Genomic DNA, 45,774 nt, shown 5'->3' on the forward strand with positions numbered 1-45,774 from the left:
TGAGTGCCCAAAGTTCGTCGTCGAGTATGGGTTTAGCCATGTCCTTTTCGTCGTCGAAACAATGAAAAGGTTAACAGGATTCATCGAGAGTAAACAGCCCCTTTGTTCATTTTGTTAAGGTTTATTAGTGATCGTCGGAGCCGGGAGGGGCGGCGTTGATGCTAATGGCCAGCGCAGCGTTTCTGGTCCACCGTCAAGAATCCCAGACAGCCAAGCCGATCACGATCCTTGCCGGTTCATCGTGCTGTTGCCGCGCCAATTCATTTGAGGGCGGCGAGAGCCATTTCGATAAGTTGTTGCTGACGTCCGGTAGCGTCGCTACTCTGTTTGCGCAAAATCATAAAAAGAGAAAGTGGGTCGGGCGGACTTAGCGCGATCCGGTGGATCGTGCAGCCCGTCTCCTTCGCCAATGGGGTCGTCAAAAAACTCGGAACGAGGGCCCACGCTGCATTTCTGAGCATCGGCGCGAGCATGTGTGCTTTCTCAACCCAATTTACGTGCCGCGACAATCCGCGGCGGCTGCGCCACATGTCGAACTGAGGCGACCACGGCAGATAAATTTCTCTTGACGGTTCGAGGTCGGTAATGTCGAGGGCTTCCGGCAACGAGGTCTTACCCGAGCCAGCGTAGACCACAAGCATCGCGTAATCCCGGACCTTCCTTGAAACAAGATCGATGTGTTCGGATGGGGACAGCGTGAAGGCTACGTCCAAATGACCAGATGCAACCCGGTTGGCGAGTTGAAAGTAGCGCGAGCTTTCCATGTGCAGACGCACGGGCGGTGTCTCATCGCAGAGCGCAGCGACAAACGGAGGCAGGACGTTGATCGCGACCGCGTCTACGGAACCCACAGCAAGATGTCGTACCTGGTCGGCCTGAAGTTGCTCGGCCTCAATTTCAAGCATTTTCCAGCGCTCGGCAATGTCGAGAAAACGCTCACCCTCGGAGGTCAGTGTTATGCCCCTGGTTCCCCGCGAGCGCAGGAGCAGCGGATGCCCTATCCGGCGCTCGAGGGACTGGATCCGATACGAGACGGTCGATTGCGTCGTAGATACGATCTCGGCCGCCTGAAGCAAACTTCCCGAGCGGACCACCGCCAGGAACGTGTTGATCTCCTCGCTGAACAGCATATCGAATCCTTCGATATCTGGTGAATAAAATCTGACATTGACCGATATTGTGCCCCCACCTTAGCCTAGCTGAATAGAAAAACAAATCCCGTCATTTGATTCGGTAACGTTTGGAGGCACATATGGGAAAGGCACTCGTCGGCATCGAAGATTTACCTCCGAGCCGCTTTCATAAGAGGATAGCCCTCGTGGCGGCAGGGGGACCGTTCTGTGACGGGTATCTGCTAGGGATCATCGTTGTAGCGCTGCCGTTCATTGCGAAGGACCTCGCGCTGAACGCGCTGCAGATCGGTCTGATCGGCGCGTCGAGCCTGATCGGCATGTTCGCCGGCGGCCTGGTTTTCGGACCCATGACGGACCGCTTCGGCCGCCAGAAGATGTATGTGCTTAATCTGGCCGTATTCGTTATCTGCTCACTCGCGCACCTGTTCGTACATGACGTGACGACGTTGTTCGTCCTTCGTTTCGTCATGGGGGTTGCGCTGGGCGCGGACTATCCCATAGCGACCGCGCTCGCAGCTGAATTTCTGCCTCGGAAGCTTCGCGGGCCGGTGCTCGCGAGCCTCGTGCTTTTGCTCTGGGTCGGATACACCATAAGCCTTGCAACGGGTCTGATCGTTAGCGGTAGTGATAGCGGTGTATGGCGCTACATTCTTGCGAGCGCTGCGATCCCTTCGGCGATATTCCTGCTGCTGCGCCTGAGCATCCCCGAGTCGCCGCGCTGGTTGATTTCCGCAGGACGCGTAGAGGCGGCTCGTAGCATCGTGGCACAGCACCTTGGGCCACAGGTTGACTTCGATGCACTCGTTGCTGAAACGCGCGTGAGCACCTCCAGGCGTGGCCTTGGGCTGTCCAAAATTCGCGAACTGCTTTCGCGAGGCTATGGGCGCATGCTGGTGTTTTGCTCGATCTTCTGGATGTGTCAGATTGCGCCTTCGTTCGCAATCAAGACGTTTCAACCGATGCTATTGAAATCGCTCGGCGTCACTCAGCCACTCGCCGGCTCGCTCGTGATCATTTCATTTGCCATCGTCGGAACTGCGATCGGCATGTTCGTCGTCAACCGCGTCGGTCGGCGCACGCTTTGTCTGGTCTCTTTCGTTCTTGCAACGCTCGCGCTTTTTCTTCTGGCAACGCCGATGTCGAACATTGCCACGGTTGCGATCGGTTTGTTCGTTCTCTTCACGGTGGCCGAAGCTGCCGGCTCCGGGCTGCAATTCATCTACCCGAACGAGATTTTTCCGACTGATCTTCGTGCAACCGGTATGGGACTCGCGATGTCTGCAAGCCGCATCGGAGCCGCGGCAGGAACGTTCCTCCTTCCTACCGTGCTAGTCCATTTTGGAAGCGCGACTGGTCTGCTTATCGCGGGTGGGATCAGCCTGATTGGCCTGCTCGTATCGGTTCGCATGGCTCCCGAGACCCGTAACGTGTCGCTCGGCGCGGCGAATGCTCCGAGCATGGCAGCGAGCGCCAGCGAACACTCTCTGCAGCGAAGAGAGGCTCGCAGCTGAGCGGAAAGGACGGCGTAGCCATCGCTGACGCCGGTCAGCCACAGCAACTCGGACTTAAGAATCTCACCCTGGCAACACTTCTTGCACCAATGCAAAGAGGCACTCTATGAATTCGGCACCTAAAGTCATCATCATCGGCGCTGGCATCATCGGCACCACACTCGCTTATGATTTCGCGAAACGCGGCGCGCGCGTCACCGTGCTCGACAAGAACGAAGTCGCGAGAGGCGCCACTTCTGGATCATTCGCGTGGATAACGAATCAGACGAAGTTCCGCAATGCGGACTCGCTTGGCGAAGTTGGCGCGCAGCATTACTTCAGTCTGCATCGCCTGTCGCACCTGCGCTGGCGTTTCCTGCAAAGCGAAATCGACGGTCTGCCGATTCGCTGGTCAGGCTGCTTTCAAAGCGCCGAGCCCGGCACCGAGGAGGCACGGGAACTCGCGGCGGAACTGGACCGGCGCCTGCGCTGGGGCAGCCCGACGTACCGCGTCACCGCGGCCGAGGCACGCGAGATTGAGCCGGGGTTTGAGCCGGGAGCCGAAACGGACATTTTCTACACGCCCGATGAAGGGATGATGTCGCCTGTGCAACTGACGTCAATGATGCTCGATGCGGCGGTCGCACGAGGCGCGCAATATTCGCCGCACGACGCGTATCAAGGCTTCACCAAGACGGCGGGCGGTTACGAGATCCAAAGCGGAAGTGGCAAGCGCGAGGCCGATATCCTCATCTTCGCGGGCGGCATCGCGAACCCGGAACTCGTCGAAGGCACGGGGCTTAAGGCACCGCTCATCCACAGCACGGGGAGCGTCGTCCATCTCGCGCCGTTGCCACGGATTTTCGATTCGGTCATTCTTGGCGCGCATGTTCACGCGATCCAGCGCATCGACGGTCGTGTGGTCATCGCCAAGCACTTCTCCGGTTCGCCCGTTGGCGATCCAAGCACGCCCGACCCCGAGGAGCTTGTACGTGTCGCCGCGCGCGTGCTGCCCGGCTTAAAGGACGCCGTTGTAGAGAAAGTCACCGAAACGCGTCGCGTCATTCCCGCTGATGGACTGCCCGTCGTGAGCCGTTCTGAAGACCTGCCCGGCGTGTTTTCGATCACAACGAACGCGGGCATCAGTCTGGCAGCCGGATTGTCGCAGCTTATCGCGACTGAATTGCTTGACGGCGTGGCTGTGAATCTATTGGACCCGTATCGCTCACAGCGCTTTGCCGATTAAGCAAGGCTGTGACCCCATTCAGGCGGACCGCCATGAACGGCCTCGGTTTGATGACCGCTTGCCAATGCCCTCCGGCCGCCTGAAGGTCTCCGACCGAAGGGCGACGACCGTCGCCTATTGGCCGGTTGTACCCATTCAGATACGGCGCCACAAAGCTGCCGCTGCCGTAGGGAACGGCGGCTTTCAATGACGGGAGTTGAATGCGTACAACCGGCCACTTTCTGCCGCTCGCCTGAGCCATGCGGTGGTCGTTCGAACGACCCGTCCACTTCGAAACCCGCATGGTGCTCAACCCCAGTTGTCGGCCAGAGCCGACATTGGAGCGGGCTGGATTTTAGGTCAGCAATGTGTGGCGGATTGCCGACGGTGGAGCTATCGAGCGGCCGGACACCTGCTACCTGCATCGCCGGACTCACACTCTCAACCATCAACTGCCTTTGGAGCCGGCACCGCAGGCTCGTTATTGTTCACATTGAGTGGGACGATCTCGGCGCGGCCGCCTGGCAGGATATCGGCGAGATCGGGGCTTGTACCGAGCACACCGCAGAAACGAGCGAATTTCTGTAAACCGGAGGCTGTGGCTCTGGATGCTAATGTGGCGGGTCCGTTACTTCGCGATTACATCCTTCGCCTGAACATCAATCGTCGGCTGGGCCGCGGCTCCATTAGTGGTCGACGGTGACCCACCACCCATGCCTTCCTTGAATGCTTTGAAGGCACCGCCCAGGTCGGAACCGGCGGTACGTAATTTCTTGGTGCCGAAAACAAGCGCAATAATGGCCAGAACGATTAGCCAATGACCGATGCTGAGACTTCCCATATCAAACCTCTAGAACTAGAAAAACGTTGAACGATGACGCGCAGCTTTTCCGCACGTTCCGGAAATTAGTAGCGGGTTCCGGTGTAGCCCCCATTGTCAAGCTCCGAAGCGATCCCGTCTCATTGAGCCATTTGCGGAATCGAAACCGTGATTGCCGCCACCAATGCGTGTCACCCGCAGACTCAAGAAAGCTCCGGTCGTCCCAGCCGTGATTTGCGTTCGCAGCGTTCGAAGCGTTCGCTGCCGACGCAATTGCGGACCTTCTCAAACGCAGAAGCCAGGTGTGAAAACGCTAGCGTTTACGCACATTCGGCATATCGAGACATGCTAGTGCCGTGACGATCGCGAATACCGACTCTGGCGTCCGCATCGGCTCAGGTGTCAGGATTCGCTGCGACGAAGCTCTGGAACGCACCGTAAGTCGGCTGGATCGGTACCAGACTGTTCGAGACGATGCCGAACGTCTGGTCACCACTCGTCAAGTCGTAGTACATCACCGACTGAACCGCAGACGTCTTGCGCGCCGCATAGAATTCGCCGAGTTGCTGACTGACGTAGGTCGCGCGGAACGCTTCGGTATCTTCGGGGGCGGCGTTCCATTCGGAGATGATGAACGGCACTCCATAGCGCGCCTTGCAGTAGATCGGCAGGTTGAAGCCTGGACCGGCACCGTCCGAGCCTACATCGAAGATATCGCCATAAGGCTGGTAGTTGTGCCACGTCGTGATGTCCCAGCGAACCTTAGGGTAACCGCTCGTTCCATCCGGCTGCAGGCCATCCCATAGCATGTCGGAGGCGGCGATATCCGCCACGCAGAAGTTGATGCCGCACCTGGCGTTCGGCTGCACGGATTTGATGCCATCGATCATGCCGCGCATCGCGCCGCGCAACATCGGCCAGTTCGCGTTGTTGAAGTCGCCCCTGCCTGTTCCGGCTGTTGCCGAATTCAGGATGATCGCCCCGTCGCGGGTCAGTTCATTGCCACATTCGTACATCGTGACGCCATACGGCGCCAGCGCCGTGGCAATCGCCGCAGCCCCTGAGAATGAAGCCTGATAGGCCGCCGATTCACTCGTGTACAGGTTGTTGTTTGTGTCACGGAGCCCGTATTCGACGAGCGGGAAAAGCGTCAGTCCGGCGGACTTGAAAGCGCTTGCCAGGGCTACCAACGCGTTTATCTGGGTCGGCGTGTTGAAAACGCCGACGCGATAAGTCGTGCATCCTAGCGCACGCAGCGCGCCGACGACCTGCGCGGGCGTAAACGTATAATCGTAGTGCCCGTTGATGCCGTAGAACGCGCCCGGCGTGGCCGCCGCGGCGATACGCGGGTCCGTACACGGTAACCAGTTGCCGTTCCATGTCAGGACAGAGAACTGCCCGCCCGTCCCCGACTGGTAGATCATGCCGCCATACCACAACAGCAGGCTCACGTTGGAGGAGGACGGATCCTTGACCTTGTTCTTGTAGATATAGCCGTTCGAAAGCGTCCAGATGTTGCTGGACTTGTCGATGATGTAGGCGGCGGACGGAATCGTCGTGCCGTCTGCCGAAGTGCCGCCAAGGCGCGGATCGATACACGACGTCCATCCCGACCCAAGCCACTGATAGAAATTGCCGCTCGTGTTTTCCTGGTACACGCTGCCGTTGTACCACAGCAGCATTGTGACGTTGTACGAGTAGGGGTCTTTGGTCCCGTTCCTGTAGATATACCCGTTGGAGGTCGTCCACACGATGCCGGAGGCGTCGATAATGGACGTCGCCGGCGGGGTTGTCGTGCCGTTGGCCGAAATATTACCCCCGACGCGCGGATCGACTGAGGGTGTCCAGCCCGTCCCAAGCCATTTGTAGAAATCCCCGCCCGTGTTTTGCTGGTAGACGCTGCCGTTGTACCACAGCAGCAACGCGACGTTGTACGAGTAGGGGTCTTTGATCCCGTTCCTGTAGATATACCCATTGGAGGTCATCCACACGATGCCGCTGGCGTCGACAATGGACGCCGCAGGCGGGGTTGTCGTGCCGTTGGCCGAAGTGCCCCCGAGGCAGGGATTGGAAGCCGGTGTCCATCCCGACCCAATCCACTGATAGAAATCTCCGCTCGTGTTCTGCTGGTAGACGCTGCCGTTGTACCACAGCAGCATCACGATATTGTACGAGTAGGGGTCTTTGGTCCCGTTCCTGTAGATATACCCGTTGGCGGTCAACCACACACTGCCGCTGGCGTCGACAATGGCGGACGCCGGCGGGGTTGTCGTGCCGTTGGCAGAAGTCGTACCGTTGGCCGCAATAAGACGCGGATCGACAGAGTTTGTCCACCCCGTCCCAAGCCACACATAGTAATCCCCGCTCGTGTTCTGCTGGAAGACGCTGCCGTTGTACCACAGCAGCATTGTGACGTTGTACGAGTAGGGGTCTTTGGTCCCGTTCCTGTAGATATACCCGTTCGAGGTCGTCCACACGATGCCGGAGGCGTCGACAATGGACGCTGCCGGCGGGGTTGCCGTGCCGTTAGGTGAGGTGGATACGCTGGCGTTTGCCTTGGCCGCACTGCTGTTGCTGCCAGGCGCAGTGGCGTCGCTGTTGCTCCCGCCACCGCACGCCACCAGTACATAGCTGCTTGCAGCTGCCGTCAGGCAGCCGAGAAATCGTCGTCGATTGATCACAGAAATAATCCGCAGCCGGAAGACCCGGCCAAATTCAGTTGGTAAGCACTCGAGTCACACGGGTCTGACGTGCGCCAGAAAGTGGTTGCACCTTTTAATTCGGTATGCTTATCAAACCGCTGCAATACGATCGGACGACGGCTCCCAGGCGTTCATCAAGGCGCCGCGTTTTCTATCGAACTGCTTGTCGGAGGGATTTCGATTACCGGAGCGATCCTCACTTGACTTGCCTTTGCGCAGTCAGCGAGCGAATTCGCAAAAAGGGAATAAGCGATAGGGATTCGGTAACAATTACCTTTTGGAGCCTCTCATCAGGTAAGAGATACTACTGGATGTCGGCAGGAAGTGGGCCGGAGGTTAGAGCACGGCGGCAAATAGGCTTATTCTTGCGATAAAAAGGCGCCCGCAGGTTACTTTTTTCGCGGTCTGCGAATTGGAAGCGACGAACGTCCAGAGGGTGGTGGACGATGAGCACTTTTCCACGGGGCGGTCCTGCCTGCTCCGCGGCTGCGACGCTTCCAATTCCTTATCTTTCCAATGATCTTGGGGAGCGTTCAGGGCCGGAAAGTGACCTTGCCCCTGTTTCACGAATCCCATAGCTGAAGTGTGTTAGCTGGAACTCGATCTGACAGGTAGTCTGGGCCGATAGAGAAGACGCGATCAATGGGGAATGAGTTTCTCCCTGGCGAGTTGCAGTGAATCGAGAAAGGGGCGCATCGGGGTCTTGCCGTAACACCATCGTCCCTGATGTTCACGTTCATTGTTGTACTGGTCGAGCCACGCATCAAGATCAGTCTGCAACACGTCTATCGATTCGTAGATCTTCTTTCGGAAGGCCACACGATAGAACTCGTTGAGCATGGTTTTGTGCAGCCGTTCGACGATCCCGTTGGTCTGCGGCGACTTGGCCTTGGTACGAGTGTGATCGATATCCTCCACGGCCAGATACAGCTCATATTCGTGATGCTCGGGATTGCCGCAGTGTTCCGTGCCGCGATCGGTCAGCACACGCAGCAGTGGGACAGATACGCTGTTGTTGAATAAAAAGATTGCGAGGACAACCTCTTTGCGTACCTCTAGAACCGTTTTTTACTTGTCCTCGTTATGTTCGTTTTCCAACACAACACAAACAACACAACAGGTTTTTTCCCAACGCGCGTACTAAAAACATATGGCCCATCTATCATCTTCCTTGCACTATCAAAAAATGACAAGGCCCTATGAGAGACCCTGCCGTGAGCAAGTTCGCAAAACTGTCGACGTTCGTTGTGTAGCCGCGACGCTCACCAGCCGGACTGACGATTAGAACGGTAGAGTCGGCAAGCCGTTAAATGCAACCGTCGGCACAGTGGGCTCTGGTCGGAAATTGGAAGGCCACGCGCCTCAAAAAACGATCACCGACCGCCGGCCAGGAGTCGGTCCGCGAAACCCTCATAAGGAAGTGAGGCCCGTCATGAACATGCTTACCATCACCGCCCGCCAGCTCTTGTTATATAGCCACACCCTCGTCTTCGCCTTCGTCATCGCGCGCGTGTTGCGGGAAGACGTGGCGCTGCTCACCGCTCGGCGCATTGATGCCGTCAGACTGGAAGCCACCGGACGTACCATTGCAGGGTTGCTCGGCCTGCTCTGGATAACGGGCGTCGCTATGATCCTGCTTGGCACCGGCTTACATATGGCTGTGCTGGTCTCCAAGCCGAAGCTGGCTGCAAAGCTGACAGTGGTATGCCTGCTGACGGCGAACGGCTTGCTGCTGCATCGAGTCGCGTTTCCGATGCTGACCACACCGCAGCGTCGCCCACGTCGGGCGGCGACGATATGCGTCTTGTTGGGGGCCATCAGTTCGGTGTCGTGGCTCTATGCGTCTTTTGTAGGCGTGGCGCGCCTTATCGCCCCGGCGATGTCCTATACGGCCTTTCTAGCCTTGTACGGGGTGGGGCTGCTGGGCGGGATCGGGACTGCGTTGGCGGTGGCGCGGCCGCGTGTGGAGCGGCTATTGGCTCCGTTGTCCGGCGGGGACGTGGTTGCCGGTTCGGCGCCAGCCGGACGATTGAGCTTGCCGCCTTTTTAGCTCGACCTGAAATAGCGCCGCACGCAACGCCATCCGGTCGTCCAGGTCGAGCGCGGGCTTGGCGATCTACGTCTCAAGAAGCCACTCGCGTTAAAGGAGTTGCTGCGCGCGATAGATGAAATAAGCTGTGAGTACGCCTTCATCGGCGGTCTGCGGCGCCGTCTCGAAGTCGCCCACGTCAAACTGAACGCCAGCCGCGCCTTCTGGCTGATCGCATATCCCACACGGAGTCACGAGATGTTGTTCGATGCGCACGCACGCGCATTTGCCGCGTTCGGCGGCGTGCCGCGTCGCGGCATCTACGACAACATGAAGACCGCCGTGGACACCCACCATTGCCACATCGTTGAAACAGGCAATGAATCGTGGCGCTTCAGGACCAGTTCTGCCAAAGCAAAAACGACGAGAAAGAGAGTTTCAAAGACGATAATGCGGTGGAAGTTCGGCACGTTGTAATTCGTTCCCGCGCTGCCTGCCGGCGTGCATTGCGCTTCGCGCAAAGCACCACCGATGTGTTCGCGATGTATCCCTGCCGTCGCGCTGCGCGGGTCATCCCGCCCGATGCAGCTTCGTGGCTACCGTGCCGGCGTGACGCTTAACGCGTCGGGGTCCCTTCGCCGCTTTGCGGTGACGCCCCCTCGCTATGGGCCGGGCAACACCTGATCCGCGTTCTTGTTGCGGAGATGGACAGCCTTCCGCGTTGCGCTAAATCGCCGGGACTAGGTCGAATTCGGCATCCAGATTTGCCATACGTGATCTAACCTTGTAGGCCAATGATCTCTATGGCCGATGGGCCGCCGCTTCACGCGCCGTGTCGTGGTATTCCTTGAATTTTGTGACTCTTCCGTTTTCGATTGTGAAGACGTGAGCCCACTCATCTTCATACGTAATGCCAGTTGAATTTACGCGCCAGCGCTGGACCCCAAGCACGACCACCTTGTCTTCGCTGGCAATAAAATCGACAGGTTCGAATCGTTCGGCAGTCTGAGTCGCAGCAAGCGCACTGAAGAATTCCGCGACCTCCTGAGGGCCGTGCCTTCTGCCGGCGAATGGGATGATTTCAGTGGCCCCCGGTATGAACCAGTCGACATTATCGGCGAGCGTTTTCAGGACGCCCTCGATATCGGCCTTGCTGAATGCATCGTATGCCTGCTGCACCAATTGAACGTTGAGTTGCTCGATCATCGCGCCTCCCATAATCGCCATTTGGAGATCTTCCAGCATCGCAGCGGAATCGAGATCCGTACAAGATCATCATAGTTGTGTCACCGAAATCGTGCTCGCCAAGCAGCAAAAATCTTAGAACCTGCTGGACGCTCCAGGCTCCTGGATGGCTGTCGGAATCCTGACAGCCGCCGTCGAGGTCCGGCCGGGTCGAGAGGCAGAGATGGGTCGTGAAGACTCGTTCGCATTCCCCGGAAGGCGACATTCGCCGGCACCTGGTTGCCAACGACAGAAAAGGGACATGCAGCAGCCACACGGCGCCTGACCGGCGAGCGTCCGCATTGGCCGACCAGCCGCCGGCAGGCTCAAGGGAGCTGTGACCTGACGGTATCGCTGGCGGCATCAACCTCCGAAGTCATCTGGAGATGCAAGGCTTGGACGATCTTTCTTAAGCGCGCGGAGCTGATTTTCCGATGCGGCCCACCTAAGGCCGTTGAGTGCCGGGGGGGAATGCCGGTATCGCTGACGGGATCGGCGGCCGCTATGGGACCCGAATTAGGCCCAGCATTGGGTTTGCGGCGGGTTGTTGTCAATTGAGTGGGTGTTGGATCTTCTCCGAACGTGTTTTGCTTTGGGACTGCCTCCCCGTCATGCCGCGACAGGTTCGCCACCTTCGGGTCGTCTGTCGTGAAACGCAACACTAATTAGCCTAGGAACCGCAACGGAACTCAGCGCAGGTTTTGGCGCAGGTTTTGGCGTAGGTTTGTTGGCAGAGGCCTGTTGGGCAAGGCCGCTTCACTACTTCGACGAGAACGAATAGAGAAAATTGGGAAAGGACCGCTCCCCGTTCCGTCGCCCGGCAGCCTACCCGGGAGCCTGTGTTTCCGCCTGCGTGGCCTGCTGCCGCCGTCCGATCGCGATCGCGCGCTTCACCGGTTCGCTTTCCCGCACTTCCGCCACGACAAATTCAACAAATGCCGTGACGCGTGGCGGCAGATGCCTGCGAGCGGGGTAGTAGACGCAGATGTCGCTGCGCCGCTCGGCGCATCCCGGCAGTACATGCTTCAGTCTGCCGGCGTCGATCAACGGCGCCGCGTGATGTGCGCCCAACAGGGCGATGCCACAGCCCGCGACGGCGAGTTCGGTCAAGGCCTCGGTGTCCGTCACGACCAGCCGGGAGCGAGGCTGAAGCACGATCTCGCTCGTGCGCGCCTGAAACTTCCACGTCTGAATTCGTCCGGTATTCGGCGAACGAAACGAAATAAGCTCGTGGTGCTCCAGCTCTTCGACGGACGAGGGCTCCCCATGCCGTTCAAGGTATGCCGGCGCCGCGCAGAGAATCAACGTCAACGGTGCGAGCGTTCGCGCGACCACACTCGAATCCGTATCCTTGAGCTGACCGATCGCGCAGTCATAGCCCTCCGAAATCAGGTCCACGCGGCGATTATCGAAACGCAGATCGAGCTCGATCAGGGGGAAGCGCTCCCTGAATCGGCCCAGCACGGGCAGCAGCGCCGCGCGACTGAATGCGATCGGCAACGATACCTTCACGGGTCCGCTCAACTGCGTTTCGTCGGATGACAACGTCGTGATTGCGTCCTCGATCTGCTGCGTCGGCTGCCGCACCTGCGCGTAGAGCCGCCGCCCTTGCTCGGTGACTGACAGGTGCCGCGTGGTCCGCTGAAACAGCCGGCAGCCGACCAGCGCCTCGAGCATGCCAATCTGTTTGCTCACAGCGCCGGGTGTGACCCCGAGCTGGCGGCCGGCGGCCGAGAAATTCGCCAGATCGACCGTCGCGGTAAACGTCTTCAATGCCCGCAAGAGGTCAATCGAGCTGGCTCCGTCCGCTTTCATTTTGCACCTCCGCTCACAACTGTTTTCTCTCCGGGTAGCATAGACGAGCACTGCCCCGGCGCTGAAAATGGTCTCCACTTGGCAACAGTCAGGAGGTCGATCATGGTCCAGGAATCGACGGCGCTCCCGCGGCGCAAGTGCATGCCGCGCGGTCAGCTTCTCATCGACGGCAACTGGCGTGACGCATCCGACGGCTCGACCCTTTCGAGCATTGATCCGACCACCGAAGGGACGGTCGTGGAGTTCGCGAAGGCGACTGTGACGGACGCCGACGCGGCGGTCAAAGCAGCACGCAGGGCATTCGAGTCGGGCGCCTGGCGGCGCATGCATCATGAAGCGCGGGCAAGAATCCTGTTTCGCGTGGCCGACCTGCTCGAAGAGCGGGCGGAAGATTTCGCGTTGCGTGAATCGATGGATATGGGCATGCCGTACCGCGATTTCGTCGACGTCATCATGCCCCACTGCGCGGGCCTTTTCCGCTTCTTCGGCGGGATCGCGATGCACGCGATGGGAGGCGCCTATCGCACGTCATACGAACCACACATCCGTATCCTGACGCGTCGCGAACCGCTAGGCGTGGTCGCAGCGATCACGCCTTTCAATTTTCCGCTGGCGCTCACCTGCTCGAAAGTTGCGCCGGCGTTGGCAGCCGGCAACACCCTCGTGCACAAGCCGGCGTCCGATACGCCGCTGACCGCGCTCGCGCTCGCTCAGGTGATGCTCGATGCAGGGGTGCCGGAAGGCGTCTACAACCTGATCACGGGACCCGGCGGATCGCTCGGCGACGCGCTCGTGAAACACCCGCTCGTCGACAAGATCGCCTTTACCGGTTCGACCGCTGTCGGCCAGACGATTATGCGCAACGGCGCGGACACGCTGAAACACACGACGATGGAGCTCGGTGGCAAGTCGCCGAACATCGTGTTTGCAGATGCCGATGTGGATACGGCAGTCCAGACGGCCTTCTGGGGTGTCTTCTGGAACAAGGGCGAAGTCTGCGTCGCCGGTTCGCGATTGCTCGTGGAGCGGCCGGTCTACGACGAGGTCGTCGAAAAGCTGGCGCGGATGGCGCAGGCCGCCGTGCTGGGCGATCCGCTCGATCCGCGCACACAGGTCGGGCCGATTGCGTCGAGAGCGGAATTCGACAAGGTGCAGCGGTACGTCGACGCCGGCAAGTCATCGGCGGCCCGCCTCGTAGCCGGTGGCGGCACCCGCCGGATCAACGGCAAGGGGCTCTTCATCGAGCCCACGGTGTTCGCCGACGCGACGAGCGATATGGCCATCAGCCGCGAGGAGATTTTCGGACCGGTGCTGCCGGTCATTCCGTTCCAGGGCGAACAGGAGGCCGTGCGCATCGCGAATGACACGCCGTATGGGCTCGCCTCAGGCATCCAGACTCGCGATCTGGGCCGCGCATTGCGGCTCGCGGATCGCATCGAGGCCGGCACGGTCTGGATCAACACCTGGCACAAGTACCACCCGAGCGGACCCTTCGGCGGCTACAAGATGTCAGGCTACGGCCGCGAGCAAGGTGCCGAAGCGCTCGAGAGCTATACGCAATACAAGTCCATCTGGGCAAACATTTCGCAGGCCTGACGATAGGGGGGCTCGACCATGAAAATCGGCATCATCGGTGCGGGGAATGTCGGAACCGGTCTCACGAAGCATCTGCTCGGCAAAGGGCACTCAGTGATGCTGAGTTTCAGTCTCGACACAGAGAAGCTCCGGGCAACGGCGGCGGAGCTGGGCGCGGAGGTCGGCAGTGTCGCCGAAGCGGTGCGATTCGCTGATGTCTCGGTGCTGGCGACGCCCTGGGGCGCCGCGGCCGACGCGCTCGCGCAGGTCGGCACGCCACCCGGGCGGAAGGTGTTGTGGGACTGTACCAATGCGCTGAGGCCCGACATGAGTGGTCTCGTCGTCGGCACGACGACTTCCGGCGCCGAAGAGATCGCAAAGCTCGCCCCCTGGGCAACAGTGGTCAAGGCCATCCCGCCTTTCGCGGAGTTGCTGCATTCGACGGAAGTAAGGGTCGGTGGCGAGCGGGTAGGTGTGTTTGTCTGCGGCGACGACGCAAACGCGCGGACGGTCGTCGCGCAACTGGTTGGCGACATCGGCGCCGAGCCGATCGACGCCGGGCCCCTCACGCTTGCGCGCTACACTGAACCTGCCGCCATGCTGCTCGTACAACTCGCATACACACGCGGGTTCGGCACGAGAATCGGCTTCTCGTTATTGCGCGATATAGCGGGAAACGTGCCTGGCGGCGCGCGTTCCTGATCGCGGAGGTGATGCTGGCGATCGCCGGCGGAGGAGAGGGTGAAATGAAAGTTGGTGTATTGGGTTCAGGTGATGTCGGGCGGGCACTGGCGGCAGGTTTTCTCAAGCATGGGCACGAAGCGATGCTGGGTACGCGCACGCCCGGCAAGAACGACGTGCAGGAATGGGCGCGCAATCACGCTGCCGCAAGGACCGGTACGTTCGACGAGGCCGCCCGCTTCGGCGACATCGTGGTGCTGGCAGTCCTTGGCCGCATTGCGGGAAACGTGATCGAGCTTGCGGGAGCGGACAATCTCGCCGGCAAGACCCTGATCGACGCCACCAATCCGCTCGCCGATGAACCACCGGTCAACGGCGTGCTGAGATATACGACAGGTCCGAACGAATCAGTCGGCGAGCAGATTCAGGCCCAGATTCCTCGTACGCACGTGGTCAAGGCATTCAACAGCGTCGGTAATGCGCTGATGGTGGATCCGCAGTTCCCGCAAGGAACGCCGACCATGTTCCTCTGCGGCAACGACGAACAGGCGAAGGAACGGGTTGCCGCGATCGTCCGCGAGTTCGGCTGGGAACCCTACGATTGCGGAAGCATTGTCTCGGCACGCGCGCTCGAACCGCTTTGCATGCTGTGGTGTCTGCCGGGCTTCCTGCGCAACGAATGGCGGCATGCGTTCAAGCTATTGACCAGCGAGGGGTGAGCCATGCAGCCATTACCCGTGCCACCGGCAGGCGATCCGGGATTCACGCTTGAAGAAATGAAGCAGTTCGTGATCGAGCACTTCGAGAACTTCGTGAACCGGAAGAAAGCGGAAGTTGCGCGGCAGAACCTGAGCGTCGATTTCCTCGACCACGACGAACCGTCAGGTCCCCAGGTCGGCCCCGAAGCCGCGATTGAGATGATGACGGAGCTTTACAAAAAATGGCCGGACCTGCATGTCACTGTCGAAGACATCCTCGCTGAGCGGGACAAGGTGATGGTCAGAAACACCTGGCGCGCGACCGACGCGGCGTCCGGGCAGAAGATCGAGTTCCACGGCTTCGTGCTGTGGCGATTTGCGAATCGCAGGATTGTCGAAAGATGGGCCACGGTGACCGCGCCGCGCGCAGCGTGACAAAAGCTGCAGTAAGCCGGAACGCCAGCAACCTAGAACACGCCGAAATCGTCGTTGCTATCGGGAATCGCGGCGAGCAGGTTCGCAAGCGCGCGGCAGCCGATCAGGCTCGAAAGCGTTATCGCCGCGCGCAGCCACCACTCGGCGCGTGAGTCTGGGTGCGCCGCTGCTCGCGCCACGCCGTCCGCTTGCCGCACGTCCATGTGGCTCACCGCGCCGCCGCTTGCGTACCGCCCACGCGCGATAGCAGCGCCTCCAATACCTGTCGCAACGTCGTGGCGCCGAAGCGTCGCTCGCTCACGTTCGCCTCCACGTCGATGCGGCCAGCGTTGTGCGCGTCGTACAGATCGACGATCAATTGCGCGTGACGCTCGCCGAGCCCGGCGCCGCGCAGCACGCCACCCCATTGGTCGCGCGGCACCCGCTGGGCGATCACCGGCCGCCCCGACAGTTCCGCCAGGGTGCGCGCGACGTCGAGCGCGCTCACCCGTTCTTTCGCTTCGATACTGACCACCCGCGGCGTCTCGCGCAACGGCGCTTCATCGAGCAGCAACTGCGCGGCAAGCGCGCCGACGTCCTCGGCGGCGACGGTCGGAAACAGCTTGTCGAGCGGATCATGCAGACTCGGCAGCACGCCCCGGCCGAGCGCGACCGGCAGCACGCGCGCCCAGTTGTGCATGTGCTCGGCGGCGCGCAGCAAGATCAGCGATGACGCGACGTTGCGCAACTGCGTTTCGAGGTAGTGGAACAGCGTCGTGATGCCGGTGCCGTCCGAGTGCTCGGCGCCGTAGTCGGATAGCGCGAGGAGCCGCGGCGGCGCGGCCGTGCGCAAGGCGGCGACGCCCGCGTCGATGATGCGCCGCATGGCGGCCGCGGGATCATCATGCGCACGCGGGACTGGACAGAGCCATTGCACCGCCTGCGCGCCGTCGATCGCGCGCGCGACCGATTCCGCGTCGTTGAGGTCGGCGCGCGCGATCTCGCAGCCGATTGCCGCGAGTGCTTCGGCTTGTGCTGCGTCGCGCACCACCGCGCGTACTGGTTGGCCCGCGCGACGCAAGGCGGCTGCGCTCGCCTGTCCCACATGACCGGCCGCTCCGAAAATGACGAACACGTTGTGCTCCTTGTGAGGATCGCTATGGCGTGATGGTAGGGACGCGGTGCCCGCGAGGCGCTCAGATCCGGATGACATTGCGCAGATATGGATGATTTTTTACTGCGATGCCGCGCAGGTCGCGCGGATCGCGTTGGCGGTTGGCGCATTACGAAATTCCGTCACGCCGGCGAAGCCGCCGAAAACACCGCACAATGCAGGTTTCTCGCCGTCATTCAAGTCACTCAGGAGACAAGCGATGAATGCCGTCACCCCGATTCCCGCGCCTGCGCCGCACAGCGGCTCGCGCATCGCCGTACGCACCAGCAGGGCGCTCGGCTGGCATGGCTTCGGTGCGGATCTGGTCAACGTGTCGGCCGGTTTGCATCGGGTGCCGGCGTTCGTCCATCACCGTGTGGGCGTGCACGTCGGCGCGCCGGTGACCGCGCGCTGTCTGTGCGATGCGCGCCGCCATACGCGGATTCAGGCGCACGGCGACGCGGACGTGATCCCCGCGGGGCTCGAAGGTCAGTGGAGCGATGATGCCGCCTGCACGATTTTCAGCGTCTGGTTTGCCGAGGACTTCGCGCGACGGACCGTCGAGCAACTCGCATTGAAACCGGCCGACGCGCAGCTGCGTCCGCGCTTCCAGATGCGCGACGCGCGCTTTCAGCATCTCGCCTGGGCGCTGCGCGCGGAGCTCGAAGCGGACGATGCATCCGATCCGCTGTACGCCGAAAGTCTGTGCACGGCGATGCTGGTGCGTCTGATCGGCGTCGAACCGCTGCCCGCCAACCGGCGGCGGACGCTGGCGCCGCGTACGGCCGCGCGCGTGATCGAGTTTATCGACGCGCATCTCGATCAGCGTTTGACGCTCGACGAGCTCGCCATGCAGGCACAACTGAGCGTGCCGCATTTCAAGGTGCTGTTTCGCGACACGCTCGGTGTGCCCGTGCATCAGTACGTGGTACAGCGCAGGGTGGAGCGCGCGCGAACGCTGCTGCTGCAAGGACGCCTCAGCGCAAGCCAGATCGCGCTCGAGACGGGCTTTGCGCATCAGAGCCATATGGCGCACTGGATGTCGCGTTTGCTGGGTGCAACGCCGCGTGAACTGCGCGTCGCCGCGCGCGATGACGCGGTGACGTCGGAGCAGGCGAAGACACTACGTTGATGCGCGGAACCGCGCGGCGCGGAACGCATTCGATTCAACCATGCGCCGCACCCGTCAACTGCGCATAGACATCATGCGCGAGCTGCAACAGCTCGTTGCGATCGATTCCGCCCGACACCGCATAGCCAAAATCGCCGTCGACCCAATAGAACACGTTGACGGGCCCCGCCTGATACAGCTTGAACGCCGTTGTATTCGCGTTCTCGCGGCGATGCGAGATGCACAGCGTGACACGCTCGCCGTTCGGTCCGCGATACATGAACTGCGCGGTCGGTCCGTCGTCGCCGGGCAGCAGGCGGCCGCCCGACAGCATGAAACCGCTCTTCGACAGCATCGGCGGATGGACCTCGGTGCCGAGCCGGTCCGCGAGCCATTGCACGAAGTCCTGCTCGTGATCGGCGCTCATGTCGCTCGGCCGGTCGATCGCCGGCATGTAGACGACATGCGCGACCGCCGCCCGGCGCGCGAAACCCTCGGCGCTGGTCGCGCTGACCGCACGATCGCCGGCTTGGGTGTCGGCCCGGGTATCGGTTCGATCGATCGGAACGGGTGGAATCAGATCGTTCCTGTGCATGCCGATGCCTAGGCCGAGCACGAGCGCGGCAGCCATGCCCGCGAACTGCGCGGCATAACGCGGCCAGTTCGCGGCCGCCCGCGAGCGGCGCGGCGCGACGGTCTGCAGACGCTTCGGCACGGGCTCGCTGAGCACGCGGTCGTAGCGCTCGTGAAGCAGCCCATTGAGAGAAAAGTAATCGCTGACGCGCGCGGCCAGCTCCGGATTCTGTTCGAGCGCGCGCTCGACCTCGTCACGGCGCTCGCCGGACAGCGTGCCGTCCACGTACGCGTGCAAGTCTTCTTCGCCGATCGGCATTTGCGGCTCGCTCATCGCACCACCTGTAATTTCGCACCGGGCTGGGCGCCCGCCATCAAAGCTCGCAGCCGTTCGCGTCCGCGCGACAGCCGCGACATCACCGTACCGATCGGAATGTTCAGCGCGAGCGCGACGTCGGCATAGCTCATCTCCTCGAGACCGACCAGCAGCACCACCTCGCGCTGTTCGACCGGCAGCCGCTGCAGCGCGTAGTCGAGGTCGCGCATTTCGAGCGAACGCGTCTGGCCCGACGGCACCGAGAGCTCGCTTTCGGCGATGCTGTCGTCATCGACCGCGACGTGGACCGCGCGCGCCGCCGCCTTGCGCGCCTGATTCGCGAACACGTTGTGCATGATCGTGAACAGCCATGCGCGCAGATCGGTGCCCGGCTGGAACAGACGGGTGCGGCCGAGCGCGCGCTCGAGCGTGTCCTGCACGAGATCGTCGGCGAGCTCGCGATTGTTGATCAGCGCCCGCGCATAGCGCCGCAGACGCGGCACGTGCTCGATCAGCTCGTCACGGACATCCATGGTCGGTCCCGGTCAGGGGGCGTGGGGGTGGCATCGGCTTCACTCGCGTCGGTATCGATACGCACCGGGCCGGTCGCGGAAGCTTCCGTCGCGCGATGCGTTCGAACTGCAAACACCTGTCAGCGCATTTTATTCCGCGAGGGCCGCGCGCACCGGCGTCAGCGCGCGGTCATCAGATCGGCGGCGCGCATCAGGCCGTGGGTGCGCGCATCGCCCGCGACGACGAAACGCTGCCGCCGCGCGGTCCACGTCAACAGCCGCAATTCGCCGATGCGGCGCGCGGCCCACTGCGGCTCTTCGCGCGCAAACGGCGCCGCCGCCGACAGCACCACCACCGGCTGCTGATCGCCGTTCAGATAGACGAGCTCGTCCACGCGCTGCAATGGCCCGAGCCGCAGCACGCGTTGCTCGACGAGGCGCAGGCCGACCGCGCCGAGATCCGGCGCGGCTGGATCGGCGCGCGTCGGCGATGCCGACGAAAAGGGCCGCGCGCTGGCTTCGGCGAGCGCCATCACGGCGGCGTTGTCGAGTGCTTGTGCTGATACCTGCGCCGCCGCGAGCCAGCCGCTGACGGCGATCACCATCAGCGCGAGGCCTATGAATGCGACGAGCGTTCGACGCGCGGGACCGGCCGGTTGCGCGCGCATGCGAAGCCGGCGCGATCCGCGCAGGTACTCATGCGCGGGCTCCTCAGTGGTCTGAAACGTCGCCTGGATCTGTGCGTTCAAGCGGTCGTAAAAGGCCACCCGCCGTGCTTCCGCCGGATGCTTGTTGAGATAGTCGCGCAGCGCCGCGGCACGTTCGGGCGTCAGCGTGCCGTCGGCATAGGCCTGGATGTCGTCTTCGGACGGAGGAGTGCCGGACGGGCGATGAGTCGAGGTCATGGTGATGCGCGGTGTTGACTGCTGCTATCCAAGTGCAAACACAGGCGCTTGCGCATTTATTCCCCGCGCCGGCGATGTTTTTTTCACGCGGCGAATACAGGAATAAACGCTGCGGACTCGTGGTTCTCCCTGGTGCGAACCCGCACAACACTCACTGGAGTCGATCATGAAAAAGCTTTCGTTCGTCGCTTTGTCGTTCGTCGTTCTGGCCGCTTCGTCGAGCGCGTTTGCGCAGGCCAAGACACGCGCTCAGGTGTACCAGGAATTGATCGAGGCTCAGCAGAACGGTCTCGACTACGTCACCGACGCGTCGTACCCCGACGTCAGTCCCGTGTTCGCACGTCAGGTCGAGCAGCACAAGATTGCGCTTGCCACGCAAGCGGCGGCCGCCGCGAGCCACGTCGCGAACTCGGGCGCGCCAGCTGTTGGCACCCGTTGAAGCATCGGCCACCGGCGCGCGAAGGGGGTTTGAACGGGCGCGCCGGTGCCGGATGGAATAGATCGTTGCGCGGCGTGTTTGCCCGTACGTTGGTATCCATCCGGCAAGGAGTCTCCGTGACACAACCCTCCCGACCCAAACCTCATCCCCCCGGCTCCGGCCCGCGGCCGATCTGCGTGCCATGCCGGCTCGCCGCGATCGGCGCGGTCGTGCTCGCGCTTGCGGGCGGCTTCGCGTACACCGCGGGCTGGCTCACGCCCGCGCGTCTCACCGCTCCGCGCATCATCGATACGTTCGAAGCAGTCGCGGGCCAGCATCCCGGCTATCGACGCAATCACGCCAAATGCCTATGCGTGGACGGCTATTTCGACAGCAACGGCAATGGCGCGGCGCTGTCGCACGCGGCAGTGTTCGCGCCGGGCCGCACGCCGGTGTCGGGGCGCTTCGCGGTGCCCGGCGGCAATCCGTCCGCACCCGATACGAGCTCGCCGGTGCGCAGTCTCGCGCTGCAGTTCCGGCTTCACGATGGCGAACAATGGCGTACGGGCATGAACTCGACGCCGGTGTTCGCGGTGCACACGCCCGCGCAGTTTTATCAGCAGTTGCTGGCCTCGAAGCCCGACCCCGCGACCGGCAAACCGGACCCCGCGAAGCTGAAGGCGTTCTACGCGGCCAATCCCGAAACGCAGCCGTTCCAGCGCTGGGTCAAGTCGCACGCGCCGTCGTCGAGCCTCGCGAACGCCACGTACTACGGCATCGACGCGTTTCTGTTTACCGATGCTCACGGCACGACGCGCGCGGTGCGCTGGGCCGTCGTACCAGATACGTCATACGCGCCGATCACCGCCGAGCAACAGGCCGAAAAGAACTTCCTCGCCGCCGATCTCGACGAGCGTCTGCAACACGGGCCCTTGCGCTGGCATCTGATATTGACCGTCGCGCAGCCGGGCGACCCGACGAACGACGCGACGCTGCAATGGCCCGAGGACCGTCAGCGCATCGACGCGGGGACGCTCGTGATCGAACGCACGGCGTCGCAGGAAGACGGCGCCTGCCGCGACGTCAACTTCGATCCGACGATCGTGCCGGCCGGCATCGCGCCATCGGATGATCCGCTGCTCGCCGCGCGCTCGGCGGCCTACGCGCAGTCGTTTCAACGCCGCACGCGCGAGGAGGCGCTGCATCCCGAGCTCCATCGAACCCAGCCAAACGGAGAGCACTCATGACCGGCGATCGCACTCACTTCAGTCCGCTCGCGCGGCTGCTGCACTGGACGATGGCGCCGCTGATCGTCGCGATGCTGTTCATCGGCGTGGGCATGGTCGCGACGGTATCGCGCACCCACGATGCGTTGGTCGCGCTGCATCGGCCGCTCGGCATCGCGTTGCTGCTGCTCGTGCTGGTGCGGCTCGCGGTGCGCGTGATGCGCGGCAGTCCGCCATTGCCCACGCGCATGTCGAAGCCGCAGCGAATCGCGGCGCATGCGTCGCACGTCGTGCTGTACGGGCTGATGCTCGCGATGCCGCTGATCGGCTGGGCGATGCTGTCGGCGGCCGGCTATCCGGTCACGCTGTTCGGTCCGCTGCATCTGCCGCCGATCGCACCGCACGACGTCGCGCTGTTCGCGCTGCTGCGCGCGCTGCATACGTGGCTCGCGTTCGCGTTGTTCGCAACGGTGCTGCTGCATCTGGCGGCGGCGTTGCTGCATGGGATGATTCTGCGCGACGGGGTGTGGGGCAGCATGGCCCGCGCAGGACGCTGATCCCGGCCGAACCGGCCGCGCCGCGGCTCGTTCGGGCCGTTCTCGATTCGACCAGATCGGCCGGCCCAGCGATTTTCGTCCAACGCGTAAAATGGCCGGTTACCACAGGCAAATCGCAGCTGTTCAGAATCGGCCGGGCGTCGCGAGCGAGCGTCTCCCGTCGCATGGTTCGACCCGCGCGCGCTTGCCTTCGCCGGTTTGAACAGGAATGCACGCGGATGTCGTCAGTTTTCTTCGATCGGGAAAGCATTGCGGAATGGCTCGGTGAGCACACCGTCGCCAAGGCGCGCTCGGTGGGCGCGGTCAGCAACGTCAAATGGCAGGGCGAGACGCTGTCGGGCGACGTGCAGGGCTCGCAGCCCCAGCCTTACCGGACACGGGTCCGATTTCGTACCGATGGCGGGTCGCCGTGGGCCGAAGGCGAATGCACGTGCCCGGTCGGGCGCAATTGCAAGCACGTCGCGGCGCTGCTGCTCGCGGAACTCGACTACCACGACGAGATGGATCACATCACGCAGGTCGAGGACGACAGCGGCCCGGCGACGTCGGAGGTGTTCGTCGCGCGACGGATCACGGTCCCGGGCGTGCTGCCGGCGCCATCACCATCACCATCTTCGACTCCAGGTGTGCGGCCCGAACTGGTCAGCTGGCTCGAGCGTTTTCGCGCGCGAGCCCGCGCGGCTGACGCCGCCGCCGAAAAAAATGCCGCCCGCAAGGTGGAGGCCCCGAGCAGGGAAACGCTCGCCTATCGGCTCAACTGGTCGCGTTTTCATCTGCGCCACGAGGTCGTGCTGCATCGCGCGCGTTGCGACGCCGACGGCGTGATCGTCGAAGTCGGCGACAGCTGGGGCGACGTCGAAGGCGCGCTGCACAGGCAGCCGCGCTTCGTGTCCGACGAAGACCTGTCGATTCTGCGCGGCCTGTGGCTCGGCCGCTCGCGCGAGGACCTGGGTCAGTTCGTGCTGCGCGGCACGAGTGGCGCGGAAACGTTGCAGAAGCTGATCGCGACCGGCCGCCTGTTCTTCGACTTCAGGATCGCGCCGGGCGAGGCCCGACCGACGCCGCTCGCGCGCGCCGCCGACCGGCCCGGGCGCATCGAATGGGAGCCGCTCGCCGACGAGCGTCTGCGCCCGGTGCTGCGCACCGAACCGCGCGCGAGCATGGTGCTGCCGACCGAGCCGGTCTGGTACGTGGACGGCGTCGCCAACGAGGCGGGCGTTGTGCCGCTGTCGCTGCCGTTCCAGCAATTGCCCGACTACCTCGCGATGCCGCCGATTTCGCTCGCCGAGGCGCCGCTCGTCGCGTCGGTGCTGCGCGAGATCGCGCCCGAGCTGCCGCTGCCGCCGACCCACGACGCGCCCGCGATTCGGGTGATCGATGTCGAGCCGGTGCCGGTGCTGACGCTGAACAGCCAAGCGCTGCCGGGCACCGCGAAGGGCATGAAAACGGCGAAGGCCGCAACAACCGCGAAGGCCGCGAAGGCCGCCGAGCACAAGTCCGCCGCGGTCGAGCTGGCCGCGGCGAGCTTCGAATACGACGGCGTCAGCATCAACGCCGACAGCAGCGTGACGCTGGTGCCGCTGCCGGGCGGCGACGTGATTCACATCCGCCGGCGCTACGACGTCGAGAAAAAGCGCTTGCTGGAATTGCGCAAGACCGGTCTGCAGAAGGTGCCGACGCGCAATATGCAGGCGGCGCGTCTGTTGCCCGACACCATGCTCGGTCTGCCCGATGCCGACGCGTGGTCCGAGTTCGTCAACGACGCGGTGCCGGATCTGGTCGCGAAGGGCTGGCGCGTGACGATGGCGCCCGAGTTCCGCTACAACGTGATCGAGATCGACTCGATCGACGGCACCGCGCAGCAAGCCGGCGACGGCTGGTTCGATCTGGAGATGGGCATCCGCGTCGGCGAGCGCAACGTGCGGCTCGAGCCGCTGCTGGCCGATCTGTTCCGGCGCGACCGGCGCTGGCTGTCTGGCGCGCTGGAGAGCATCCGCGACGACGAGCCGATCGAGCTGAAGACGGAGGAGAACAAGCGTCTGCGGTTGCGCGCCGATCGACTGAAGCCGGTGGTGCGGGTGCTGGTCGATCTGTTCGATTCGCTCGGCGGCGCGCTTGCCGAAGGCGCGCCGCTGCGCGTGCCCGCGGTCGATGCCGGCCGCCTCGATGCGCTGCACGACACCGGTCGCTGGCAGTTCAGCGGCGACGCTTCGATTCGCGAGCTCGCGCGCCGTCTGCAAGCCGGACCCGGCTTGCGCGAAGTGGCGGTGCCGCGCGGTCTGAAGGCCGAGCTGCGCGCGTATCAGCACCAGGGCCTGAACTGGATGCAGTTCCTGCGCGAACAGGATCTGGCCGGCGTGCTCGCCGACGATATGGGGCTCGGCAAAACCGTGCAGACGCTCGCGCACATTCTCGCGGAGAAGGAAGCGGGGCGGCTCACGCAGCCCGCGCTGATCGTCGTGCCGACCACGCTGGTGCACAACTGGCGCGAGGAAGCACGCCGCTTTGCACCGGAGTTGAAGGTGCTGGCCCTGAACGGGCCGCACAGGAAGGAACGCTTCGAGCAGATCGGCGAACACGAACTGATCCTGACCACTTATGCGCTGCTGTGGCGCGATCAGAAGGTGCTCGGCGAGCACGACTATCATCTGCTGATTCTCGACGAAGCGCAGTACGTGAAGAACGCGACCACCAAGGCCGCGCAGGCGATTCGCGGCTTGCGGGCGCGGCATCGGCTGTGTCTGACGGGCACGCCGCTCGAGAATCATCTCGGTGAGCTGTGGTCGCAGTTCGATTTTCTGCTGCCGGGCTTTCTCGGCAGCCAGAAGGACTTCACGCGACGCTGGCGCAACCCGATCGAGAAGAACGGCGACGACGTGCGCCGCGCGTTGCTTGCGCGCCGCATCCGGCCGTTCACGCTGCGCCGGCGCAAGGACGAGGTCGCGAAGGAACTGCCGCCGAAGACGACGATCGTGTGCCCGGTCGATCTCGAAGGCGCGCAACGCGACCTGTACGAAACCGTGCGCACGGCGATGCAGCAGAAGGTGCGCGCTGCGGTCAGCGCGCAGGGGCTCGCGCGCAGTCACATCATCGTGCTCGATGCGTTGTTGAAGCTGCGCCAGGTGTGCTGCGATCCGCGGCTCGTGCGCACCCCGAGTGGCATCACGGACGGCGCGGCCGCGAGCGGCGGCGAGCGGGCGATGCGCTCGGCCAAGCTCGATCTGCTGCTGTCGATGCTGCCCGAGCTGATCGAGGAAGGTCGTCGCGTGCTGCTGTTCTCGCAGTTCACCGGCATGCTCGCGCTGATCGCCAAGGCGCTCGACGAGGCCGCGATCCCATACGCGATGCTGACGGGCGACACGGCTGATCGGGTGACGCCGGTCCAGCGGTTCCAGCAGGGCGAGGTGCCGCTGTTCCTGATCAGCCTGAAGGCGGGCGGCGTGGGGCTGAACCTGACCGCCGCCGACACGGTGATCCACTACGACCCATGGTGGAACCCGGCCGCCGAGAACCAGGCGACCGACCGCGCGCATCGGCTGGGACAAGACAAGCCGGTATTTGTCTACAAGCTGATCGCGGCCGGCAGCATAGAGGAAAAGATCGTCGAGCTGCAGGAACACAAGGCCGGGCTCGCCGACAGCATTCTCGCGGAAGACGCGGCAGGCGCCGCGAAGTTCTCGGACGACGATCTCGACGCGCTGTTCGCACCGATACCGGAAATCGAGGGCGCGCGGTGAGCGCGAGCCGACGATCGAACGAGGCAATGCAGAGGCAATGCGCAGCATCCCAGCTTTGGGAATCTGATGCGCTGCAGCAACGTTAAAGGGGGCCGGACTGTAACAAAACGTCTGCGTGTGTAAATGGCCGCCGCGGGAGGCTTCAACTCATACCAATTTCGAACTCGCGCTGTGCAAGACTTGCGCGTCGCGTGCTTCCGGACCAGGCGTAATAACTACTTTCCCAGCGGTTACAAAGGAAGTTCTTTCTTCTTGAGCGCGGCTTCGCGCCGGGCTAACGTGACATTACTCGTGCGGCTAGACCCCGGCGAGCGTGTGTAGTGTTCTTTAGGCGGCGTTGCTTCGACAGGGGCAACGCCGCTTTTTTTGCCCGCGACACGCGCGCCCGGCATCATCCGCTGACTGCCTTTGACGCATTGCGTCATCGCATTGGCCATCAATGTGAAGCACTCGAACGCCTCATACAAAAACGGGCTGCGCGTCTCGCGCACCTGCATAAGGATTGCATCAAATGACAACTCGCCCCGAGACGAAATCTAACAATGTTTAAACGATTTATTCTGAGATTATTCTTATACTGAACACGCAATTGTTAAATAAGAGTATCTGAAAGGAATCTTGAAGCGGATAAGCGGCATTGCCGAAAAGCCGCTCCAGCAAGGATCTGCGGCCCGCATTGTGATGTCCGTCCGGCTGCCTCGCAGTGCTGGCAGACCGGAGGAACCTAAGAAATACGCCAATCGTTTTCGATTAGGGTTTTTCGCGACGGATTGCCGGTCCACGGTAAGCGGGATGAAAGAGGGTTTTCGATTATCATGATCTGCCCTGCATAAATCGCTATGGAAATCACATTTATGCGCTGATCTCAGCTTCATGAAACCAGCGTCATAGCAGGGTACGGCGAGGGACCATTAGTCAGAAAGTAGCAGCCGGAATTTAATGGAAAGCCGGATCGGCGGCGCTATGTCGTCATCCCGGTCGTCAGCCGGTGCGCCGGCCGTCAGCCGCGAAAGGTGCTGTTACGTTGTGGGGTGTTATGAGAATTGCTGTCCTCGATGATGATTCGGCTCAGGCCGACCTTGTGTGTCAAACGCTATCCGCCGCTGGACACGTCTGTCATGCGTATGGCGCAGGGCGCGAACTCGTGCGCCAGTTGCGTCGCCAGACGTTCGACCTGCTCGTGCTCGACTGGAACGTTCCGGACATGTCCGGCGAAGAGGTGCTTCGGTGGGTGCGCGAGAGCCTGTCCGAGCGTCTGCCGGTACTGTTCATGACGAGCCGCGGCCGCGAATCCGACATCACTTCGATTCTGAATATCGGTGCCGACGACTATCTCGTCAAGCCCGTGTCGGGCGCGGTGCTGCTCGCCAGGGTCGGCTCGCTGCTGCGGCGTGCGTATTACCTGAAGCCGCCGGCGACCAGGGAAGTGTTCGGTGACTTCGAGTTCGACCTGAGCGCCAAGCACGTCATCGTGCGCGGCACGCCGGTCTCCGTCACGCAGAAAGAGTTCGAACTCGCGCTGTTGCTGTTTCAGCATATGAGCCGGCCGCTGTCGCGCGCACACATTCTCGACGTGATCTGGAAGCAGGCAACCGACATCCCGTCGCGCACGATGGACACCCACGTGTCGATGTTACGCAGCAAGCTCGGTCTGCGCCCGGAGCAGGGTTATCGGCTCACACCGATCTACGGCTATGGCTACCGCCTCGAGCGGATCGAAGCCGACACACCACCTACCGCCGACGACGAACCCACTGAAGAAGCGGGGGAGGCGTGACCGTCTGCGTGGGTGGGGCGGCGTCGGGCAGCGGCGCTATCTCCGGCCGCCGCGCCGCCGCGTGGCTTGCCGCGGCCTGTCTGATCGCAACGGGCGCGACCGGTTGGAGCGCGCTCGCGCACGCGCAGCCTGCGCGCGGCAAGGCCGGTGCGAAGGCGTTGCCGGTCTACGCTTCGTACACCACGCACGAAGGCGACACGCTGTACGACATCGCCGCCCGCTACATGGCCGACCCATCCGACTGGGCGCTGTTGAGCAGGCTCAATCACGTGCCCGCGCCACGCCGCATGCCGGCCGGCATCGTGCTGCGTTTGCCGTTCCAAAGGCTGCGCCAGGATCGGGACACGGCGCGCGTGGTCGCGACCAGCGGTCCGGTCGAGCACGCGTTCGACACGAGCCCTTATCTGCCGTTGAAGAGCGGTGAAACGCTTGCCGAAGGCGATCACTTGCGCACCGGCGCGAACGGGTTCGCGACGCTCGAACTGCCCGACGGCTCGTATGTGACGGTCGCGCAAAACGGCGAACTCAATATCGAGAGGCTGCGGCACATCACGCTGACCGGCGCGGCAGATCGCATCTTCCAGTTGCGTTCGGGCGAGGTCGAAAGCCAGGTCACGCATGCGACGCGACGCGACGATCGCTTCCAGATCCGGTCGCCTTCGGCGGTCGCCGGGGTGCGCGGTACGCGCTTCCGCGTCGATTACAACGGCGACACGCAGACCACCGCGGTGGCCGTGCTCGATGGCGCGGTCGGCGTCGATCCGGCCACGCAGCACGGCCAGAGCGCCGCGCCGGCGCCGGGCAGGCCGCTGCAGGCGTCCGACCAACTGGTCAAGGCAAGCTTCGGCAACGTCACGCACTCGGGCGAAGCGGTCGGCAGTCCGCTCCAACTGTTGCCGGCACCTTCGCTCGCGCGGCCGGCACGCGTGCAGGACGGCAAGACCGTCGCGTTCGACGTCAACCCGGCCGAGCACGCGCTCGGCTATCGGCTGCAGATTTCGCACGATGCCGATCAGCTCGACCTGGTGCGCGATCTACGCGTGAGCGTGCCCCACGCCGACTTCGGCGATCTGCCCGACGGCACGTACTTCGTGCGTGTTGCGTCGACCGATAGCAACGGCCTCGACGGCCTGCCGAGCGTGTATGCGTTCGAGCGCCGCCAACTCGGGCTGGACGCTTCGGCCACGCAGCGCGCGGGCAGCCACGACTACGAGTTCCGCTGGTTCGTCAGCCACAGCAACGTGCCGACGCGTTTTCGCTTCGTGCTCGCGATGACGGCTGATCTAAGCCATCCCGCGATCGATCGCACCGATCTCGCGGGCGGCGAGCTCGTGATCAGCGATCTGCCGCCAGGTGTCTACTACTGGACGATCGTCGCCGAGCAGTTCGACAACGGGCGCTTCTACGAAAAGAGCAGCCCGGTCCGCTCCTTTACGCTGGCGCGCTGACGCTGGTAGATTCTCGGAGCCGGCCTGCTGGCCGGTCCGTCCTCTGGTTCCCGACTACATCGTCCCTTGCCCGCCACTTCTACGCGACTGAGCCTCGATCCGCGCGCCCGTCTCGGACGGCGGGCCGGCCGGCGCTTTCTGACCGAGTGGCTCAGCGTTGGCTGCCTCGGCCTCGCGGTGATCCTGCTGACGTCGTTCGGGCGCGTCGGCGCGGGCATCGATCTGCTGGTGTACGACCAGTTTCTGAAGCTGCGCGCGCAGCCGCTGCTGTCGGACATCGTCGTCGTCGAGATCGACAATGCGACCATCGACGCGCTCGGCCGCTGGCCGTGGCCACGCAGCGTGCATGCGCGGCTCCTCGAGCAGCTCGCCGCGGCCAAACCTGCCGCGGTGATCTACGACGTGCTGTTCACCGAGCCCAACGTCGACGACGCCCGGCTCGCCCACGCCATCGCGCTGAGCCCGACCTATCTGCCCGTGCTGCTGACGCCGCCCGATGCGAGCGGCGAGCGCACCGTCGATGAACCCGTCACGCCGCTCGCGCAGGCAGCCGCCGGGCTCGGTCACATCAATTTCGAAGTGGACAGCGACGGCATCGTGCGCAGCGTCGCGCGCTTCCAGGGCGACGAGCACTCGCGCTGGCCGCAACTGACGGTGCTCGTCGCCGACGCGGTCGAACACGGCAAGCTGCATCTGCGCAACGGGCTGCCGCCGCGTCGCTCGAACGAGCCCGCGCGCGGCAGCGACGACGGCCGCGAAGACCGCTTCCTGATACCGTTCGGCCCGAATGCCGCGAGCTACGCGAGCTTCAGTTTCGCCGACGTGCTCGCCGGCAAGGTGCCGGCCGATCAGTTGCGCGGGCGCATCGTCGTGATCGGCGTGACGGCGTCGGGTCTGTACGACCGCTTCGCGACGCCTGTGTCGGGCGAGCTCGGTCCGCTGCCAGGCGTCTACATCCACGCGAACGTGCTCGACACGCTGCTGACCGGCCGCGAGATCCAGCCGGTCGCGCTGTGGATCGTGTTCGCGGCGGCACTCGCGCCGCTCGCCGCGTTGCTCGGCGGCTTCCTCGTACTGTCGCCGCGCCGCTCGCTGATGCTGACCGGCGCGCTGGTGCTGCTCGCCGTGGCCGGCAGCGCGCTGCTGCTGTACGGCGGCAGGCTGTGGATGTCGCCGGTGCCGGCGATCCTCGGCGTCGCGATCGTCTACCCGATCTGGAACTGGCGACGCCTCGAAATGACGATGGCGTATCTGCGCGGCGAGCTGCAACGTCTCGCCGACGAGCCGCATCTGCTGCCCGAAACGCCGAAGCGCCGCCGCGAGTTCGGCGGCGACGTGCTCGCGCAGCACATGGCGCTGATGGCTGAGGCCGCGCAACGGGTGCAGGACATGAAGCGCTTCGTGTGGGACAGCCTCGACAGCATGCCGGAGCCGATTCTCGTCAGCGATGTGGGCGGCGTCGTGCTGATCGCGAATCACGCGGCGAAAGCGCATTTCGCGCGGCTCGGTGCGCCGATGCCCGAGGGCCAGCCGATGCATAACGTGCTCGGCGGGCTCACGCTCGTGAAGACGATCGATACCGGCGCGGCCTCGGACAACCAGCGCAACGTGCACGCACACGCGCACTGGCCGGCGCCGCTCGATCCGACGCGCGGCGAGTTCGCGGCGCTGATGGCGCAGGGTGTCGAGGTGCGCGACACGAACGAGCGCGACCATCTGCTGCGCTATGCGACCTGCACCAACGCGCAGGGCGAGACGACCGGCTGGATCGCCGGTCTGGTCGACGTGTCGGCGCTGCATGCGGCCGAGCGTCAGCGCGAGGACGCGCTGCGGCTGCTGTCGCACGACATGCGCTCGCCGCAGGCGTCGATCATTGCGCTAGTCGAGATCGAGCGGGCGCGGACCGAGCCGGCGCTCGCGCGCGGCGTGCTCGAGCGCATCGAACGCTACGCGCAACGCGCGCTCACGCTCGCCGACGACTTCGTGCAACTGGCGCGCGCCGAATCGCAGGCCTATTTGCTCGAGCCGCTGAGCCTGACCGAACTCGTCATCGATGCGAGCGACGAGGTCTGGCCGCAGGCGCACGCGAAGCGCATTACGCTGCATACCGAAACCGGCGACGACAGCAACGACGATCCCTGGATTTGCGCCGACCGCTCACTGATGACACGCGCGCTCGTCAATATTCTGAACAACGCGGTCAAGTACAGTCCGCCCGACACGCGCATCGTGTGCAGCTTCGCGAGCCAGCCGGCGGCGAGGCGCGAGGGCAGCGGGGCGGCACGCGTCGCGTGCACGATTCGCGACCAGGGCTATGGCATCCCGAAGGAGCAGCAGGCGGGGCTATTCGAGCGCTTTCGCCGTTTTCACGAGGCAGAGCGGCCGGAAGTGGGCGGCGCGGGACTCGGCATGGCGTTCATCAAAACCGTCGTTACGCGCCACGGGGGCAGCGTCGAAGTCGTCAGCGCGCCCGGCGAGGGGACGGCGTTTACGATCTGGCTGCCCGCGCTCGACGACGCGCCGCTCGATGAAACGAGCGCACCGCGCGCCTGATGCGCTCGTGATGGATTCGATGGACTAGAGAGAAGACAGAAAATGGCGAAGATCGCTCACCTCTGTGCCGCGCTGGCCGCGGCGAGCCTCACCGCTTGCGCGGGCCTCGGCGCCGACGTACACACCGTCTGCGCTAACGGCGCCGACCACGCCGTTGCGCTGCAAGGCGAGCAGACCTATTCGCTCGCGCGCACGCAGGCGCAGGACGACAGCGCCGACCATCCGCAAGTCGAAAAGCTGCTGCGCGACGAGTTGGCGAAAAACGGCTTCGTCGATGCGGCGGGCAAGCCCGCGCATTATCTGCTGTCGATCGCGTATAGCACGCGGCCGGCGTCGATCGGCATTGGCGGTGGGGATTGCGCGCCCGCCGATTGCGGCGCGGGCAGCGACGGTCCAGGCGCGCTGCTTTTCGGGCGCAAGTATCAGCACGCGCTGACGCTGCGCTTTTTCGACTATGCGAGCGGCACCGAGCGCTACAAGGTCAGCGCGGTGTATAGCGATCGCGACGCGGACCCGCTGCATGCGCTGCCGCTGCTCGTGAAAACCGCGCTTGCGAAGCTGCCGTACGACGCGCCGGCCGACTGGCGCGTGAATCTCAGTATCGACAAGGCGAGCGGTGCGCCGAACGTCGAGTCGATGGAGCCGCTGCAGCGCTAAACAACGCATCTTCGAGTCGCCGGAGCCGTGCGTGTCGGTTATTCCGGCACCGGTTCGCCGCGTGGCCAGCGGTTTTCGAACACACAATCGGCTAGCGGCAGACGGCTCGCCCAGCGCTCCGTTTCGAGCATCGGCTCGCTGTAGAACGCATCGACGTGGCCGAGGCACAGAATCGCGACCGGCCGCGCGCCTTCCGGCATCGCCAGTAGCCGGTGCACCGCGTCGACATCGAACAGCGACACCCATCCAAGCCCGAGTCCTTCCGCGCGCGCGGCGAGCCACATGTTCTGGATCGCGCACGCGACCGAAGCGAGGTCCATCTCCGGCAGCGTGCGACGGCCGAACACGTGCTGCTCGCGCCCGTCCATCAACGCGATCACCAGCAGCTCCGCGCAGTCGCGCATGCCTTCGACCTTCAGCTTCATGAATTCGTCGCGGCGCTTGCCGAGCGCGTCGGCGGTAGCGAGCCGTTCGCGCTCGACGATGTCGCGCAAGCCCGTGCGCAGCGCCGCATCGGTGATGCGCACGATGCGCCACGGCTGCATGTAGCCGACGCTCGGCGCGTGATGCGCCGCGTCGAGCAGACGCCTTAGCACCGCCGGATCGACCGGATCGGGCACGAAGTGGCGCATGTCGCGGCGTTCGTAAATCGCGCGATAGACCGCATCGCGCTCGGAGTCGTCAAAAGGCTTCGCCATGAAAGAGGGCGGCCGTGAAAGCCGGGTTGGAGGGCCAGTAAGCGTGCATATAGGTTGCCACAATCGGGCCCACGCGGAACACCGCTTCGCCGGGGGTGTCGCTGCGCGCGCGGGTGGCGAAGCGCTGCGGCGCGAGCGGTGTCGCGAGCTTCGAGTAGTGGAACGTGTGGCCGGTCAGCGTGCCGTGGATGCCGTCGATCTGCTGCATGCCGAGCGACGTGAAGCGCGTTTGCATCGTCGCGTGACCGGGCAGCAGGCCGAGCATGCGCGTGCTCGTGCCTTGCGCGTCGGTCAGGGTGTCGAGCAGGTAGAGCATGCCGCCGCATTCGGCGACCACCGGTTTGTCCGCCGCGACGTGCGCGCGGATCGATGCCGCGCTGCTCATGTTGCCCGCGAGCGTCGCCATATGCAGTTCGGGATAGCCGCCCGGCAGATAGAGCGCGTGCGCGTCGGCGGGCAACGCTTCGTCGGCAAGCGGCGAGAAATAGCTGAGCCGCGCGCCGAGCGCTTCGAGCAGCGCGACGTTGGCGGGGTAGATGAACGAGAACGCGGCGTCACGCGCGATCGCGATGTGCGTGCCTTCGAGCAGACGCGGCAGCACCTCGGGCGACGGTGTGCCGAAATCGACCGGCGGCGGCAGTTCGGCGAGCGCGGTCGACGCGAGCGTATCCGCCGCGTGTTCGAGGCGCGCTTCGAGATCGTCGATCTCATCGGCTTGATGCAGGCCGAGGTGCCGGTCGGGCAGCGTGATCTCGTCGCTCGCGGCGATGTGGCCGCACCAGCGCAGTTCGGGCGGCAGCGCTTCCTGCAGCATCTGCGCGTGCCGGGCCGAGCCGACGCGATTCGCGAGCACGCCGTGAAACGGCAGTTGCGGTCTGAAGCGCGCAAGGCCGAACGCGAGCGCGCCGAAGGTCTGCGCCATTGCCTGCGCGGAAATCACCGCAAGCACCGGCACGCCGAACGTGGTCGCCAGATCGGCGCTGCTCGGCGTGCCGTCGAACAGGCCCATCACGCCTTCGATCAGGATCAGATCGGCTTCTTGTGCCGCCTGCGCGAGCAGGTTGCGGCACGCGCTTTCGCCGACCATCCATAGATCGAGCGACAGCACCGGCGCGCCGCTCGCGCGCGCGAGGATCATCGGGTCGAGAAAATCCGGTCCGGTCTTGAACACGCGCACGCGACGTCCGAGCCGCCGGTGATAGCGCGCGAGACCCGCGGTGATCGTGGTCTTGCCTTGTCCCGAGGCGGGCGCGCTGATGAACAGCGCGGGGCACGCTGCGGAGCGAGTCCCCTTGGGGGGCGCCCCGAAGGAAGTCCCGTTGGGGGGCGCGGACATCGCTCAGAACTCCACGCCGCGCTGTGCCTTCACACCCTGCTCGCGATACGGATGCTTGATCGCGCGCATTTCGGTGACGAGGTCGGCGGCTTCGATCAGCGCGTCGGGCGCATGGCGCCCGGTCACGACGACGTGCAGCATCGGCGCGCGCGCGTTAATCACGGCGAGCACTTCGTCGAGCGGCAGGTACTCGTACTTCAGCACGGTGTTCAGTTCGTCGAGGATCACCATCTGATAGTCGCCGCTTTCGATCATCCGCCGCGCTTCGTTCCAGCCCTTGCGCGCGGTTGCCATGTCGGCTTCGCGGTTCTGCGTGTTCCACGTATAGCCGTCGCCCATCGTGACGAAATCGCATTGCGCGATCGCTCCGAGGAAATCGCGCTCCGACGTATGCAGCGCGCCCTTGATGAACTGCACGACACCCAGCCGCATGCCGTGGCCGAGCACCCGCACGGCCATGCCGAACGCGGCCGTGCTCTTGCCCTTGCCGGTGCCGGTGTTGACGATCAGCAGGCCTTTTTCGACGGTAGCGCTGGCCTGCTTCTTTTCGTGGCCTTCGCGGCGCCGTTCGGTCATGCGTTGATGCGATTCGGGATCGGTTTTCATCGGAGGTCCTGGTCTTGAGGGGCGGGATGGAAGGGCGCTACGTCGCCGGGTGCGCTGTCGCTCGCCGCCGCAATCGCGACCGTAATGCCGGCGTGCGTGGTCTTGTGTACGACCAGACGTGCGTTTTGCGCGATTGTCGCGCGGACCGACGCTGCTGCCGCCAGTAGCGCACACGGTTCGCACACACCGTCGACACCAAGATGCGCGCGCGCGGCCGCCGACGGCGACGCGACCGGTGCGGCGGCGATCTGCTCGCGGCTGAACAGTTGCAGCGGTAGTTGATGGCGCGAACAGAATTCGAGCAGACCTGCTTCGTTGGCTTTGGCGTCGATCGTCGCAATGGTGTGGATCTGCTCGAAGGCATTCGAACCGAGTGCTGCGCGCACGGCGGCTTCGATGTCAGCCGCATCGCTGTGCAAGCGGCAACCTATGCCGACGCTCAGCGTTTTAATCGCGCTCGCAGCTTGTTCGTGATCGACTCGGCCGTCGCGTTTGGCCGCATCACGCGCAAGCGCGAACGAGGCCACGCCGCCGATCACGACGATCGCCGGCGAGCCGAGCCCCGCGCGCACGACCGCCTCGGCAAACTCGCGCAGCGGCGCGAGCACGTGACGCTGCTCCGGCCGCGTCGCCGATTCGATCGCCGCGCAGGGCGTATCGGCGGACATGCCGGCCGCGAGCAACGCGCCGACGATTTCGCCGAGCCGCCGCATGCCCATATAGATCACGAGCGTCATGCGCGTCGCGGCGAGCGCGGCCCAGTCCGGTTCGCCGCTGCCGGCGCCGTGGCCGGTGACGAACACGACGCCCTGCGCGTAATCGCGATGCGTGACCGCGATGCCGAGCGTCGCGGGCGCGGCGATGCCGGCCGTGATGCCGTTGATCACGTCGACTTCAACACCAGCCGCCTGCAGCGCCTGCAATTCTTCGCCGCCGCGGCCGAACACGAACGGATCGCCGCCTTTGAGCCGCGCCACGCTGCGTCCCGCGCGCAGATGCCCGAGCATTTGCGCGACGATGTCCGCTTGCGGAGTCGACGGATGGCCGCCGCGCTTGCCGACGTATACGACTTGCGCGTTGGCGCCCGCGAACTGCAGAACGTCGGGATTGACCAGATCGTCGACCAGCACGACATCGGCCTGCGCGAGCGCACGGGTGGCCTTCAGCGTCATCAGTTCGACGTCGCCGGGACCGGCGCCGATCAGCCAGGCGCGCGTCATCGCGGCGTGCATGGCGCATGCCATGCGGAGATGGGAGGGGAGTGGCGGCGTGCGACGGTGCGCGCGGCGGTGAATATGGATGTCATGCGGTACAGCGAATCCGGGCGCGGCCACTCGTGCGGTTCGCGGCGGATTCTTCAGTGAGAACGCCACGACACGCGCGATGCCGCGCTACTACGCCTTCACATCCGTTCCCCGCGGATTCCGGCGGCCGGCGGCGCAACCCGATGCACGCATGCATGCGGCGCCGCCTCCGCGTCTGGCCGGTATCCGGGCTGGCGGCCTCACGCGCTTCGCCTTCCCGTCCCGGTTTGCGAATCTGCGGATTCGCGGGGACAGTGGCATCAAAAAACGCATGCGCGGCACAGCGGAATCGAAGCTGAATCGAACCGCGCGCCGCAGGTCGCTTACCGTTGCGGGGACAGCACAGGTTGAACGCGCGACGCGCTGCCTGTTTCCCGTTTAACTGCACATGCGAGCGCATGTGCGGGCACCAAACGCGCGCATACGATAGCACATGACGCCTTGCCGGATAAGCCGCGGCGGCGCTTTCCGACGCCCTGCGTTCCTTGACTGCGCATGCCCGGGGGCCTACACTCGCACGCACTTTGGGTGCTCGCGTGCGCGTTCGTGCGCATGCAGTTAAACGGGAAACAGGGAGCCATCTGCGCTAGAGCGGCTAACCTGTGCTGTCCCCGCAACGGTAAGCGGAAAGCGGTTCCGGCTTGATAGCCGGGCGCCGCGGTGCCGACTTCGATGTCCTCGCGCAAGGTCGCGTCGACATATCACCACTGGACGAGAAACCACTCGTCCGGGAAGGGGAAGCGGCGCTTTCGCCAGCCCGGATACCGGCCCGAAGAAGCAGAACGACCGCCGCGGGGATGCGGCGGCGCGTTCATGACCTCAGTTCCGCTTTCTGTATTTCCGTTGTCGCGGCAATGCCGTCGTTCGTCCCCGTGTCTGGTGATCGCTGGTACTGTTGCGCGTGCTTCATTCGCTCCATTCGCCAGCCGATGCCGACCGATGCGCGGAACTTGCGGCAGACCAATGCAACGCAAAGGGATGGACCTCACGATGCAAACTCAATTGCGCAAGATTCCCGTCACGATCGTTACCGGCTTTCTCGGCAGTGGCAAAACTACGTTGCTGCGGCACATCCTTCAGCATGCGGGCGGCAAGCGCATCGCGGTGATCGTCAACGAGTTCGGCGAACTCGGCATCGACGGCGAAATCCTCAAGGGCTGCGGCATCGGTTGCGATGAAAACGGCGTCGAGACCGAAGGGCAATTGTATGAACTCGCGAACGGTTGTCTGTGCTGCACCGTGCAGGAAGAGTTTTTCCCGGTGATGGAAAAGCTCGCTGAGCGGCGCGACGAACTCGATCACGTGCTGATCGAAACCTCGGGGCTCGCATTGCCGAAGCCGCTCGTGCAGGCGTTCAACTGGCCGCAGATCCGCAACGGCTTCACGGTCGACGCGGTGGTGACGGTGGTGGATGGCCCCGCCGCCGCAAGCGGCCAGTTCGCCGATAACCCGGTCGCCGTCGATGCGCAGCGCAAGGCCGATCCGAATCTCGATCACGAGTCGCCGCTGCACGAGCTGTTCGAAGACCAGTTGTCGGCCGCCGATCTGGTGATTCTGAACAAGACCGATCTGATCGACGACGCGCGGCAGCACGAAGTGGAAGCCGCGATCCGCGCGGAGATTCCGCCGCAGGTGAAGATCGTGCGCGCGCAGCGGGGGCAGCTCGACCTGCATACGCTGCTGGGGCTCGAAGCGGCGTCGGAACAGACGATCCATCTGCGTCACGACCACCACGGTTCCGCCGACGACCCCGATCATCACCACGACGAATTCGATTCGGTCGTCGTGCAGGCATCGGTGCCGTCGCGCGACGCGGCGCTCGCCGCGTTGCAGACGCTGGTCGAAAGCCACACGATTTACCGTGTCAAAGGCTTCGCGGCACTGCCGGGCGCGGCGATGCGCCTCGTGATCCAGGGCGTTGGCCGGCGCTTCGACAGCTACTTCGACCGGCGCTGGCAGGCGGGCGAAAGCGGCGACGACGCCCTGAGCCGCTTCGTGCTGATCGGCGAAGACCTCGATCAACCCGCGCTGCAACAGGCATTCGACGCGGCGCTCGGCGCGACGTCGAACGCGACGGCATAACGGGCGCGCCAGCATGCATTTGCTGCGCACGACGCCGGGCGGTTTCGTCGACGATACGCAGGGCGTGATCCGCATCGATCAGCAGCCCGCCGAGATCGTCGTGCTCAGTTCCGCCGACACCACGCTGTCGCTGCTCGCGAGCGTGGTGCCGCGTCTCGATGACGGCTTCCCGAGCCTGCGGCTCGCGAACGTCACGTATCTGCGTCAGCCGGCCTCGGTCGATTTCTATCTCGACGACGTGTTGCAGCATGCGCGCGTGGTCGTCGTCGATCATCTCGGCGGCGAAGCGTATTGGCCGTACGGCATCGAGCAGGTCGTCGCGCTCGCGCAGCGCAAACAGCAAACGCTCGCGATGTTTTCCGGCGATCTGCAGGAGGACCCGAACCTGCTCGCGCGCAGCACCGCGAGCGCCGAGTTGTGTCAGCAGTTGTGGCGCTATCTGCGCGAGGGCGGTCCGCAGAACGCCGAGGCGTTTTTGCGCTGCATCGCGTACCGCGCGCTCGGTTGGGGGCGCGCGCCCGAGCCGCCGCGCGCATTGCCGGCCGCGTCGCTGTATCACCCCGAGCGCGATACGCCTACCGTTGCCGACTGGCAGGCGCGTTGGCGGCAGGACGCGCCGGTTGTCGCGATCCTGTTCTACAAGGCGCATCTGCAGGCCGCCAATACCGCGGTGTTCGATGCGCTGATCGATGCGCTCGAAGCGCAAGGGCTCAATCCGCTGCCGCTCGCGATCACGTCGTTGAAGGATGCGATGAGCCGCGATGTCGTGCAGTCGCTGTGCGCGCAACATGGCGTCGCGCTGGTGCTGAACACCACCGCGTTCGCCGCGTCCGCGATCGACGACCCCGAGCCGCTCGCACTCGCCGGCGACGCGCCGGTGTTCCAGGTGATCCTGAGCGGCGGCAATCGCGACGATTGGCTGAAAGACAACCACGGCCTCAATTCGCGCGACATCGCGATGCACGTCGCGCTGCCCGAGGTGGACGGGCGCATCATCACGCGCGCGATCAGCTTCAAGGGGCTCGCGTATCGCTGTGCGCATACGCAGGTCGACGTGGTTCGTTATCAGCCCGACCTCGAACGGGTGCGCTTTCTCGCCGAGCTGAGCCGGCGCTGGTGCCGTCTGCGTTCGCTCGATAACGCCGACAAGAAAGTCGCGTTGATTCTCGCGAACTATCCGATGAGCGAAGGGCGCATCGGCAATGGCGTGGGACTCGATACGCCGGCATCGGTGGTCGGCATTCTGTCGATGCTGCGCGATGAAGGCTATCGTGTCGGCGAATTGCCAGACAGCGGCGACGCGTTGTTGAACAGGCTGACCGAGGGCGTGACCAACGATCCGGTCGTCCGCGATCTGCGTCCGGCCCTGCAAAGCCTCGCACTCGACGACTATCGCGCGCATTTCGACGCGTTGCCGGCGAGCGTGCGCGACGCGTTGAACGCGCGCTGGGGCAAGCCCGACCAGGACCCGACGCTGCGGCGCGGCCGTTTCATGATCGCGGGCTGGCGCTGCGGGCAGGTGTTCGTCGGCATTCAGCCTTCGCGTTCGCGCGAGCAAGGCGACTATGCGAGCTATCACGATGCCGAGCTCGTACCGCCGCATGCGTACCTCGCGTTCTACTTCTGGCTGCGCCACCAGTTCGGCATCGACGCGGTCGTGCACGTCGGCAAGCACGGCAACCTGGAGTGGCTGCCGGGCAAAAGCGTCGCGCTGAGCGATGCGTGCTGGCCCGATCTGATTCTCGGGCCGATGCCGCATCTGTATCCGTTCATCGTCAACGATCCGGGCGAGGGCAGCCAGGCGAAGCGGCGCGCGCAGGCGGTGATCATCGATCATCTGATGCCGCCGCTTACGCGCGCTGAAAGCTACGGGCCGCTGCAAGACCTCGAACGCCAGGTCGACGAATACTACGAAGCATTGATGGTCGATTCGCGTCGCGCAAAGCTCTTGCGTCGCACGATTCTGACGACGATCGTCGAGCATCGGCTGCACGAAGAGCTGAGTCTCGCGGCGCCGAACGGACAGGACGATGAAGACGCGCTGCTCACGCGCGTCGATGCGTGGCTGTGCGAGCTGAAGGAAGCGCAGATTCGCGATGGCCTGCATACGTTCGGGCAGTCGCCGCGCGGCGTGCAGCGACGCGATACGCTGCTCGCGCTCGGGCGCTTTCCCATCGGCGATGGACAGGGCGGCAAGGCAGGGCTCGTCGACGCGCTGGCGCGCGATCTGCGCATCGATCATCTGTTCGATCCGTTGAGCGTGGATTGGGCCGCCGCATGGGACGGCCCGCGTCCCGAAGTTTTGCAGCGGGTCAGCGACGCACCGTGGCGACATTGCGGCGATACCCGCGAGCGCCTGGAGTTGCTTGCGGGCGAGCTGTTGCGCGGCGTCTGCGGTGTCGATTGCGATGACGCGGATCGTTCGTGGGCCGTCCCCGCAGGCGACGAAAGTCTGCCGCAAGCGGCACAGGTGATCGCGCGCCTGCGCGACGACGTGCTGCCGCGCCTCGACGCCTGCGGTCCGCAGGAAATGACGCAGCTCAAGCGCGGCCTCGAAGGGCGTTTCGTGCCGCCAGGTCCGAGCGGCTCGCCTTCGCGCGGTCGGCCCGACGTATTGCCCACCGGCCGCAACTTCTATTCGGTCGACACGCGCGCGGTGCCGACCCAAGCCGCGTGGGCACTCGGCCTGAAATCGGCACAGCAACTGATCGAGCGGCATCTGCAGGAGCATGGCGATTATCCGCGCGCGATCGGCCTGTCGGTCTGGGGCACCGCGACGATGCGCACCGGCGGCGACGATATCGCCCAGGCGCTCGCGCTGCTCGGCGTGCGGCCGAAGTGGGCGCCGGGCAGTCATCGCGTGACGGACTTCGAGATCATGCCGATCGAAGCGTTCGACCGGCCGCGTATCGACGTCACGCTGCGCGTATCCGGCTTCTTTCGCGATGCGTTCGCCAACGTGATGCATCTGTTCGATGCGGCCGTACAAGCCGTTGCCGAACTCGACGAGCCCGCGGAGCTGAATCCGATTCGCGCGCGCGTGCAGCGCGAACGCGATGCGTTGATCGCCCGCGGCATGGACCCGGTCGATGCGCGCAAGCGCGCCGGCTGGCGCGTGTTCAGCGCGCGACCCGGCGCGTACGGCGCGGGTCTGCAGCAGATGATCGACTCGCGCGAGTGGCAGACCGACGCCGATCTGGCGAACGCGTACCAGGCGTGGGGCGGATATGCGTATGCGCAGAAGAGCGCGGGCGAGGAAGCGCATCAAGCGTTTGGCGCGCGCCTCGCAGCGCTGGATGTGGTGCTGCAGAACCAGGACAACCGTGAGCACGACGTGCTCGATTCGAACGACTACTACCAGTTTCAGGGTGGCATGGTCGCGGCGGTACGGCATCTGGCCGGTCAGCAGCCGAGTGTCTATCACGCCGATCACAGCAATCCGGCCGCGCCGCGCGTGCGGACGCTGCAGGAGGAGATTGCGCGCGTGATCCGCTCGCGCGTCGTCAATCCGAAATGGCTCGATGGCGTGAAGCGCCACGGCTACAAGGGCGCGGCCGAGATCGCCGCGACCGTCGACTATCTGTATGGCTACGACGCGACCGCGCGCGTGATCGCCGATCATCAATACGCGCTCGTCGCCGATGCTTATCTGAACGACGCCGACACCCGCGCGTTCATGCAACGGCACAACCCGCATGCGCTGCATTCGATCTGCGAGCGTTTGCTCGAAGCGATGCAGCGAGAGCTGTGGCAGCAGCCGGGCGACTATCGCGCGCAGGTGGAAGCGCATCTGCTTGCGAGCGAACAGCAGATCGAAGGAAGACAAACATGAATGGAGCGATGCTAGGAACGGACGGCCTGGGTGGCGCCGGCTCCTCGTCGGGCACCGCGTCGCGGCCGGTTTTTCCGTTTGCGGCGCTGATTGGCCAGACTTCGCTGCAGCAGGCGCTGGTGCTCGCCGCGATCGATCCGGGCTTGGGCGGCGTACTGATTAGCGGACCGCGCGGCACCGCGAAGTCCACCGCCGCGCGCGCGCTCGCCGAACTGCTGCCGGAAGGGCAGTTCGTGAATCTGCCGCTTGGCGCGAGCGAGGATCGTCTGATCGGCACGCTCGATATCGAAACCGTGCTGCGCGACGGTTCGGTGCGCTTCTCGCCGGGGCTGCTCGCGAAGGCGCATCGCGGCGTGCTGTACGTCGACGAAGTCAATCTGCTGCCCGATGCGCTCGTCGATGCGTTGCTCGATGCGGCGGCGAGCGGCGTGAATACCGTCGAACGTGATGGCGTGTCGCACAGTCATGACGCGAGCTTCGTGCTGATCGGCACGATGAATCCCGAAGAGGGCGAGTTGCGGCCCCAGCTGATCGACCGCTTCGGTCTGATGGTGGAGTTGCAGAACGCGTTCGAGCCGCAGGTGCGGCAGGCGATCGTCAAAGCGCGGTTCGCGTTCGATCTCGATCCCACGGGGTTTCGTGCCTCTTATGCGGAGCGGCAGGCTTCATACGTGCAGCGAATTCGCTCGGCGCGCGCGGCGCTGCCGCTGCTGGCGTTCGATGACACCGTCCATGCGCGCGTGAGCACGTTGTGCATCGACGCGGCCGTCGACGGCCTGCGCGCCGACCTCGTGATGCTGCGCGCGGCGCGCGCGCTGGCCGCGTTCGAACAGACGGATGCGGTGACGGTCGGACATGTGGAGCGCGTCGCCGATGCGGTGCTGCTTCATCGGCGACGTCAGCATGATTCGCAACATGTGAATCAGCGTCAGCCGGAAAGCGAGGCGCGGTCACAGGGCGTCGCCGGGGGGGCGTCCGGCGATACGGCGATATCTTCCGCTGACTCCGACTGGGGTTACCTGCCGCCCGAGCCGACCGCGACTGTGCCTGTCAAAGGCGTCATTCCGCTCGACGCAAAAAAACGCTGAGCCATCGGAAGGGCGCCGCCGCTGACTCGCGCAGCGGTTTTCGATGGCCGCAAGGTGCGGGGGCGGATGCGCGCGACACGTCGCGCGGCGAACCTGGCCGGCGCATTGCCTGGCCACCGACGCTCGCCGCGATGCGCGAGCGCACACTGCGTCGCGAGCATTTGCGTTTCGCACGCGAAGCGCCGCGCGGCGCTGTGCTGCATTGCTTCCTGCTCGATTGCTCCGGGTCGATGCTGGCCGGCAAACGCCTCGCGCTCGCGAAGGGGCTACTGACTGCCTTGTTCGACCGTGCGAGTGCGATGCGCACCGAGGCTGCGCTGATCTGCTTCGGCGGTGCGGGCGCGGACATACGCTTCGGCCCCGCCGTGCCGCGCTGGTGGAACGAACGATGGCTCGCGCCCGTGGGCGGAGGTGGCGGCTCGCCGCTCGCGTCGGGCGTGCGGAGCGCCGCGCATTTGCTCGAGCGCTGCGCGCGGCGACGGCCGGCCCAGCAGCGCTGGCTCTGGATTCTGACCGACGGCCGCACGCGCGACGAACCCGCGCGGCCGGCCGACGCCCACGAAGTCGTGTTCGTCGATTTCGAGCGTGGTGCGATACGGCTCGGCCGTTGCGAAGTGCTCGCCAATGCGTGGGGAGCGCGGCGGTTGACGCCGGAACAGCTGATCGGCTGATCGATGTGTGCGCAGCGAGCTCGGACTGCTCCGTTCGCGCGCGCGTTGGTTGCCAGCCGGAGCGTCTATTTCAGCCCGTTGGACCAATGCTGCACATCCTCCTGACGATCGAACACGAACACCTTCATCGCCATCTGTTGAGCGGAATCGAGTTGATCCAGTTCGAGCCCATGCATGGACGGCTCGCCAGGCGTCTTGCCCTTCTGAACGTTGCGGATCACTGCCATCGTCTCGATCTGCGAATCGTATTCGGCCGACTTCAGCCGAAACGCGATGCGTAGCCGCTCGCCGACCTCGCCCAGTGTCCATGACGCGCACAACGACATGCCGAGTGCGCTGATGCCTTTGGCGAGGCCAAGGCCTTCGTACGTGTCGCCGGCCCCACCGATGCCAAACCGCACGGGCAGATGCGCGTGGACGCGGATCGATTTGCGCTCGCGTAGCCGGCGGACCATGCCGGGTCTCGACAACACGACATAGTCGAACGGCACGCGGCAGACTGCTTCGACCGTGCAGACGAAACGGAACACGGCCTGACTCGCGATCGCGACGAGCTCGACGTTCTCGCCGGGCGTGAGCGGCAGCGGTTGGCCCTGCTGCATCGGCGGCGTGACGAACAGCGCATGATTCGGTGCGAAACCGATGATGCGGCATGGGTGCATCGGCGCGCCGCTGCCGAGTTGCGAACGCATGCCGATCAGGGCGCCGATCTCGAGGTGCATGTCTTTCAGCGTCAGCTCGCCGGTCTCGTCGGGCTGGGTCGTGGGCGCCGGCGGTTGTTGTGCGCCGAGGTCGTACAGGTCGCCGCGGTGCGGGTGGAAGTGTTGAAACAGAAAGGCGCGTTCGTCGGTGGTCGCGAGCGTCGTCGCGCTTGCGAACAGCAGCGTACCGTCGGCATCGACGATCGGCCATGGGAGCGGCGTGCCTACCGGCACCGAATCGGGTTCGAGCGCCGGCGATGCAGCGGCGCGCTGGGTTTCCTCGACGTGTGCGTCGACGGGATTGTCCATAGTCGGCAGCTAATTTAAGTGGCGGGATGATCTGATTGACGGCGAGGAAGGGTAAAACTTTAACTTGGGGAGCGGTGGCGGATTCGAGCTGTGCACGGACTACTTTGTTTTGTCGGTATCTGGACTTCAGTGGATTGAATTGGAGGACTAACTATTTTTGCTTCTTTTTAGGTCTGACGTGAGTTGACTCTTTTGCGGGTGTGGGCAAGGAGATGGAGACGAGTGTCTTTGCTCCCAAAAGAAATTCGCAGAAGGGGCTTGACGGGTTGCCGACCGCTCTCCATAATCTCGCTTCTCTGCTGCAGACGCAGCGACGCAAACGAAGCAGTGCCGGGTGGTGGTAGTTCAGGCGCTGCGGGTTGGGCGGATCGATCTTTAAAAACTAACAGCCGATAAGT

37 protein-coding genes, 3 pseudogenes and 2 riboswitches are annotated in these 45,774 nt (G+C 64.2%); of the genes and pseudogenes, 21 read left to right on the plus strand and 19 right to left on the minus strand.

The window, feature by feature from the left end:
• Window positions 1–260: 260 nt before the first annotated feature.
• Window positions 261–1,130 (minus strand): LysR family transcriptional regulator, encoded by an 870-nt coding sequence (locus AB3X94_RS36915; protein ID WP_368614086.1) that lies wholly within the window; start codon window positions 1,128–1,130, stop codon window positions 261–263.
• A gap of 122 nt (window positions 1,131–1,252) precedes the next feature.
• On the opposite strand from AB3X94_RS36915, the gene AB3X94_RS36920 reads away from it, so the two are divergent.
• Together AB3X94_RS36920 and AB3X94_RS36925 are read left to right on the plus strand one after the other, a co-directional pair.
• Entirely contained in the window at window positions 1,253–2,644 is a 1,392-nt protein-coding gene (locus AB3X94_RS36920) for an MFS transporter (RefSeq protein ID WP_176105827.1), read from the plus strand.
• 106 nt (window positions 2,645–2,750) lie between these two features.
• Entirely contained in the window at window positions 2,751–3,869 is a 1,119-nt protein-coding gene (locus AB3X94_RS36925) for an FAD-binding oxidoreductase (RefSeq protein WP_176105828.1), read from the plus strand.
• Between the two features lie 607 nt (window positions 3,870–4,476).
• On the opposite strand, the gene tatA is transcribed toward AB3X94_RS36925, so the two are convergent.
• The 3 genes and pseudogenes from tatA to AB3X94_RS36940 form a co-directional block, all read right to left on the minus strand.
• Entirely contained in the window at window positions 4,477–4,689 is a 213-nt protein-coding gene (gene tatA / locus AB3X94_RS36930; protein WP_176105829.1) for a Sec-independent protein translocase subunit TatA, read from the minus strand.
• A gap of 374 nt (window positions 4,690–5,063) precedes the next feature.
• Window positions 5,064–7,349, minus strand: coding sequence for a hypothetical protein (locus AB3X94_RS36935; RefSeq protein WP_368614087.1), 2,286 nt, complete (start codon window positions 7,347–7,349; stop codon window positions 5,064–5,066).
• Window positions 7,350–8,009: 660 nt separating this feature from the next.
• A pseudogene (locus AB3X94_RS36940) lies at window positions 8,010–8,372 on the minus strand (integrase core domain-containing protein); the annotation flags it as partial.
• A gap of 430 nt (window positions 8,373–8,802) precedes the next feature.
• Here AB3X94_RS36940 and AB3X94_RS36945 point away from each other — a divergent pair.
• Together AB3X94_RS36945 and AB3X94_RS36950 are read left to right on the plus strand one after the other, a co-directional pair.
• Complete coding sequence (locus AB3X94_RS36945) at window positions 8,803–9,420, plus strand: hypothetical protein (protein ID WP_368614088.1); 618 nt, start codon at window positions 8,803–8,805, stop codon at window positions 9,418–9,420.
• Between the two features lie 141 nt (window positions 9,421–9,561).
• Window positions 9,562–9,747 (plus strand): annotated as a pseudogene (locus tag AB3X94_RS36950) (IS21 family transposase); the annotation flags it as partial.
• A gap of 453 nt (window positions 9,748–10,200) precedes the next feature.
• On the opposite strand, the gene AB3X94_RS36955 reads toward AB3X94_RS36950, so the two are convergent.
• Together AB3X94_RS36955 and AB3X94_RS36960 are read right to left on the minus strand one after the other, a co-directional pair.
• Complete coding sequence (locus AB3X94_RS36955) at window positions 10,201–10,605, minus strand: nuclear transport factor 2 family protein (RefSeq protein ID WP_368614111.1); 405 nt, start codon at window positions 10,603–10,605, stop codon at window positions 10,201–10,203.
• Window positions 10,606–11,448: 843 nt separating this feature from the next.
• A complete protein-coding gene (locus tag AB3X94_RS36960; RefSeq protein WP_368614089.1) occupies window positions 11,449–12,516 on the minus strand; it encodes a LysR family transcriptional regulator in 1,068 nt (355 codons plus the stop codon).
• A gap of 24 nt (window positions 12,517–12,540) precedes the next feature.
• On the opposite strand from AB3X94_RS36960, the gene AB3X94_RS36965 reads away from it, so the two are divergent.
• Genes AB3X94_RS36965 through AB3X94_RS36980 form a run of 4 tightly spaced genes read left to right on the plus strand, consistent with a single transcriptional unit; the run spans window position 12,541 to window position 15,827 of the window.
• Window positions 12,541–14,034: an aldehyde dehydrogenase gene (locus AB3X94_RS36965; RefSeq protein WP_368614090.1), complete on the plus strand. Its 1,494-nt coding sequence runs from the start codon at window positions 12,541–12,543 to the stop codon at window positions 14,032–14,034.
• An 18-nt stretch (window positions 14,035–14,052) separates the two neighbouring features.
• Window positions 14,053–14,715: an NADPH-dependent F420 reductase gene (locus AB3X94_RS36970; RefSeq protein ID WP_368614091.1), complete on the plus strand. Its 663-nt coding sequence runs from the start codon at window positions 14,053–14,055 to the stop codon at window positions 14,713–14,715.
• A gap of 11 nt (window positions 14,716–14,726) precedes the next feature.
• Complete coding sequence (locus tag AB3X94_RS36975) at window positions 14,727–15,413, plus strand: NADPH-dependent F420 reductase (RefSeq protein ID WP_368614092.1); 687 nt, start codon at window positions 14,727–14,729, stop codon at window positions 15,411–15,413.
• Between the two features lie 3 nt (window positions 15,414–15,416).
• Window positions 15,417–15,827, plus strand: a complete 411-nt coding sequence (locus AB3X94_RS36980) for an ester cyclase (RefSeq protein WP_368614093.1) — start codon at window positions 15,417–15,419, stop codon at window positions 15,825–15,827.
• Window positions 15,828–15,859: 32 nt separating this feature from the next.
• On the opposite strand, the gene AB3X94_RS36985 is transcribed toward AB3X94_RS36980, so the two are convergent.
• From AB3X94_RS36985 to AB3X94_RS36995, 3 genes are all read right to left on the minus strand, one after another.
• Window positions 15,860–16,030 (minus strand): hypothetical protein, encoded by a 171-nt coding sequence (locus tag AB3X94_RS36985; protein WP_368614094.1) that lies wholly within the window; start codon window positions 16,028–16,030, stop codon window positions 15,860–15,862.
• Window positions 16,031–16,035: 5 nt separating this feature from the next.
• Entirely contained in the window at window positions 16,036–16,941 is a 906-nt protein-coding gene (locus tag AB3X94_RS36990; RefSeq protein WP_368614095.1) for an NAD(P)H-binding protein, read from the minus strand.
• A 99-nt stretch (window positions 16,942–17,040) separates the two neighbouring features.
• A complete protein-coding gene (locus tag AB3X94_RS36995; protein WP_368614096.1) occupies window positions 17,041–17,193 on the minus strand; it encodes a hypothetical protein in 153 nt (50 codons plus the stop codon).
• On the opposite strand from AB3X94_RS36995, the gene AB3X94_RS37000 reads away from it, so the two are divergent.
• Entirely contained in the window at window positions 17,180–18,091 is a 912-nt protein-coding gene (locus AB3X94_RS37000; protein ID WP_368614097.1) for a helix-turn-helix domain-containing protein, read from the plus strand. The genes AB3X94_RS36995 and AB3X94_RS37000 overlap by 14 nt on opposite strands.
• A gap of 34 nt (window positions 18,092–18,125) precedes the next feature.
• Here AB3X94_RS37000 and AB3X94_RS37005 read toward each other — a convergent pair whose 3' ends face one another.
• From AB3X94_RS37005 to AB3X94_RS37015, 3 genes are all read right to left on the minus strand, one after another.
• Window positions 18,126–18,977, minus strand: coding sequence for an anti-sigma factor (locus AB3X94_RS37005; RefSeq protein WP_176105842.1), 852 nt, complete (start codon window positions 18,975–18,977; stop codon window positions 18,126–18,128).
• On the minus strand, window positions 18,974–19,492 hold the full coding sequence (locus AB3X94_RS37010; protein ID WP_176105843.1) for an RNA polymerase sigma factor: 519 nt from the start codon (window positions 19,490–19,492) through the stop codon (window positions 18,974–18,976). Before AB3X94_RS37010 ends, AB3X94_RS37005 begins: the two co-directional genes overlap by 4 nt.
• A 158-nt stretch (window positions 19,493–19,650) precedes the next feature.
• Window positions 19,651–20,376, minus strand: coding sequence for an anti-sigma factor (locus AB3X94_RS37015; protein WP_176105844.1), 726 nt, complete (start codon window positions 20,374–20,376; stop codon window positions 19,651–19,653).
• 166 nt (window positions 20,377–20,542) lie between these two features.
• Between AB3X94_RS37015 and AB3X94_RS37020 the strand changes: the two genes are divergently transcribed.
• The 4 genes from AB3X94_RS37020 to AB3X94_RS37035 all read left to right on the plus strand — a co-directional run bounded on the left by AB3X94_RS37020 (window position 20,543) and on the right by AB3X94_RS37035 (window position 26,314).
• Entirely contained in the window at window positions 20,543–20,815 is a 273-nt protein-coding gene (locus AB3X94_RS37020; RefSeq protein WP_176105845.1) for a DUF4148 domain-containing protein, read from the plus strand.
• Between the two features lie 116 nt (window positions 20,816–20,931).
• Complete coding sequence (locus tag AB3X94_RS37025; protein WP_368614098.1) at window positions 20,932–22,041, plus strand: catalase family peroxidase; 1,110 nt, start codon at window positions 20,932–20,934, stop codon at window positions 22,039–22,041.
• Window positions 22,038–22,577 carry a cytochrome b gene (locus tag AB3X94_RS37030; RefSeq protein WP_368614099.1) on the plus strand — a complete coding sequence of 180 codons (540 nt, stop codon included), beginning with the start codon at window positions 22,038–22,040 and terminating at the stop codon, window positions 22,575–22,577. The genes AB3X94_RS37025 and AB3X94_RS37030 overlap by 4 nt, the downstream gene beginning before the upstream one ends.
• Window positions 22,578–22,795: 218 nt before the next feature.
• Entirely contained in the window at window positions 22,796–26,314 is a 3,519-nt protein-coding gene (locus AB3X94_RS37035) for an SNF2-related protein (protein ID WP_368614100.1), read from the plus strand.
• Window positions 26,315–26,544: 230 nt separating this feature from the next.
• Here AB3X94_RS37035 and AB3X94_RS37040 read toward each other — a convergent pair whose 3' ends face one another.
• Complete coding sequence (locus tag AB3X94_RS37040; protein WP_368614101.1) at window positions 26,545–26,811, minus strand: hypothetical protein; 267 nt, start codon at window positions 26,809–26,811, stop codon at window positions 26,545–26,547.
• 539 nt (window positions 26,812–27,350) lie between these two features.
• Between AB3X94_RS37040 and AB3X94_RS37045 the strand changes: the two genes are divergently transcribed.
• The 4 genes from AB3X94_RS37045 (at window position 27,351) to AB3X94_RS37060 (ending at window position 32,749) form a co-directional block, all read left to right on the plus strand.
• Complete coding sequence (locus AB3X94_RS37045) at window positions 27,351–28,091, plus strand: response regulator transcription factor (protein ID WP_368614102.1); 741 nt, start codon at window positions 27,351–27,353, stop codon at window positions 28,089–28,091.
• Entirely contained in the window at window positions 28,088–29,539 is a 1,452-nt protein-coding gene (locus AB3X94_RS37050) for a FecR domain-containing protein (protein ID WP_368614103.1), read from the plus strand. The genes AB3X94_RS37045 and AB3X94_RS37050 overlap by 4 nt, the downstream gene beginning before the upstream one ends.
• Window positions 29,540–29,605: 66 nt before the next feature.
• Window positions 29,606–32,092, plus strand: coding sequence for a CHASE2 domain-containing protein (locus tag AB3X94_RS37055; RefSeq protein WP_368614104.1), 2,487 nt, complete (start codon window positions 29,606–29,608; stop codon window positions 32,090–32,092).
• Between the two features lie 42 nt (window positions 32,093–32,134).
• On the plus strand, window positions 32,135–32,749 hold the full coding sequence (locus AB3X94_RS37060) for a DUF4136 domain-containing protein (RefSeq protein WP_368614105.1): 615 nt from the start codon (window positions 32,135–32,137) through the stop codon (window positions 32,747–32,749).
• Between the two features lie 38 nt (window positions 32,750–32,787).
• Here the strand turns inward: AB3X94_RS37060 and bluB are convergent, their stop codons facing one another.
• The 5 genes and pseudogenes from bluB to cobA all read right to left on the minus strand — a co-directional run.
• Window positions 32,788–33,447 carry a 5,6-dimethylbenzimidazole synthase gene (bluB, locus tag AB3X94_RS37065; protein WP_368614106.1) on the minus strand — a complete coding sequence of 220 codons (660 nt, stop codon included), beginning with the start codon at window positions 33,445–33,447 and terminating at the stop codon, window positions 32,788–32,790.
• Window positions 33,431–34,783, minus strand: a complete 1,353-nt coding sequence (locus AB3X94_RS37070; RefSeq protein WP_368614107.1) for a cobyrinate a,c-diamide synthase — start codon at window positions 34,781–34,783, stop codon at window positions 33,431–33,433. The genes bluB and AB3X94_RS37070 overlap by 17 nt, the downstream gene beginning before the upstream one ends.
• Window positions 34,784–34,786: 3 nt before the next feature.
• On the minus strand, window positions 34,787–35,389 hold the full coding sequence (cobO, locus tag AB3X94_RS37075) for a cob(I)yrinic acid a,c-diamide adenosyltransferase (RefSeq protein ID WP_018421084.1): 603 nt from the start codon (window positions 35,387–35,389) through the stop codon (window positions 34,787–34,789).
• Window positions 35,386–35,841: a cobalamin biosynthesis protein gene (locus AB3X94_RS37080; protein ID WP_368614112.1), complete on the minus strand. Its 456-nt coding sequence runs from the start codon at window positions 35,839–35,841 to the stop codon at window positions 35,386–35,388. Before AB3X94_RS37080 ends, cobO begins: the two co-directional genes overlap by 4 nt.
• A 42-nt stretch (window positions 35,842–35,883) precedes the next feature.
• Window positions 35,884–36,609: pseudogene (gene cobA / locus AB3X94_RS37085) on the minus strand (uroporphyrinogen-III C-methyltransferase); the annotation flags it as partial.
• Window positions 36,610–36,852: 243 nt separating this feature from the next.
• A riboswitch (cobalamin riboswitch) is annotated at window positions 36,853–37,122 on the minus strand.
• 80 nt (window positions 37,123–37,202) lie between these two features.
• A riboswitch (cobalamin riboswitch) is annotated at window positions 37,203–37,481 on the plus strand.
• A 202-nt stretch (window positions 37,482–37,683) separates the two neighbouring features.
• Here cobA and cobW point away from each other — a divergent pair.
• The 4 genes from cobW (at window position 37,684) to AB3X94_RS37105 (ending at window position 44,366) form a co-directional block, all read left to right on the plus strand.
• A complete protein-coding gene (gene cobW, locus AB3X94_RS37090; RefSeq protein ID WP_281374983.1) occupies window positions 37,684–38,775 on the plus strand; it encodes a cobalamin biosynthesis protein CobW in 1,092 nt (363 codons plus the stop codon).
• 13 nt (window positions 38,776–38,788) lie between these two features.
• Window positions 38,789–42,607, plus strand: a complete 3,819-nt coding sequence (gene cobN, locus AB3X94_RS37095) for a cobaltochelatase subunit CobN (protein WP_368614108.1) — start codon at window positions 38,789–38,791, stop codon at window positions 42,605–42,607.
• The gene (locus tag AB3X94_RS37100) at window positions 42,604–43,695 is read left to right on the plus strand and encodes an ATP-binding protein (RefSeq protein WP_368614109.1); all 1,092 of its coding nucleotides are present in this window, start codon (window positions 42,604–42,606) and stop codon (window positions 43,693–43,695) included. The genes cobN and AB3X94_RS37100 overlap by 4 nt, the downstream gene beginning before the upstream one ends.
• A gap of 131 nt (window positions 43,696–43,826) precedes the next feature.
• Entirely contained in the window at window positions 43,827–44,366 is a 540-nt protein-coding gene (locus tag AB3X94_RS37105; protein WP_368614110.1) for a magnesium chelatase, read from the plus strand.
• A gap of 65 nt (window positions 44,367–44,431) precedes the next feature.
• On the opposite strand, the gene AB3X94_RS37110 is transcribed toward AB3X94_RS37105, so the two are convergent.
• Window positions 44,432–45,376, minus strand: coding sequence for a flagellar brake protein (locus tag AB3X94_RS37110; RefSeq protein WP_176105858.1), 945 nt, complete (start codon window positions 45,374–45,376; stop codon window positions 44,432–44,434).
• Window positions 45,377–45,774: the final 398 nt, after the last annotated feature.

Source organism: Paraburkholderia sp. BR10923 (genome assembly GCF_040948765.1).
GTDB lineage: Bacteria > Pseudomonadota > Gammaproteobacteria > Burkholderiales > Burkholderiaceae > Paraburkholderia > Paraburkholderia youngii.

Bases quoted from the DNA above. Each gene is read 5' to 3' on its own strand.
- AB3X94_RS37100 (WP_368614109.1), top strand. From the start codon at position 42,604: ATGAATGGAGCGATGCTAGGAACGGACGGCCTGGGTGGCGCCGGCTCC.
- AB3X94_RS36965 (WP_368614090.1), top strand. From the start codon at position 12,541: ATGGTCCAGGAATCGACGGCGCTCCCGCGGCGCAAGTGCATGCCGCGC.
- AB3X94_RS37040 (WP_368614101.1), bottom strand. From the start codon at position 26,811: ATGCAGGTGCGCGAGACGCGCAGCCCGTTTTTGTATGAGGCGTTCGAG.
- AB3X94_RS36915 (WP_368614086.1), bottom strand. From the start codon at position 1,130: ATGCTGTTCAGCGAGGAGATCAACACGTTCCTGGCGGTGGTCCGCTCG.
- AB3X94_RS36975 (WP_368614092.1), top strand. From the start codon at position 14,727: ATGCTGGCGATCGCCGGCGGAGGAGAGGGTGAAATGAAAGTTGGTGTA.
- AB3X94_RS36955 (WP_368614111.1), bottom strand. From the start codon at position 10,605: ATGATCGAGCAACTCAACGTTCAATTGGTGCAGCAGGCATACGATGCA.
- cobW (WP_281374983.1), top strand. From the start codon at position 37,684: ATGCAAACTCAATTGCGCAAGATTCCCGTCACGATCGTTACCGGCTTT.
- AB3X94_RS37010 (WP_176105843.1), bottom strand. From the start codon at position 19,492: ATGGATGTCCGTGACGAGCTGATCGAGCACGTGCCGCGTCTGCGGCGC.
- AB3X94_RS37045 (WP_368614102.1), top strand. From the start codon at position 27,351: ATGAGAATTGCTGTCCTCGATGATGATTCGGCTCAGGCCGACCTTGTG.
- AB3X94_RS37105 (WP_368614110.1), top strand. From the start codon at position 43,827: ATGCGCGAGCGCACACTGCGTCGCGAGCATTTGCGTTTCGCACGCGAA.
- cobN (WP_368614108.1), top strand. From the start codon at position 38,789: ATGCATTTGCTGCGCACGACGCCGGGCGGTTTCGTCGACGATACGCAG.
- AB3X94_RS37070 (WP_368614107.1), bottom strand. From the start codon at position 34,783: ATGTCCGCGCCCCCCAACGGGACTTCCTTCGGGGCGCCCCCCAAGGGG.
- AB3X94_RS36970 (WP_368614091.1), top strand. From the start codon at position 14,053: ATGAAAATCGGCATCATCGGTGCGGGGAATGTCGGAACCGGTCTCACG.
- AB3X94_RS37060 (WP_368614105.1), top strand. From the start codon at position 32,135: ATGGCGAAGATCGCTCACCTCTGTGCCGCGCTGGCCGCGGCGAGCCTC.
- cobO (WP_018421084.1), bottom strand. From the start codon at position 35,389: ATGAAAACCGATCCCGAATCGCATCAACGCATGACCGAACGGCGCCGC.
- AB3X94_RS37110 (WP_176105858.1), bottom strand. From the start codon at position 45,376: ATGGACAATCCCGTCGACGCACACGTCGAGGAAACCCAGCGCGCCGCT.
- AB3X94_RS37030 (WP_368614099.1), top strand. From the start codon at position 22,038: ATGACCGGCGATCGCACTCACTTCAGTCCGCTCGCGCGGCTGCTGCAC.
- bluB (WP_368614106.1), bottom strand. From the start codon at position 33,447: ATGGCGAAGCCTTTTGACGACTCCGAGCGCGATGCGGTCTATCGCGCG.
- AB3X94_RS36980 (WP_368614093.1), top strand. From the start codon at position 15,417: ATGCAGCCATTACCCGTGCCACCGGCAGGCGATCCGGGATTCACGCTT.
- AB3X94_RS37020 (WP_176105845.1), top strand. From the start codon at position 20,543: ATGAAAAAGCTTTCGTTCGTCGCTTTGTCGTTCGTCGTTCTGGCCGCT.
- AB3X94_RS36920 (WP_176105827.1), top strand. From the start codon at position 1,253: ATGGGAAAGGCACTCGTCGGCATCGAAGATTTACCTCCGAGCCGCTTT.
- AB3X94_RS37005 (WP_176105842.1), bottom strand. From the start codon at position 18,977: ATGAGCGAGCCGCAAATGCCGATCGGCGAAGAAGACTTGCACGCGTAC.
- AB3X94_RS37000 (WP_368614097.1), top strand. From the start codon at position 17,180: ATGAATGCCGTCACCCCGATTCCCGCGCCTGCGCCGCACAGCGGCTCG.
- AB3X94_RS37035 (WP_368614100.1), top strand. From the start codon at position 22,796: ATGTCGTCAGTTTTCTTCGATCGGGAAAGCATTGCGGAATGGCTCGGT.
- AB3X94_RS36985 (WP_368614094.1), bottom strand. From the start codon at position 16,030: ATGGACGTGCGGCAAGCGGACGGCGTGGCGCGAGCAGCGGCGCACCCA.
- AB3X94_RS36945 (WP_368614088.1), top strand. From the start codon at position 8,803: ATGAACATGCTTACCATCACCGCCCGCCAGCTCTTGTTATATAGCCAC.
- AB3X94_RS36925 (WP_176105828.1), top strand. From the start codon at position 2,751: ATGAATTCGGCACCTAAAGTCATCATCATCGGCGCTGGCATCATCGGC.
- AB3X94_RS37015 (WP_176105844.1), bottom strand. From the start codon at position 20,376: ATGACCTCGACTCATCGCCCGTCCGGCACTCCTCCGTCCGAAGACGAC.
- tatA (WP_176105829.1), bottom strand. From the start codon at position 4,689: ATGGGAAGTCTCAGCATCGGTCATTGGCTAATCGTTCTGGCCATTATT.